Genomic DNA, 57,671 nt, shown 5'->3' on the forward strand with positions numbered 1-57,671 from the left:
GAATTCGGCCGCATCGCCGCCCAGGCCGCCAAGCAGGTGATCGTGCAGCGCGTACGCGAAGCCGAGCGCATGCAGGTGGTCGATGCTTTCCGCGAACGCGTGGGCGAGCTGGTCACCGGCATCGTCAAGCGCGTCGAGCGCGGCAACGTCTATCTGGACCTGGGCAGCAATGCCGAGGCCTTCATCCCGCGCGACCGTACCATTCCGCGCGAGTCGGCCCGTGTCGGCGACCGCGTGCGCGGTTACCTCTACGAAGTACGTTCGGAAGCCCGCGGCCCGCAGCTGTTCGTGTCGCGCGCCGCACCGGAATTCATGATCGAGCTGTTCAAGCTCGAAGTGCCTGAAGTGGGCCAGGGCCTGGTCGAGATCAAGGGCTGCGCCCGCGATCCGGGCGACCGCGCCAAGATCGCCGTGGTCGCGCACGATACCCGCACCGATCCCATCGGGGCCTGCATCGGCATGCGCGGTTCGCGCGTGCAGGCCGTGTCCAACGAGCTCAATGGCGAGCGCGTGGACATCATCCTGTGGCATGAAAATCAGGCCCAGTACGTCATCAATGCGATGGCGCCGGCCGAAGTGCAGTCCATTATCATGGACGAAGAGAAGCACTCGATGGACATCGCCGTGGCCGAGGACAAGCTGTCCCAGGCGATCGGTCGCGGTGGCCAGAACGTGCGCCTCGCCAGCAAGCTCACCGGCTGGCAGCTCAACGTGATGACGCAGGACCAGGTCGCCGCCAAGAGCGAGGCCGAGCAGGAATCCGCACGCCAGCTGTTCATGGAAAAGCTGGAAGTGGACCAGGAGATCGCCAACATCCTCGTGCAGGAAGGCTTCTCCAGCGTCGAAGAAATCGCCTACGTGCCGAGCGCCGAGCTGCTGGCCGTGGAAGGTTTCGACGAAGACATTGTTGAAGAGCTCCGCGCCCGCGCCCGCGACGCGCTGCTCACCGAAGCACTGGCGGTGGAAGAGGGCATCGACGAGCATCAGCCGTCTGATGAACTCCTGCACCTGCCGGGCATGGACGAAGCCACCGCGTTTGCGCTGGCTTCGCGTGAAGTGGTCTCGGTGGACGATCTGGCCGACCTCGCGGTTGATGACCTGATCGATATCGATGGCATGGACGAGGAACGCGCTGCGGCGCTGATCATGGCAGCACGTGCGCCGATGATCGCTCGTCTGGAGAAAGGTGGCTAACCGCGGGCGGTAGCGCTCTGGAAGAGCGCACCGAGGAGGGCTGAGATGCCTCCACCAGGGATGGGTTGGCTGTGCAGGCGAAGCCGCACGGACGTTAAGCGCGGGAACGGCGGAGAAAGAACACGATGTCGGACGTAACGATCAAACAACTTGCCAAGGTACTTGGCATGCCGGTGGACAGGCTGCTTGGGCAGCTGGGCGAAGCTGGCATGAAATTCTCCGATCCGGAGCAGATCATCAGCAGCACCGAAAAGGTGAAGCTGTTGGGCTTCCTGCGCCGTACCCATGGCAAAACCGAGATCAGTCCCGCGGAAGCGGACGACAGCTCGCCCCGCCAGATCACCCTCAAGCGTCGCAAGGTCAGCGAGCTCAAAGTCGCCACGCCGGGCGGCCGCGGTGCTGCTGCCAGCGCCAAGACGGTGAACGTCGAAGTGCGCGCCAAGCGCACCTACGTCAAGCGCAGCGTCATCGCCGAAGAAGCGGGCAATGACGTCGAGCGCGAAGACGCCGTGCGCAAGCTGCAGGAATCTCAGACGCAGCGCGACCACGAAGAAACCGAGCGCCTGGATGCGGATCGCCGCCGCCAGGAAGAAGCCCAGCAGCGCGCCGAAGAAGCTCAGCGCCAGCGCGAGGCCGAAGAAGAACAGCGTCGCCAGCAAGCCGAGGCTGAGGCCGCTGCGCACGCCAGGGAACAGCTGGAGCGCCAGGTGGCAGCCGATGCCGTCTCGGCACCCGCACGCGGCGAGTCCGCGCCTGTGGCGGCCGAGCCGGTCAGCGCCGACGTTGCCGAAAAGCAGGCCCCGGTCGAGCAGGCGGTGCAGCGCATCGATCACAGCTCGCTCGGCATGATTGTGCCGACCATCCACGAGCCGCGTCGTCGCGAGAAGAAAGTCGTCGTGGTGGTGCCGCCTCCGGCCGCCCCGGCTCCCGCCGCCGCCCCGGCGGCAGCGCCCGCCGCAGCGGCAGCGCGCACGCCAGGTGCAGCTCGCACCCCAGGCAGCGCCCCGGGTGCTGCAGGCGCCCCAGGTGCCGCGGCAGCGCCGGCTGGCAGCGGCAACAAGACCCGTTATGCCCGCGAGCGCGAGGAAGGCCCTGGTGGCAAGCGCTTTGCGGCAGGCGAGATGCACCTGAGCGACGCCGACCGTGCGCGCCGCTCCAGCAACAACAAGCGTGGCGGCAAGTCCGGCCGTGGCCCGAGCCGCGATACCTCGCGGTATAGCAGCCCGTCCTCCAGCGGCCCGCATGGCTTTACCCGTCCGACCGCCGCCGTCGTGCGCGAGGTCGTGATCGGCGACCACAACGTGGTGGCCGATCTGGCCAACAAGATGGCGGTCAAGGGTTCGGAAGTGGTCAAGGCCCTCTTCAAGATGGGCGTGATGGCCACCATCAACCAGACCATCGACCATGACACCGCGGTGCTGGTGGTCGAAGAGCTGGGCCACACCCCGGTGGCGGCAAGCGAGAACAACGCCGAAGCCGCGCTGGCTGCGCACACGCAGAACGCCGAGCTCGAGGGCGAGAAGAAGCCGCGTCCGCCGGTGGTCACCATCATGGGCCACGTCGACCACGGCAAGACCTCGCTGCTCGATTACATCCGCCGCACCAAGGTGGCCTCGGGCGAAGCCGGTGGCATCACCCAGCACATCGGCGCGTACCACGTGGAAACGCCCAAGGGCGTGATCACCTTCCTCGACACCCCGGGTCATGCGGCGTTTACGTCGATGCGCGCCCGCGGCGCCCAGTCCACCGATATCGTGGTGCTGGTCGTGGCTGCCGACGACGGCGTCATGCCGCAGACGGCCGAAGCCGTGCAGCATGCACGCGCCGCCAAGGTGCCGCTGATCGTGGCGCTCAACAAGATGGACAAGTCCGACGCCAATCCGGACCACGTCAAGCAGGGCCTCGGCAATCTGGAAGTGATTCCGGAAGAGTGGGGTGGCGACACGCCGTTCGTGGCCGTCTCGGCCAAGACCGGCATGGGCATCGACGACCTGCTCGACGCCATTTCGGTGCAGGCCGAAGTGATGGAGCTGACCGCCGTGGAAGATGGCCCCGCCTCCGGCGTGGTGATCGAATCCAGCCTGGACCGCGGTCGCGGCCCGGTGGCGACGGTGCTGGTGCAGCAGGGCACGCTCAAGCGCGGCGACTTCGTCGTCTGCGGTATCGAGTACGGCCGCATGCGTGCGCTGATCGACGAAGCTGGCAAGACCGTGCAGGAAGCCGGTCCGTCGATTCCGGTGCAGGTGCTGGGTCTGTCCGGCGTACCGGAAGCCGGTGACGACTTCGTGGTGGTGGCCGACGAACGCCTCGCCCGTGAAGTGGCCGCCGAGCGTCAGCTCAAGCGTCGCGAAACGCGCATGGTCAGCAAGGCCAACCGCCTTGAGGACATCATGGCCCAGATGGCCCAGGGTGCCGAGCAGCAGACGCTCAACATCCTGGTCAAGGCCGACGTGCAGGGTTCGGTGCAGGCGCTGCGCGAATCGCTCAGCCAGATCGGCAACGAGAACGTGAAGGTCAACGTGATCGCCGCTGGCGTCGGTGGCATCACCGAGTCCGACGCCACGCTCGCCGCCGCCTCCAAGGCGCTGGTGATCGGCTTCAACGTGCGTGCCGATGCGTCGGCCCGCAAGGTGATCGATACGTCGGGCCTCGATGTCCGCTACTTCTCGATCATCTATGACGTGATCGACCAGGTGAAGCAGGCCGCTTCGGGTCTGCTGGGCAAGGAAATTCGCGAAGAGATCATCGGCATCGCGCAGGTGCGTGACGTGTTCCGCAGCTCCAAGTTCGGCGCAGTGGCCGGTTGCATGGTCATCGAAGGCACGGTCAAGCGCAGCAAGCCGATCCGCGTGTTGCGCGACAACACCGTGGTCTTCCAGGGCGAACTGGAATCGCTGCGTCGCTTCAAGGACCTGGTCGACGAAGTGCGCAACGGCATGGAATGCGGTATCGCCGTGAAGCAGTACAACGACGTCAAGGTCGGCGACCAGATCGAATGCTTCGAGCGTATCGAGGTTGCCCGCACGCTGTAACAGTGGACGGCCCGCAGGTCGGGCCGACACTTGCAGTGGTGGTTTCCAGGCGGGCGGTGTGGATGACCACATCGCTCGCTTCGTTTTTCAGGACCCGCCATGCCGAGCGGGCCTTACATTGATGAGTGCAGCCATGGATGGCCGCTTTTTGATCCTCGCGTTCAAGGATGAACGCAAAAACCTAGGAGTGCGTCATGCCTTCACGCGATTTCAAGCGTACCGACCGCGTCGGCGCCGAGCTGCGCCGCGAGCTGGGCCTGCTGGTCCATGCCGCCGTGCGCGATCACGGCCTGCCGCTGATGAGCGTGTCGGACGTGGAAGTCACCCGCGATCTGGATTGGGCCACGGTGTGGATCACGGCCTTGCAGCCGGAGCGTTCCCTTGAAGCCATGAAGGCTCTGAAGGAGCTGGCGGTGGAATTCCGCCGCGAGCTGTCCCGCACGATGCGCCTGCGTCGCGTGCCGGAATTGCGCTTCAAGTACGACGACTCGGTGGACAAGGGCGAGCGCATCGAGAGCCTGCTGCGTCAGGAAGCTGCACGCATGCCGGCTGCGGATGAGGAAGGCGAGGGCGAAGGCGAAAGTGAAAAGGGCTGAGCGTCGGTTTCGAATCTAGCCTCGACATTCGTCTCCCCCTCACCGTCATTCCGGCTTTCGCCGGAATGACGGTGAGGGTGTAGGCAGCTCAATGCAGATTTTGAACAAGCTCCATGAGTAAAACTCCCATGAAGCGCAAGATTCGTTTTCGCGACCTGCACGGCATCGTGCTGTTGGACAAGCCACTGGAGCTGAGCTCCAACGCGGCCCTGCAGGTGGTTCGCAAAGGCATTTTCCGGGCAGAGAAGGGCGGCCACACCGGCGCGCTCGATCCGCTGGCCACCGGCCTGCTGCCGCTGTGCTTCGGCGAGGCGACCAAGCTGGCCGGCATGCTGCTGGGCTCGCGCAAGGCCTATCTGGCGCAGTGCCGCCTGGGCGCCACCACTTCCACCGCGGATCTTGAAGGCGAGATCGTGCTGGAGCGGCCCGTGCCCGCGCTCACCGACGCCGCCATCGAGGCCTCGCTGGCCAAGCTGCGCGGGCGCATCACCCAGGTGCCGCCCATTTATTCCGCCATCAAGCTCGATGGCGAACCGCTGTATGTGAAGGCGCGGCGCGGCGAAGCCGTGGATGTGCCTTCGCGCGAGGTAGAGGTCTACCGGCTTGACGTGGTGTCGCGCACGGATGACAGCCTCACGCTGTACGTGGAATGTGGTTCGGGCACCTATGTGCGCAGTCTCGCCGTCGATCTGGGCGAGGATCTGGGCTGCGGCGCCCATCTGACGGCGCTGCGCCGGCTATGGGTCGAGCCGTTCCGGGAGCCGGCCATGGTGACGGTGGACCAGCTGCAGGCGGCGCTGGAGCAGGGCGACGATGCGCTGCTGCCGCTCTTGCTCCCGGTCTCCGCCGCCCTGGCCGATCTGCCCGCCATGCACCTGGACGCCGAGCGCAGCCTGGCTGTCTCACAGGGCCAGCAGATTCCGGTGGATCCGGACCTGACCGGCCGGCATGCCGTATTCGCCGACGACGGTCGCCTGCTCGCCCTGAGCGAGGCGGTGGGCGGAAAACTGTGCATTGTGCGGGGTTTTAACCTGCCCCCAGATGGCAAACATAAGCACTGACTATGACGGTCTTGTTGTCATAGGGCTCCGGTCGCTACAATACGGAGCTTGTTCCAGACTTTTCATTCATCTAGGCGAAGCTTGCGCAACGTCACCCATGTGATGTTGCGCAAGCTTCGCACCGCTTTTTTAGGAAGAGATACCAATGTCCCTTACCGCTGAACAGACCGGCAAAATCATCGCTGACTTCGGCCGCGTGCCGAACGATACGGGTTCGCCGGAAGTGCAGGTCGCCCTGCTGTCGGCCCGCATCGACCACCTCACCGGCCACTTCAAAGAGCACAAGCAGGATCACCATTCCCGCCGTGGCCTGCTGAAGCTGGTCAACCAGCGCAAGCGTCTGCTTGCCTACCTGAAGGATCGTGACCTGGCTCGTTACCAGGGCCTCATCGAGCGCCTCGGCCTCCGCCGGTAATTTTTGCGTTCCTCCGTGAACGCAAAGATCAAAGCGGCCATCCGTGGCCGCATTCTTCAAATTTGGAAAACCAATGGCGAAAGTAACCAAGTCATTCCAGTTCGGTAATCACGAAGTCACACTGGAGACGGGCGAAATCGCCCGCCAGGCTTCGGGTGCCGTCATGGTCAGCATGGGCGGCACGGTTGTGCTGGTCACCGTGGTGGCCAATGCCAAGGCGAAGGAAGGGCAGGATTTCTTCCCGCTCACCGTCGACTACGTCGAGAAGTTCTACTCCGCGGGCCGTATCCCGGGTGGCTTCTTCAAGCGCGAAGGCCGCCCGACCGAGAAGGAGACGCTGACCTCGCGTCTGATCGATCGTCCGGTGCGCCCGCTGTTCCCGGAAGAGTTCAAGAACGAAGTGCAGGTCATCGCACAGGTCGTCTCGCTGAACCCGGAAGTCGACGGCGACATCCCGGCCATGCTGGGCGCCTCCGCTGCGCTTAGCCTCGCCGGCATCCCGTTCAAGGGCCCGATCGGCGCTGCCCGCGTCGGTTACGCCAACGGCAAGTACCTGCTCAACCCGACCGCCACCGAGCTGAAGACCTCCGAGCTTGACCTGGTCGTCGCCGGCACGTCCAACGCCGTGCTGATGGTGGAATCGGAAGCCAAGCTGCTGTCCGAGGAAGTGATGCTCGGCGCCGTGGTGTTCGGTCACCAGCAGCTGCAGGTGGCCGTCCGCGCCATCGCCGAGCTGGCCACCGAGGCCGCCCGTCCGTCCATGTCCTGGTCCGCCCCGGCCCGCAACGAGTCGCTGATCGCCGCCCTCACCGGCGCCGTCGGCAACCAGCTGGAAACTGCTTTCCAGGTGCGCGACAAGCTGCAGCGCCGTGACGCCATCGCCGCCATCAAGAGCGACGTGCTCGCCTCGCTGGCCGCCGATGTCGAAGCCAAGGGCTGGGACAAGGCGGAGCTCTCGAAGGAGTTCGCCGAGCTCGAATACCGCACGATGCGCGACGGCGTCCTCAAGACGAAGATCCGCATCGACGGCCGCAACCTGGACGATGTCCGCCCGATCACCATCCGTGTCGGCGTGCTGCCGCGCACCCATGGTTCGGCGCTGTTCACCCGTGGCGAAACCCAGGCGCTGGTCGTGACCACGCTGGGCACCACCCGCGATGCGCAGATCATCGATGCGCCGGAAGGCGAGTCCAAGGATCCGTTCCTGTTCCATTACAACTTCCCGCCGTTCTCGGTCGGTGAAGCCGGTCGCTTCGGCGCGCCGAAGCGTCGCGAAATCGGCCATGGCCGTCTCGCCAAGCGCGGCGTGCAGGCCGTCAAGCCGAGCATCGAAGAGTTCCCGTACGTGGTGCGCGTGGTTTCGGAAATCACCGAATCTAACGGTTCCTCGTCGATGGCTTCGGTGTGCGGTTCGTCGCTGGCCATGATGGACGCGGGCGTTCCGCTGAAGTCGCCGGTCGCCGGTATCGCCATGGGTCTGGTCAAGGAAGGCAGCGACTTCGTCGTGCTGTCGGACATCCTGGGTGACGAAGATCACCTCGGCGACATGGACTTCAAGGTGGCCGGTAGCGCCGATGGCATCTCCGCGCTGCAGATGGACATCAAGATCGACGGCATCACCGAAGAGATCATGAAGGTGGCGCTGGAACAGGCCAAGCGTGGTCGTCTGCACATCCTCGGCGAAATGGCCAAGGTGATCAGCACCGCCCGCACCGAGATGAGCGAGTTCGCCCCGCGCCTGCTCACCATCAAGATCCATCCGGACAAGATCCGCGAAGTGATCGGCAAGGGTGGCGCGACCATCCGTTCGATCACCGAAGAGACCGGCACCACCATCGACATCAGCGATGACGGCACCGTGATCATCGCCTCGGTCAACCGCGAAGCAGCCAACGCCGCCAAGGCGCGCATCGAGCAGATCGTCTCCGACGTCGAGCCGGGCCGCATCTACGAAGGCAAGGTTGCCAAGCTGATGGACTTCGGCGCATTCGTGACCATCATGCCGGGCAAGGATGGCCTGGTGCACGTCTCGCAGATCTCCAGCGAGCGCGTGGAAAAGGTCTCCGACAAGCTGAAGGAAGGCGATATCGTCAAGGTCAAGGTGCTCGAAGTGGACAAGCAGGGCCGTATCCGCCTGTCCATGAAGGCCGTGACCGAGGACGAAGGCACCAACGCCTAAGTCGTCGATCCAAGGTACCTACAGAAGCCCGGCGAAAGCCGGGCTTTTGCTTTTGGGGGTTTGCATGACTGCCCGCTGATGGTGCGCTGCGATGCATTCGACTTTGGGCCCGAACTAATGCGCTTTTTGCGTCCGTCGCAACATGCTTTTGCTACGATGGCTTGAGCATGAAGAGGACGTGGGCATGGCCGACCCGGCGAATGACTTTCTGAAGGACTACCAGGCGATGGCGCAGCAATCCTGGGAAGCCTGGACACGCTACCTGCAGCAGCCAACGGCTTCGGCGCCCTTCGGTGCAGGAGCCTCGCCGTTCGGATCGATGGGCGCCGGCGATGACTTGATGGCGCGCAGCATGGCCGCGCTCAAGGGCTATGGCGACTGGTTGCAGGGCGCTGCGAGCAGCGGCCTCGGGCAGGGTCCGGCCGACTGGCAGCAGTCCTTGCAGCAGCTCTTTTCGTCGCTGGGCGGCCAGCCGTTTGCGCATGCCTTTGCCAGCATTGACAGCGAGGCCGCCAAGAGCTTTGCCCAGATGTGGCAAGGCTGGATGCAATCCAATCCGCCGAGCTTTGGCGGCATGAAGTTCGACGTCGAGCATATGGCTGCCTTTGGCTATACGCGTGAACGCCAGCGCATGCAGCAGGCGCTGGCGACGGCCATGCAGGATTACGCCGAATGGGCCGGCAAGTACCAGGCCCTGATCCAGCGCGCCAATACGGAAGGTTTTGAACGCCTGCAGTCCAAGCTGGCCGGGCTGGCCGAGTCGCCCAAGCAGATCGAATCGCTCAAGGCGCTCTACGATCTGTGGGTGGACGCAGCCGAAGAGGCCTATGCGCAGATCGCGCTGTCGGAAGAATTCCGCCATGCCTATGGCGAGATGGTCAATGCACAGGGCCGCGTGCGCCAGTTGCAGCAACAACAGCTCGATGCCTTGTGCCGCGAGATGGGTATGCCGACGCGCAGCGAAGTCACCGCACTTGGCAAGCGCCTGCATGAGCTGCGTCGCGAACTGCGTGAAGGCCGTTCACCGCAGCGCGAGGACGAATTGACGTCGTTGCGCGCCGAAGTGGCTGCGCTCAAGCGCCAGCTGGCGACCAAGCAAGAGACCGTCAAGCCGGTCGAGAAAAAGGCGCCGTCGCGCGCCACCAAGCGAGCCTCGGAAAGCATCGACGTCAGCGGCTCGAAGAAATCATCTGCCGTGGCCGCCCGCAAGACCGTTGCGCGCGGCGTCAAGCGCACGCGCAAGTAAGGATTATTTATGCAACCACCGCTACGCCTGGACCCGGCCGCGCTGATGGGCGAAATCACCGCTTTCCAGCGCAAACTGGCTGCGGGTATGGAGCATCTCAAACGGCAGCTTGAGCCCGACTACGCCAACACGCCGCGCGAGCTGGTGTACCGCGAGGACAAACTCTCGGTGTGGCGCATGAAGGGGCAGGGCAAGCCGACGGCGAAGACGCCGACGCTGATCGTCTACGCCCTGGTCAACACCGTCTGGATGACCGACCTGCAGGACGATCGCTCCATGGTGCGCAACCTGCTTGAGCAGGGCGAAGATATTTACCTGCTCGACTGGGGCTATCCCGACGCCGCCGACCGCTGGCTTGGGCTCGACGACTACATCAACGGTTATCTCGACCGTTGCGTGGATGCCGTGAGCAAGCAGGCGGGCGTGGACGCGATCAATCTGCTCGGCATCTGCCAGGGCGGCACGTTCTCGCTGTGCTATGCCGCGACGCACGGTGAGAAGGTCAAGAACCTGATCACCATGGTGACGCCGGTCGATTTCCAGACGCCGGACAATATGCTGTCGAGCTGGTCGCAGCAGATGGACGTCGATCTGTTTGTCGACACCATGGGCAATATTCCCGCCGAGCTGCTCAACTGGGTCTATCTCACGCTCAAGCCTGTACGCTTGAATCAGCAGAAATACGTGGGTCTGGTCGACATCCTCGACAACCCGAAAGAGCTGCAGAACTTCCTGCGCATGGAACGCTGGATCTTCGATTCGCCGGACCAGGCGGGCGAGGCGTTCCGCGAATTCATCAAGGAGTTCTACCAGCAGAACAAGCTGATCAAGGGCGACCTCATCATCGGCGGCAAGCCGGTGGATCTGGGCATGATCACCCAGCCGGTGCTGAATATCTTCGCCGAGCAGGATCATCTCGTGCCGCCGGATGCGTCGCGTGCGCTGCAGCGGCATGTGGGCAGCACCGACTACACGCAGATCGCCTTCAAGGGCGGCCATATCGGCATCTATGTGTCGGGACGCGCGCAGCGCGAAGTGCCGCCGGCTATCCATCAGTGGCTCAGTACGAGAAACTGAGCTTCATCCACCGCAACCACAGGGCACAGTCATGGAAAAGCGCCTGCATCGATCACTGACGGACCGCAAGATCGCCGGCGTCTGCGGCGGGATCGCCGAGTACCTCGGCTGGGATCCGACCTTGGTGCGCGTGCTGTGGATCGTCCTCACCTTCCTGGGTGGCTCGGGCATCGTGGCTTATCTGATTCTCTGGCTCGTCATGCCCGACGGCCCCTGAGCTCGCGGCTGGCGCGTTGCGCGCCGCCGACATTCGTTTTCATCGCTGGGTTTTGTGTTTTATGGATTACGACCGTTACGACCGCATCCGTGCCGTACAGTGGCAGGGTGATCATCTCCGTTTGCTCGACCAGCGCCTGCTGCCGCAGGAAGAACGCTGGATCGACTGCGCCAACGCCGCCGATGTGACCCAGGCCATCAAGGACCTGGCGGTGCGCGGTGCGCCGGCCATCGGCATCGCGGCGGCGTGGGGCGTAGTGCTGGCGGCCAAGCAGGGACAAGCGCTGGAACCGGCGCTGGCCATGTTGCGCGCCGCTCGTCCGACTGCAGTCAATTTGATGTGGGCGCTGGATCGGATGAAGTCGCGTATCGCCGCGGGCTCCGATGCAGCCGCACTCGAGCGCGAAGCGCAGGCCATCCAGGACGAGGACCTCGCGGCCAATCGCCATATGGGCGAACTGGGCGCGGCCTTGATCGCGCCGCATTCGGGCGTGCTCACGCACTGCAATACCGGCTCGCTGGCGACGTCCGGTTTCGGCACGGCGCTGGGCGTCATCCGTGCGGGCGTCGCCGGCGGTCGCATCGAGCAGGTGTTTGCGGGCGAGACGCGACCGTGGCAGCAAGGTGCGCGCCTGACCATGTGGGAGCTGGTGCGCGATGGCATTCCCGCCAAATTGATTGCTGACTCCGCTGCTTCACATTTGATGCGCTCGGGTGCCGTGCAATGGGTGATCGTGGGCGCCGATCGCATCGCCGCCAATGGCGACACAGCCAACAAGATCGGCACCTACCAACTCGCCATCGCCGCTCGCCATCACGGCGTGAAGTTCATGGTGGTGGCGCCGTCGTCAACCGTCGACATGGCGACCGCCTCCGGTGAAGACATCGAGATCGAGCTGCGCGATTCGGCCGAGCTGCTGGCGGTGGCTGGCCGCCGCACCGTGGTGGAAGGCGCGGATGCGTGGAACCCGGTGTTCGACGTGACGCCGGCCGACCTCATCGATGCCATCGTCACCGAACGCGGCGTGATCGAGCGTCCGACCACGATCGCCATGCAGGCGCTGTTTGGTCGATGAAGCTTTCCCGGCAATTCTTCCTTTTCACGATCGGAGGCGTCATCGGCTTTATCGTTGACGCCGGCCTCGCCCAGGCCCTGGTGAGCTGGAATGGCTGGAACCCGTACTACGCGCGCGTGGTTTCCATTCCCTTGGCGGCCACGGCAACCTGGTTGTGGAATCGCCGGCAGACTTTCAAGAACAACGAAAGCGGGCGCGGCCTGTTCTCCGAATGGCTGCACTGGATGGCGCTGATGGGCGTGGGCGCACTGGTCAATTACGGCACGTACGCCGCGCTTTTGATGGGCTTTCCGATGCTGCATCGCTGGCCTGCCATCGCCACGGCAGGCGGTTCCTTCGTCGCTGCCGTGTTCAATTTTTCGACAGCGCGCCTGATGCTTTTCAAGGGCGCCAAAACGTCCGCGTAAGCCATTGATCCATATAGTGAAAATACTGTGAATCCCACGTCAAACGTGGTACACTTCACAGGTTATCTCAAGGTAGCCCGCGCCTAGTTCCTGGGGGAGCGCGCCGGAGCCCTCTACTTCATCATGGAAGCCGATTGATGGCAGAACTCGCCAAAGAAGTCATTCGCGTCAATATCGAAGACGAGATGCGTCAGAGCTACCTCGATTACGCCATGAGCGTGATCGTGGGACGCGCCCTTCCCGATGTCCGCGATGGTCTGAAGCCGGTCCATCGCCGCGTTCTGTTCGCCATGAACGAACTGGGCAATGCATGGAACAAGCCCTATAAGAAATCGGCCCGCGTGGTCGGTGACGTGATCGGTAAATACCATCCGCATGGCGATTCGTCGGTGTACGACGCGATCGTGCGCATGGCGCAGCCGTTCTCGCTGCGCTACATGCTGGTCGACGGCCAGGGTAACTTCGGTTCGGTCGACGGCGACAACGCCGCAGCGATGCGATACACCGAGGTGCGCATGTCGCGCCTCACGCAGGAGCTGCTCGCCGACATCGACAAGGACACCGTCGACTTCGGCCCGAACTACGACGAAAGCGAACACGAACCGCTGGTGTTGCCCACCCGCGTGCCGAACCTGCTGATCAACGGTTCGGCCGGTATCGCCGTGGGCATGGCCACCAACGTGCCGCCGCACAACCTCACCGAGGTGGTGTCGGCCACCATCGCCCTGATCGACGAGCCCACGCTGTCGATCGACGATTTGATGCATTACATCCCCGGTCCGGATTTCCCGACCGCCGGCATCATCAACGGCTCGTCGGGCATCGTCGAGGCGTATCGCACCGGTCGCGGCCGCATCCTGGTGCGCGCGCGCGCCGAGATCGAGACCGAGTCGAACGGCCGCGAAACGATCATCATCCACGAGCTGCCGTATCAGGTGAACAAGGCTCGCCTGATCGAAAAGATCGCCGAGCTGGTCAAGGAAAAGAAGCTCGAAGGCATCAGCGAACTGCGCGATGAGTCCGACAAGGACGGCATGCGCGTGGTCATCGAGATCCGTCGCGATTCGATGGGCGACGTGGTTCTCAACAACCTGTTCCAGCAGACGCAGCTGCAGGTCACGTTCGGCATCAACATGGTCGCGCTTCTGGACGGCCAACCGCGTCTGTTGAACCTCAAGGACATCCTCGAGGCCTTCATCCGCCACCGCCGTGAAGTGGTGACACGCCGTACCATCTTCGATCTGCGCAAGGCTCGCGCCCGCGCGCACATCCTCGAAGGCTTGACGGTTGCGCTGGCCAACATCGACGAGATGATCGAGTTGATCCGCACGTCGGCGTCGCCGGCCGAAGCGCGCGAGCGCATGCTGGCGCGCAAGTGGCAGCCGGGCATGGTCGCCACCTTGCTGGAAGCCGCAGGTGCGGAAGCCTCGCGTCCGGAAGACATGGATCCGCGCGAAGGCCTCAAGGCCGAGGGTTATCAGCTGTCCGAAGTGCAGGCGCAGGAAATCCTCGCCATGCGCCTGCATCGCCTCACCGGCCTGGAGCAGGAGAAGCTGTCCGACGAGTACCGCCAGGTGCTGGAGACCATTCGTGGTCTGATCGAAATCCTGGAAGACCCGGCGCGCCTGCTCACGGTGATCCGCGACGAGCTCGAAGCCGTGAAGGAAGAATTCGGCGACAAGCGTCGCACCGAAATCCAGCATTCGCAGGAAGACCTCAACGTCCTCGACCTGATCGCGCCGGAAGACGTGGTGGTCACGCTGTCGCACACCGGTTACGTGAAGCGCCAGCCGGCCAGCACGTATCGTGCGCAGCGCCGTGGCGGCAAGGGTCGTTCGGCCTCCGCGTTGAAGGACGAGGATTTCGTCGAGCAGCTGTGGGTGGTCAACACCCATGACACGCTGCTCACCTTCACCAGCACCGGTCGCGTGTACTGGCTCAATGTGTACCAGATGCCGGAATCCGGCCCGAACGCTCGCGGCAAGCCGATGGTGAACTTGCTGCCGCTGGGTCCGGGCGAGAAGGTGCAGGCGGTGCTGCCGGTGCGCGAATACACCGAAGACCAGTTCGTGTTCTTCGCCACCAAGCAAGGCACGGTGAAGAAGACGCCGCTGACCGAGTTCGCGTTCCAGCTGCAGAAGGGCAAGATCGCCATCAACCTCGATGAGGGCGATGCGCTGGTCAACGTCGCGCTGACCGGCGGCAACAGCGATGTGCTGCTGTTTGCGTCCAACGGCAAGACGGTGCGCTTCGATGAATCCGAAGTCCGCTCGATGGGCCGCACGGCCACCGGCGTGCGCGGCATCAAGCTTGGCGAAGGCGCCGAAGTGGTTTCGCTGATCGTGGCGGCCGAGGGCGACATCCTCACCGCCACCCAGCGTGGCTACGGCAAGCGCACCACGCTTGACGAGTTCCCGAAGAAGGGCCGCGGCACGCAGGGCGTCATCGGCATCCAGTGCTCCGAGCGCAACGGCAACCTGGTCGCTGCCATCCAGGCCAGCGAAGCGCACGAGCTGATGCTGATCTCCGACCAGGGCACGCTGGTGCGTACCCGCGTGGCGGAAGTCTCGCAGCTGGGCCGCAATACCCAGGGCGTCACGTTGATCCGCCTGCCGGCCGACGAGAAGCTGGTGAGCGTGGTGCGCCTCGACGCGGAAGTGGAAAACGGCGAAGTCGAGGGCGAAGAAGGCCCGATCGATGCCGCTCCGGAAGCACCTGCCGACGGCGAGTGATCGTTACTCGTTCGGTGAAAGAAACCCGGCTACGGCCGGGTTTTTTTTGGGCGATTGCGTAGCCTCTGCCTTTTGTCAGATCGGCTCGCCAAGGGCGCACGGTTTATGATCGACAAGTTGCAGCGATCGTCGTCATCAAGCCGGTCGGCTCAACGAATGCAGGCGACGATATCGACCCGGAGGCGCGTGGCATGGCACGTGGGGCTTACGGAGAGCGGCTGGGCCGCAGTTTCAATCTCGATGCGCCGCCGACGCTCGGCAGCCAAACCGACACTGGCCAATTGATGGTTACCGAGCTTTACTGCGAGGCGCCGGATTTCGGCTTTACCACGCCGATTGCGCCGGAAAGCGCCTACCTGCTCGGCTTGCAGCTACGCGGCATCGCCCACCATGAATTGTGGGTCGATGGGCGATCCGTTCCGGTCAAGCCGATCGCGCCGGGCACCACGCATTTGTACGATCTGGAATGCAATCCGGTTTGTTACACCGATCAGCCATTTCACGATCTTTTTTTCTATCTGCCGCGCGAGACGCTGGCCGAACTTGGTGACGATATCGGTATGTCGCCGGTGCGCGACCTGAGCTGGATGCGAGGAGACTTCGTCGATGACCCGGTCATTCGGCACATTGGCTACGCGCTTTTGCCCGCCCTGCATGCGCAGCAGCACACCAACCAGACATTCGTGGACCACATGCTGCTGGCGCTACGCAGCCATCTCACGGTGACCTACGGTGGGACGCCGACGACGCGCGTGACCTCGCCATGCGGAGGTCTGGCGCCGTGGCAAGAGCGTCGAGTCAAAGAATTGTTGCGCATGAAACTCGCCGAAGGCATGCCATTGATCGAGCTGGCGCGCGAATGTGGATTGTCGCCCAGCGCGTTCGTACGCGGATTCAAGCGCAGCACGGGGATGTCGCCGCATCAGTGGCTGTTGATGCGCCGGGTCGATCGTGCCATGGAGCTGATGCACGATCACAGCCGCACATTGGCCGACATCGCCTTGTCGTGCGGATTTGCCGACCAAAGTCATTTCACGCGGATATTCACCGCCAAAGTAGGCGTGAGGCCCGGCGTCTATCGGAGCAGCCTGCCCAGGGCTTGAGCGGTTCGTAGATACCGATGTGCGCGACGCCCCGTTTGGACAATCGGCGCTTGCAACCTTCAAGACCCACGTCGGCGATGCCGCGATCATCGGTGCTCCTCACCTGTGGAGTGGAGCGCCATGTCACGCCGTCCGTTGCGTCGCTTTCACACAAGCTTGTCGCTGGCCCTGTGGGCCGCCTTCGCCCTGGTTGCACCAGCCATGGCGCAGGACACGACCCCTATCAGCGGCCCCGCCCGCGAGACGCCGCTGAGCATGGTCAATGCATTGCATACGGCGTTCGGGGATCACCACGCGCGTGCGGTGCACACCAAGGGCGTGATGCTGGAAGGAACGTTTACGCCCGCTCCCGAAGCGCGGACTGTTACAAAAGAGCCCATCTTCACGGGTGGGACCTTGCCGGTCGTCGCGAGATTCTCGCTCTTTGCCGGCGTTCCTGACCTTCCCGACAATGCCGATGGTGCGTCTCCCGCTGGCTTCGCCGCCAAGATCAAGGCGCCCGATGGCGACGATTTCGACATCGAGTGCAATCAGCACAACGGTTTCATCGTCGCGACGTTCGACGAGTTTGCCATTTTCTTGCGCGCGCTCGGCGCGAGCGGACCCGGTGTGCCGCATCCCACGCCGGTGGAGAAGTACGTCGGCGCGCACCCCGGTGTGAAGGCCTTCCTGCAGAGCCGCACCTATCCCATTTCGTACGCTCAGGCGACGTATTTCGGCGTCAATTCGCTCAAGTTCACCAACGCGCAGGGGAAGGCGAGCTATGTGCGTTTTCGGGTTGTGCCGCGTGCAGGCGAGCATTACCTCACGCCAGAAGAACGCAAGGCGCAAAGCGCGAGCTACCTGCAGGACGACATCGTGCAGCGTGTCGGCAAAGAGCCCATCGTGTTCGACTGGTTCGTGCAGATTGCCGACAAGGGTGACCGCATCGAAGACCCATCGATCGCGTGGCCCGATAGTCGCAAGCTGGTCAAGCTGGGGACGTTTACGCTCACCAAGTTGCCCGCCGATCCCGAGGCCGCGCAGAAGGCGCTGCTATTCCTTCCGGGCCAACCGCATCCTGGCGTGGAAGCCGCCGATCCCATGCTGATCATGCGCAATACGGCGTATCCCATTTCTTTCGGCCAACGACAGTAGGATGGATGATGTCGTCTGATGCGGATTTTTCCTTGGGTTCTGACTAAGGACATCGCCATGCGCGCAACGATTACCACTGTGATGACCGAGCACGTGGATTTGCTTTCGAGCAAGGATTTCGCGGAGACCGTTAAGGATCTTACGGCCGAGCTTGGTCATGCCGGCACGGAGAAGTTGATGGATAGACTTTCTTCCAGCGGAAGCTGGGACGAGTACGTCGAGGAATGCTCGGAATTGGCGGGCCGCAGCAAGCTTATCGAGGTGGGTTATCTCAATTGGGGCAAGGTGCTTTCGCTGTCCGGCACGCCCATGAAGGCCGGCTGCTTCATCGTCGGCAATCCGATGACGGCGCAGAAGCTGCTCGCCGCAGGAGGAGCGAAGGTCGGCCTGTACCTGCCGACGAAGCTGCTGGTCTTCGAGGACGTGGACGGCGCCGTCCACGTCTCTTATGACAAATTCCTGCCCGTAATGGCCGCTTACGGTCTTCCGGTGTTGGACAAGGTGGCCGCTGCGATCGACGCCGTGCTGGAAAAGCTCGCGTTGGCAGCGGTCAACTAGTGGATTGCCACGACGAAAGTCGTTAGCCCGGCGTCACTTCGACCGCATCCACGCGCGTGCCGTAGAACGCCACGTAGTCTTTGATCGGTGTCACCGAGTCATACGGATGTTCATACGTCCAAACCGCGTTCGTGCCGCGGTCGCCCGCGGAGGGAATGCTGTAGTAGGAAGCGTCGCCCTTGTATGGACAATAGGTCTGGTGTTCCGTGCGTTTCAGCAGGGACATGTCCACATCCTCGCGCGGGATGTAGTGCACCACGGGATAGTTCGCCTCCTGCAGGCTCAGCGAACGTCGGGTGTCGGCCACGACACGATCCGCCACACGCACGACGACGTGGTCTTTGCTCGGCGTCACCTCGATCGGATGATCGGGTCCGGGAATGCGCTGAACTCGGCTGGACATGGCGTGGCTCCGCTTTCATGGGAAGGAGACGTGCCACCTTACTCGCCGTCGCGACAAGAAAGGGTGCAGCGGATGTTGCGGCCTGCTTACCAGCCGAACGTGGAATACGCCGTACCCTGCAAGCCAAGTTGCAGTCCCTGCCGGGTATAGGCAATGAGCTCGTCGGGCAGCGCGTGCAGCGGGAACCAGTCCAGGCCGCCGTGTTTGTCGGGCTCGCCCAGGGCTGGCTCGCCTTGCCATTGCGTGGCGAGAAAGAATGCGCCCAGCCATTCGCCGCCATGATCGCCTGCTCGGGCGTGCAGCAAGTGGATCAGGCGCATGTCGTGCGGGTGCGCCTCGATGCCGGTTTCCTCGCGAAGTTCGCGCGCCGCCGACTGCTCCAGCGATTCGCCGCCGTCGTGGCCGCCAGCGGGAAGGCTCCAATGGCCGTCCTGCCAGCCGGTGTTCGCTCGCCGCAGCAGCAGAATCTGCTCGCTGCGACGGACCACCACGAATACGCTGGCGTTCAACGCATAGCGTTGTCGAGCCAGCATCGAATTCATCAGGCGAGCGCTTCGAGCATGGACTCCGCGGTGGACACGCGGAATTCGCCGGGTGCTTCCACCTGCAGCTGCTTCACCACGCCGTTCTCGGCGTACAGCGCGAAACGTCGCGCGCGCAGGCCCATGCCGTAACCGCTGCCATCGAGTTCGAGCCCGAGCGCCTTGGTAAACGCACCGTTGCCGTCGGCGAGCATCCACATGCCTGCCGGCACGTGCTGCGAGGCGGCCCAGGCTTGCATCACATAGGCATCGTTGACGGCCAGGCACATCACTTCCACGCCGCGCTGCTGGAACTCGGCGAATTGCTTTACGTAGCCGGGCAGGTGCTTGTTGGAGCACGTCGGGGTGAAAGCCCCCGGTACGGCAAACAGCACGACCTTCCGGTCCGCGAACAGGGTGCCTGTCTGGGCGGGTTCAATGCCATCGTGGACGACGCGGATCTCGACGTCGGGCAGGGTGTCGCCGACCTGGATGCTCATGGCAGAGTGCCTGTGATGATGGGGAAGGAGGCGATGCTAGCGCCACGGGGCCGGCTTGTCGCCTTGAATCACGCCGTTTTCGCACCCATGTGGTCGACCATAGCGACGCAGGCGAGGCCTCGCCATGCGTGACCCATGCGAGCCGGGCGAAGGGTGCCGGCCGATGGGTGCAGATCGAATGTTCCGCCCCTGGGTCTGGGCGGCTGAATTGCCGGGGAGTGGCAGTGGAATTCAAAGATTATTACGACATCTTGGGCGTGAAGCCGGAGGCGAGCGAGGCAGAGATCAAGACTGCCTATCGCAAGCTGGCCAGGAAGTTTCACCCCGACAAGAACAAAGACGCGGGAGCGGAAGAGAAATTCAAGGCGATCAACGAAGCCAACGAAGTGCTGCGCGACGCCGAAAAACGTCGTGCCTACGATGAGCTGCGCGCCGGCGGCTACCGCGGTGGCGAACAGTTCCGGCCGCCGCCGGGCTGGGGTCAGAACCACGGCTTTGATTTCGGCGGCGATGGCGGCGGCGATTTCAGCGACTTTTTCGAAAGCCTGTTTGGCGGACGCGGCGGAGCCGGCCCCGGTCCGCGCGGCGCGCCACGCGCACGCCGTGGCGGCGATGTGCATGCGCATGTGCAGATCGACCTGCAGACGGCGTTTGATGGCGGTCGCACACGCCTGTCGCTGCAGGACGGCAGCGGCGGCGAACGCGTGCTGGAAGTGAAGATTCCAGCGGGCATCCAGCCGGGCCAGGTGATACGTCTGGCGGGGCAGGGGCACAGCGGTTCGGGCGGCGCATCCAATGGCGATCTGTTGCTGGAGGTGGGCATACGCGACGATGGCCGCTTCCGTCTGGACGGCCGAAACGTGCTGCACGTGCTGCCGATTGCGCCCTGGGAAGCTGCGTTGGGCGCCACGGTGCCGGTGCCGACGCTGGCCGGTGCAGTGGATCTGCGCATTCCGGCAGGCTCGCAGTCGGGTCGCAAATTGCGCCTGAAAGGCCGTGGTCTGCCGGGTGCGCATCCCGGCGATCAGCTGGTGGAGCTGTCGATACGCGCGCCGCTGGCCGACACCGATGCGCAGAAGAAGGCGTACGAAGCCTTGCGCGAGGAGTTTGGCGATTACGATCCGCGGCATTGAGGCCTGGCGATCCAACGAAAAACGGCGCCCGAGGGCGCCGTTTTTCTTAGAGCGTGTTCAAAATCTCGTCCCGGTATTCGTTCTTCTTGACCGTCATTCCGGCGCAGGCCGGAGGCGCTTTTCAACAGCCGAAGGCTGGTCATCCACTGGCCTCGGTATCCGGCTTTCGCGAAGGGCTTAAGGCATGTTGGTGATTGCGACAACCCAACCTATTCGCTACTGGATTCCGGCCTGCGCCGGAATGACGGTGAGGGGATGGTAGGTTTAGGCGAGACTTTGGACTGGCGCTTATAAATCTGATTGCAGCGCTTACGCCGGCAGCAGTTCCTTGAGCGTGCTCACCAGCTCTTCCTCGCGGATCGGCTTGGTCACATAGGCCTTCGCGCCCTGGCGCAGACCCCACACTTTGTCCGTTTCCTGGTCCTTGGTGGTCACCAGCACGACGGGGATGTGCTGGGTGTCCGGATCTTTGCTGATGGTGCGCGTGGCCTGGAAACCGTTGAGGTTGGGCATCACCACGTCCATCAGGATCAGGTCGGGGCGCTCACGGCGGGCGGCTTCCACACCAGCGGCGCCGTCCTCGGCAGTCAGCGCTTCATGCCCGAGCTTTTCGACGATGCGCTTGATGCCCAACAGCTGCGACGGCGAATCGTCGACGATCAGGATGCGTGCCATAAGGTGGAATTCCCCTTGTTGTTTCGTTGGATTCTATGACGCGGAAGCAGAGCTTCCAAGCTGAGCGTAAGCTCAGCTTGCGCTACCCACGCGTACTACGGTACGCCCAAATGAGTCGCCCGCAAGCATGCGGGGGAATGCATCGGGCAACTGCTCCAAAGTGACTTCGCGCGTGGCGATGCGCTCAAGATGTTGCGGTTTCCAGTCGCTGGACAGCCGTTCCCATACGCGGTCGCGCAGGTCGCGCGCCGTCCCGGCCGAGGCAATGCCCAGCAGGCTGGCGCCGCGGATGATGAAGGGCATCACCGTGCTTTCGAAGCCGATGCCGCCGGCATTGCCGCAAATGGCGACGTTGCCGTAGGGCGCGATCAGCGGCAGCAAACCGGCCAGCATGGCGCCGCCGACGTTGTCGAGCGCGCCGCCGAAGCGCGCCGAATCCATCGGCTTGCCGCTGAAAACGAGCTGGTGGCGATCGATGCACTCGGCCGCGCCGAGGTCGCGCAGGAAGTCGAAATGGGAAGCTTTGCCGCTGATCGCATGCACGGCGTAGCCGGCACGCGTGAAGATATCGATGGCCAGCATGCCCACGCCGCCGCTGGCGCCGGTGACGGCGAGCGGGCCGAGCGCAGGCGTCTGGCGGTTGTCTTCCATGCGCAGCAGGGCGAGCGCGGCGGTAAAGCCGGCCGTACCGATGATCATGCTGTCGCGCAGGCTCAATCCCTTGGGCAGATGGATGGTCCACGCCGAGGGCAGGCGGATGTATTCGCCGTAACCGCCATCGCGCGTTTCGGACAGGCCGCTGCCGGTGCACAGCACGGCGTCGCCTTCCTTGAAGGCCGGATCGGTCGAGGCGACCACCGTGCCCGACACGTCGATGCCGCCGTTGAGCGGGTACTGACGGAGGATTTTGCCCTTGCCGGTGCCGGCCAGCGCATCCTTGAAGTTGATCGACGAGTAGGCGACCTGCACCAGCACTTCGCCGGTGCTCAGCGCATCGGCGGCGAGGGTCTCGATACCGCCGCGATAGCCGGCGTCGTCGTTATGGATACGGAAGGCGCGAAAGGCGCTGGGTGTACTCATGGCCAATCCTTAAAAGGCGTCGTGCCGGGGTCAGGCTTTGACGCTGCTGCGGTCGATCCATTTGGGCGTGTGGACGCCCTGGTAGCTGTCCAGCCAGTCGAACAGCTGGGGCATGTCCTGACCGAACCATACACTTTCGCGCTGCTCGGGGCGCACGAATCGTTCGGCCACCATGTGGTCCATCATGGCGCGCAGATGTGTGTAGTAGCCGCGTACGTCGTAGAAGGCGCACGGATAGCGATGCAGGCCCAGCTGCGCCCAGGTCAGCATTTCGAACATCTCGTCCATGGTGCCGTAGCCGCCGGGCAGGGCGACGAAGGCATCGGACAGCTCGAACATGCGCGTCTTGCGCTGATGCATGGTGTCCACCACCACCAGCTCGCTGAGGCCGCCGTGCGCCACTTCCAGGTCGACCAGCTGGCGTGGAATCACGCCTATCACCTTGCCGCCGGCGGCCAGCACCGCGTCGGCCACGGTGCCCATCAGGCCGACCTTGCCGCCGCCATAGACCAGCGCGATGCCGCGGCGGGCCATTTCGGTACCGAAGGCACGGGCCTGTTCGACGTATTCAGGATGATTGCCGCTGCTGGAGCCGCAGTAGACGCAAAGGGCGGTGGGTTGGGGCATGGGGATCAAGATGCGTGGGGATAAAATCGTGCGTCATTCCGGCGAAAGCCGGAATCCAGCGACTTCAAGCGATGAAGCGAAAGGCACTGGATTCCGGCTTTCGCCGGAATGACGCCATGGTTGTAGCGCATTCGAATGCGAAAAAACAAAACGGCCCGCTCATGTTGCCACGAGCGGGCCGCGGATTCCGTGTCGCCGGCCGTGAAGGCGCGGCGCGGTGTCCTTAATTGCCCTTGTGGATGGCGCGCTTGTCGACCGACAGAGCGGCCTCGTGCACGGCTTCGGACAGCGTCGGATGCGCGTGGACGATGCGGGCCAGGTCTTCGGAGGAGCCCTTGAACTCCATCGCGACCACGCACTCGGCGATAAGCTCGGACACGCCCGGGCCGACCATGTGCACGCCCAGGATGCGGTCGGTTTCCGCGTGGGCGAGCATCTTCACCTGGCCGATGGCCTCGTTCATGGCCACGGCGCGGCCGATGGCGGCGAACGGGAAGGTGCCCACCTTGTACGGGATGCCTTCGTCCTTGAGCTGCTTCTCGGTCTTGCCGGCCCAGGCGATTTCCGGCTCGGTGTAGATCACCCACGGCACGGTGTCGAGGTTGATGTGGCCTGCCTTGCCGGCAATCCACTCGGCCACGGCCACGCCTTCCTCGGAACCCTTGTGCGCCAGCATCGGGCCGCGCACGGCGTCGCCGATGGCCCACACGCCGTTCACGCCGGTGTGGTTGTGCTCGTCGACCACGATGCGGCCGCGCTCGTCCAGCTTCACGCCGGTGTCGGCGGCCAGCAGGCCGTCGGTGTAGGCGCGGCGGCCCACGGCCACCAGCAGCTTGTCGACGGTGAGCTCGTGCGCGCCGTCCTTGTCTTCATAGGTCAGGGCGACTTCGTTGCCCTTGATCTGCGCCTTGGTGAGCTTGGCGCCGAGCTTGATGTTCAGGCCCAGCTTGCCGAATTCCTTGAAGGCGATCTTGGCAATGTCGGCGTCGGCGACGCTGAGGAAGTCCGGCAGCGCTTCGAGCACGGTCACGTCCGAACCCAGGCGCTTCCATACGCTGCCCAGCTCCAGGCCGATCACGCCGGCGCCGATCACGCCCAGGCGCTTGGGCACTTCGGTGAAATCCAGCGCGCCGGCGTTGTCGACGATGAACTTGTTGTCGAACTTGGCGAACGGCAGCTCGATCGGCACCGAGCCGGAAGCGAGGATCACGTTGGTGGCGCTGATGGTCTGCTTGGAACCGTCGTTGCCGGTGATCTCGACGTCATTGCCCTTGAGCAGCTTGCCGGTACCGAAGAACGGCGTGACCTTGTTGGCCTTGAACAGCTGGCCGATGCCGCCGGTGAACTGCTTGACGATCTTGTCCTTGCGGCCGATGAAGGTGCCCAGGTCGACCTTGGCGCCTTCCACCGTGATGCCATGCACCGGCAGGTTGTGCGCGATGTTGTAGTACTGCTTGGACGAATCGAGCAGGGCCTTGGACGGGATGCAGCCCACGTTGAGGCAGGTGCCGCCGAGGGCCTGCTTGCCATCCTTGCCCACAAAGGCGTCGATGCACGCAGTCTTCAGGCCCAGCTGCGCGGCGCGGATCGCGGCCACATAGCCGGCCGGGCCGGCGCCGATGACGATGACGTCGAATTTTTCGCTCATGATGTTTCCTGGCTGTATGACGGGCCGGGGAGCTCGTCACGTATGAAGCGGGAGATGTGTGCGGCGAGCGTGGATTCAATGCCACCGCTCGCCGCCAGAGCTTCGTTACCCGGTTGCACGGATCGCCGAGACGACCCGTGCGCGCGATCAGATACCGAGCAACATGCGCTGCGGATTCTCAAGCTGGTTCTTGATATCGACCAGGAACAGCACCGCGTCCTTGCCATCGATGATGCGATGATCGTAGGACAGCGCCAGGTACATCATCGGGGCGGCGATCACCTGGCCGTTCTCGACGATGGCGCGCTCCTTGATGGCGTGCATGCCCAGGATGGCGCTCTGCGGCGGGTTCACGATCGGGGTCGACAGCAGCGAACCGAAGGTGCCGCCGTTGGTGATGGTGAAGGTGCCGCCCTGCAGGTCGTCCAGGCCCAGCTTGCCGTCACGCGCCTTCTTGGCGTAATCGACGATGCCGCGCTCGACGTCGGCGAAGTTCATGTCCTGCACGTCGCGCAGCACCGGCGTCACCAGGCCCTTGTCGGTGGACACGGCGATGGAGATGTCCTGGTAGCCGTGATAGACGATGTCGTTGCCGTCGACCGAGGCGTTGACCAGCGGGTGACGCTTCAGCGCTTCGGCGGCAGCCTTGACGAAGAAGCTCATGAAGCCGAGCTTGACGCCGTTGGCCTTCTCGAACGACTCGCCCAGCGCCTTGCGCATCTTCACCACCTCGGCCAGGTTCACTTCGTTGAACGAGGTGAGCATGGCGATGGAGTTCTTCGACTGCATCAGGCGCTCGGCGATGCGGGCGCGCATGCGGGTCATCGGCACGCGCTCTTCCGGACGCGAGCCGGGGGTCGGCTTGGCAGCCGGAGCAGCAGCGGCCGGAGCGGCGCCACCCTTGCCGACGTTGAGCAGGTCTTCCTTGGTCACGCGACCGTCGCGGCCGGTGCCGGCCACCTTCGATGCATCGATGTTCTGCTCGGTGGCCACGCGCAGGCCGGCCGGGGAGAGGTCGGCATTGCCCTTGGCAGCGGCAGCCGGAGCGGCCGGTGCGGCAGCCGGCGCGGGAGCCGCAGCGGCCGGAGCCGGTGCAGCAGCGGCAGCGCCTTCCTCGATCACCGCGATCACCTGCTGGCTGTTCACCGTGTCGCCGGACTGGAACTTGATTTCCTTGAGCACGCCGTCGACCGGCGAGGGCACTTCAAGCACCACCTTGTCGGTTTCGAGGTCGACCAGGTTTTCGTCGCGCTTCACCGCTTCGCCGGCCTTCTTGTGCCAGGTAGCGATGGTGGCGTCGGAGACAGACTCGGGCAGGACGGGAACTTTGACTTCGATGGACATGTGGATTCCTTGAGTGAATGCGTTCATCCCTGAACGCTAAGGTCAAAAAGCGGCTTTCCATAGCCGCACTTCTCAATTTGGTGCGCTCATCCCTGAACGCTAAAAAGTGGAAAAGCGGCCATCCATGGCCGCACTTTTCAGGATTTTATTCTGCGGAATGGTCGGTGCCGACCGGCGTAACCAAGGCTTGCTCAACCAGCGCGGCCTGCTCGACAACGTGCGTGTTGAGATGGCCGGCAGCCGGCGCCGGCGAGCGCGCGCGACCCGCATACGAGAGGCTTTGCTTGCTGTTGACGCAGGCCTGCAGGTGATGGCGGATCTGGAACCAGGCGCCCTGGTTCATCGGCTCTTCCTGGCACCACACCACTTCCTTGGCGGCGGAGTACTTCTCGAGCTCGGCGGTGACCTGCGGACGCGGGAACGGATAGAGCTGTTCCACGCGCACGATGGCCACGTCGGTCTGGCCACGCTTTTCGGCGTCTTCCAGCAGGTCGTAGTACACCTTGCCCGAGCACAGCACCACGCGCTTGACCTTCTTGGCGGCCAGCTCGCGATGCTCCGGGATCACCAGCTGGAAGCTGCCGTTGGCCAGCTCGTCCAGCGAGGACACGGCCAGCTTGTGGCGCAGCAGCGACTTGGGCGTCATCACGATCAGCGGCTTGCGCGTCGGGCGCACCATCTGGCGGCGGATCATGTGGAATGCCTGGGCCGGCGTGGTAGGCACGCAGACCTGCATATTGTCCAGCGCGCACAGCTGCAGGAAGCGCTCCAGGCGGGCGGAGGAGTGCTCCGGGCCCTGGCCTTCGTAGCCGTGCGGCAGGAACAGCGACAGACCGCACAGGCGATTCCACTTCGATTCGCCCGAGCTGATGAACTGGTCGATCACGACCTGCGCACCGTTGGCGAAGTCGCCGAACTGGCCTTCCCAGATGTGCATGGTGTACGGGTCGGCGGTGGCGCTGCCGTACTCGAATGCCATCACCGCTTCTTCGCTCAGCAGCGAGTCGATGATCTCGACGTCGGCGCCGCTGCGCACGTCGGCCAGCGGCATATAGGTGTAGCCGGTCTGCTGGTCATGCAGCACGGCATGACGATGGAAGAAGGTGCCACGGCCGACGTCCTGGCCCACGATGCGCAGGTTGTAGTTTTCGTCGATGAGCGAGGCGTAGGCGAGGTTCTCGGCAAAGCCCCAGTCGCCCGGCTGTTCGCCGGCGGCCATCTTGGCGCGGTCTTCGTAGATCTTGGCCACGCGCGACTGCAGGGTCAGATCCTTGGGCATCTTGAGGATCTGGTTGGCCAGTTCCACCAGGCGCTGCTTGGGGTAACCCGTCGGAGTCTCGGTGGACAGCTTGCCGCCGATGAACTTGTCCCAGTCGACTTCGATGTCCTTGACCAGCGAGCTGGTCAGCTCGGTCATCGGCTCGCCGGCCTCGAGGCGGGCGCGGTAGTCCTCGAACATCTTCTGGCCGTCGCCTTCGGCGATCACGCCTTGCTTGACCAGCTCCTGCGCGTACAGGTCGCGTGTGGTCGGGCGCTTGCGGATGATCTGGTACATCACCGGCTGGGTGGCTGCCGGCTCGTCGGCCTCGTTATGGCCGTGGCGGCGGTAGCACACCAGGTCGAGCACGGCGTCCTTGCGGAACTGCTTGCGGAAGTCATACGCCAGACGCGTGGCCTGGATCACCGCTTCCGGGTCGTCGCCGTTCACGTGGAACACCGGCGCGTTGACCATCTTGGCCAGGTCGGTGCAGTACAGCGTGGAGCGGGCGTCCTGCGGATTGGAGGTGGTGAAGCCCACCTGGTTGTTGATCACGATGTGCAGGCTGCCGCCGATCTTGAAGCCGCGGGCCTGGGACATGTTGAACAGTTCCATGTTCACGCCCTGGCCGGCCAGCGCGGCGTCGCCGTGCACCAGCACGGCCATCGACTGCTTGCGCTCGGTGTCGCGGCGACGGACCTGGCGCGCATGCACCGAGCCGGCCACCACCGGATTGACGATCTCCAGGTGCGACGGGTTGAACGCCAGCGCCACGTGGGTGCCGCCGTTCGGCGTCTTGACGTCGGCGGAGAAGCCCATGTGGTACTTCACGTCGCCCGAGTGCGCCGGATCATCCGGATGGTCGAACTTGCCTTCGAACTCGTTGAACAGCGTGCGCGGCGGCTTGCCGAGGATGTTCACCAGCATGTTGAGGCGGCCGCGATGGGCCATGCCGATCACGACTTCCTTGATGCCGTTGTCGCCGGCGGCGCGGACGATGTCGTCCACCATCGGGATGAAGCTGTCGCCGCCTTCCAGCGAGAAACGCTTCTGGCCGACGTACTTGGTGTGCAGGTAGCGCTCGAGGCCTTCGGCGGCGGTCAGCTCGGCGAGCACGCGCTTCTTGCCTGCGGCGTCGAGGCCGGCCGTGCCGTTGGCCTGCTCCAGGCGGGTGTAGATCCAGTTGCGCTGCTCATGGTTGCTGATGTGCATGAACTCGACGCCGAGGGTGTTGGTGTACACCTTCTTCAGTCGGGCAATCAGCTCGCGCAACTTCATGCGCTGGCCACCGCCGGCAAAGTTGCCGCAGTCGAACTCGGTGTCCAGGTCGGCATCGGACAGACCGTGGAACGAGGGTTCCAGATCCGGCGCCGGCAGCTTCTCGGCCAGGCCGAGCGGGTCGAGGTTCGAAGCCAGGTGGCCACGCGAACGGTAGGCGGTGAGGATGCGCAGGACGCCGGCCTGCTTGCGGGCGTGGGCGTCGTCGACCGGAGCGCCGGCGACGGCAACCCCGTTACGGCGCTGCTTTTGTGCGGCCTCTATACGCGCAATGGCCGCAGAGTGGGGAACGTCCCCTGACTCGCGGCCTTTGAAAGTCTCGAAGTATTTGCTCCAGGTAGCTTCGACCGACGAAGGGTCTGCCAACCACGATTCATAGAGCTGTTCAACGTAATCGGCGTTACCGCCGGCGAGTTGGGAGGATTCGAAAAACTCGCGGATCAGATTAGTGCTCACGTCACCACCGGTGAGGAAGGGAAGCAGCAGCCGTTCCGACCGGGGTTGGCCGGATGGCTGGGAAAAATCCCGTTAATTATAGCCTTGGGGTGCTGCGACGCGGCAACCCAGGTTGCACCCTTAAGTGGGGTCGATGATCGATATTTCGAGTTATCGGGTACCGACGATCGTCGTAGAGCGCGGATTTGCATCGTTGAATGCGCGTTTGGCGTCGATGTCACCGCCTGGCGCGACGGGAGGCTACCGTTCAGTTACAGATCGAGCGGCAGCCAGGCGCTGGCGCGCGCGGAGCGCTCCCACACCTCGTTGAAGTGTTGCAGCAGCGGCGCTTGCGCGGCGCGATCGGCGAGCGCAGCGCGGCCGTCGGCGCGGCGGGCATCGGGCAGGAACAGATAGCCGCCCTGATCCGTGAGCAGGTAGGACGAGGCATAGGCCAGGTCCACTTCTTCAAGTGGCGTGCGCACCAAGACGATGCTGGACAGGCGCTGGGCCAGGGCCACCAGCCGATGGTTGTCGCGCAGAGCATCCTCGGGCGCATGAAGGATCAGGCGGATTTCGGCGCCGCGGCCGGAGGTGGCGAGGCGCCGAAGCTCGGCCAGCTCGGCGGCGCCGCCGTAGACATCGTCGGTCAGGGCGGGCTGGTAGATGGCGATCCGTCGACGGGCCGCGGTCAACAGGCGAAGGCGGGCATCGGCCAGTTCGCTGCGATCGCGCACGGGCAGGGGCGGCGTGGCCGGCCCAACGCCCGCGTTCGGTGCCTCGTCGTGGACGTCCCGTTCGCTCATCGGCGGCGCGGCTTGCGGGCGACCAGGTGGCCGTCGTTGACCAGGGTGAGCAGCAAGGCGAGCTCGGCGTCCGGCACCTTGGCGCCCGGGGTGAGTTCGCGTTCGGCACACAGGCGCTCGGCGACATCCACCGACGTCGGGTAGGGATGTCCGTTCACGAATAGGGTGGCGCCTCGCTTGGCGCGCGCCCAGGCCATGCGCGCCCATGGGTGGCGCAGCAGGGCAGCGCCCGCATCGAGTTGTTTGCGCAGGGCGGCTTCGGTCAATTCCTTTTCCGGCGGCACCGGCTGCTGGGCACTGCGGTAGCGGGTGATGAAGCGGCCGAACCAGTCGGTGAGCGTGGCGTCGTCCAGCGCCGCGGCGAACGGCAGGGCCTGCTTGAGGCGTCCCAGCGCCGCGCGGTCGATTTCGCCGACGGCCTTGGCCGGGGTCAGGTCGGGATCGGTGTAGCGCAGCTCATCCGGCAGGCGTTCGGCCAGGTAGTCGGCGAGGTCGCCGGTCAGCTCGGCCTGCGACGGCGCACGCATGCCGACCGAGATGGTCAGGCACGGTCCCCCGAACGCGATGCCGTCGTGCGGCACGCCCGGCGGCAGATACAGCATGTCGCCCGGTTCGAGCAGCCACTCGTGGTCAGGTTCGAAGACCTGGAGCTGCTTGAGCTCCACGTCCGGGCGGAAATCCTTGGGAGCCTCGGGGTTGGTATCGACCGCCCAATGGCGCTGGCCCAGGCCCTGCAGCAGGAACACGTCGTACTGGTCCACGTGGGGACCGACGCCGCCGCCGGGCTCGGCGTAGGAAATCATGATGTCGTCCAGGCGCCAGCTTGGCAGGAAGTTGAAGTCTTCCAGCAGGGCGGCCACGTCGGCATCCCACTTGTCCACGTCCTGCACCAGCAGGGTCCAGTTCTTGTCCGGCGTGCTGGCGAAGTCCTTTTCGGTCAGGGGACCGTTCTTGACCTTCCAGCGGTCGCGGCCTTCGTCATGGATGATCAGGCGTGACAGCGCCGTCTCTTCCATCGCCAGGCCGGCAAGGTCGTTCGGCTCGATCGGCGAGACGAAATCAGGGAAGGCCTGGCGGATCAGCAGCGGGCGCTTCTGCCAGTAATCGCGCAGGAAATGGGCGGGACTCATGCCCAGCGGCTGCTTGGCGCTGCCACGGACTTCGATGGGGAGGGCGGGGGACTTGGTCATCTGCCCATTCTAAGCGAAGGCGATGACGGTCCCGTTGATCGTCGTCTGGGGGAAGGCCACCAAGGGAGGGCGGGGGCGCCCCTGGCCGTGGGAAATGAGCCCACGGACATATGGTTATGCCAACACGTCCTTTCACATGACAAGAGGTGATGACTACTTTGAGTGTCCAGGTGTCTGGACGTCCAAAGGTGGGCAGTGAACGCGGTCGTCGCAACGCAAACCGGGCTGGGCTCCATCGAGGGGGACAAGTTGTCCGCGCTGGAGCGATTGGCTGAAGGACTGGGCCCGGCCGAGCTCTACTGGGTCGCCGCATGGAGCGCCGCTCGCGCCGACCAGCTGCAGCGAGGCATCGTGCCCTTGCAGGCGGCCAAAGCCGCTGGCGAGCGATTGACCATTCTGTATGGCAGCCAGACCGGGCAGGCCAAGCGCATCGCCACGCAACTCAGTGCCCGTGTGGAAGCTGCCGGACTGGCGGTCCGCCTGGTGCGGGCCGATGGTTACGCCCAGCGCGATCTGGCCAAGGAAACGCATCTGGTCGTGGTGATCAGCACCCAGGGCGATGCCGAGCCACCGGACGATGCGCGCGGTCTGGTCGAATTCATCCTCGGCAAACGTGCACCCAAGTTGCCCGGCCTGCGTTACGCGGTATTGGGGCTGGGCGATTCGAGCTATCCGCAATTCTGCGCGATCGGTCAGCAGCTCGATCAGCGCTTTGCCGAACTTGGCGCGTCGCGCCTGGCGCCCTTGGGCGAAGCGGATGTGGACGTCGACGCGGTGGCGACACCATGGACGGAGCGCGCGCTCGAACAGGCCAGGCAGGCCCTGGGCGCAACGCAACCGGCGGCGCGGGTGACGGCGCTGCAACCGGTGCCCTCGCGCGCCAGTCATCATCGGGACCGGCCCTTTGCCGCGCCGGTGCTCGACAACCAATCGATCGTGGCGCGCGAAGCGGGTCGGGACGTGCGTCATTTGGAGTTGTCGCTGGACGGATCCGGCCTGCGTTACGAGCCCGGCGATGCCGTTGGCGTGTGGCCGCAGAACCCGCCCGCGCTGGTCGATCAATGGCTGAACCTGCTCAGGCTCGACGGCGAGCGCGCGGTGTTCCACGACGGCAGGGAGCTGCCATTGCGTCACTGGCTGACCCACGAGCGCGAACTCACGCGCTTGAGTCGTCCAGTGATCGCAGCCGTGGCCGACGTGAGCGGCGATCAGGAACTCGCCGGCCTGCTGCGGCCGGATCAATCGCCACGCCTGGCTGCGCTGCTGGCGGACGAACAACCCATCGACCTGTGGCGTCGCCATCCCACGGGATGGTCGGCGGATGACTTGGTAGCCGCACTGCGCCCGCAGACGCCGCGCTTGTATTCGATTGCATCCAGTCAGAAAGCAGTGGGCGACGAAGTGCATCTGACCGTGGCTGTGATTGACTACGAAGCGCACGGCGAACGACGTTGGGGCGCGGCGTCTTCCTTCCTTGCCGCCGCGACGGACGAGCGACGCGTACCGATCTTCATCGAAGAAAACGAGCGCTTCCGTCTGCCCAAGGACGATAGCCGCGACGTGATCATGATCGGGCCGGGCACGGGCGTGGCGCCGTTTCGCGCCTTCGTGCAGGAGCGCCGCGAAACGGCGGCGCGCGGACGTCACTGGCTGTTCTTCGGCAACCGCCACTTCACCAGCGAATTCCTCTATCAGACCGAGTGGCAGGCGGCCTTGCGCGACGGCTCGCTGGATCGGCTCGACCTGGCTTTCTCGCGCGACGGCGATGCCAAGGTCTATGTGCAGCAGCGCATTCGTGAGCAGGGCCGCGATCTCTATGCGTGGCTGCAGGAAGGCGCCCACGTCTACGTCTGCGGCGATGCGAATCATATGGCCAAGGACGTGCATGCCGCCTTGATCGACGTGGCCGTCACCCACGGTGGCCAATCGCACGAACAGGCGAAGGAATGGCTGTCCGGTCTCCTCCAGCAGGGGCGCTACGCCCGCGACGTGTACTGATATGACGACACCGCTCTCCGATTTCGAACGCATCAAGGCTGCCAGCCGCCAACTGCGCGGCAGCATCGTCGAAGGCCTGCGCGATCCGGTGACCAACGCGATCAGCGACGACGACAACAAGCTGCTGAAGTTCCATGGCAGCTATCAGCAGGATGATCGAGACCTGCGCGAGGAACGTCGCAAGCAGAAGCTCGAGCCGGCGTTCTCCTTCATGCTGCGCGCACGCCTGCCGTCCGGCGTGGTGACGCCCACGCAATGGCTGGTGTTTGATCGCCTCGCGCGCGACTACGCCAATGGCACGTTGCGCATCACCACGCGCCAGACGTTTCAATGGCACGGCATCATCAAGCACAAACTCAAGCCCACCATTGCCGCCATCCATGACGCCCTGGCGACCACGATTGCCGCGTGCGGCGACGTGGTGCGCAATGTGGTGAGCACAGCCAATCCGGTGGAATCCAGTGCGCACGCGCTTGCCTACGAGTGGGCGACGCGGCTCTCGGAAGAACTGTCACCGCGCACTCGCGCCTATCACGAGATCTGGCTTGACGGCGAACCACTGGTCGACGAGCCGGAGAACGAAGAGCCGCTCTACGGCCGCACCTATCTGCCGCGCAAGTTCAAGATCGGCCTGGCCATCCCGCCGCTCAACGACGTCGATGTCTTCGCGCAGGATCTGGGTCTGATCGCGATCATCGAGCATGGCGAGTTGAAGGGCTTCAATGTCGCCATCGGCGGCGGCATGGGCGCAACCCATGGCGATCCAAGCACGTATCCGAGGTTGGGAAGCATCATCGGCTTCGTGCCGCCGGAACGTCTGCTCGCCGTGTCCGAGGCCATCGTGACGGTGCAGCGCGACTGGGGCAATCGCAGCGAGCGCAAGCATGCACGCTTGAAATACACGCTCGATCATCGCGGCGTGGATGTTTTCAAAGCGGAACTCGAACGCCGCCTGGGCTTTGCGCTGGAAGACGAACGAGACTATCGCTTCGACCACAACGGCGATCGCTACGGCTGGATCGAAGGCGACGATGGGCGCTGGCATCTGACCCTGCAGATCGAATCAGGTCGACTCGCCGATGTGGGCGAGCGCCGCTGGCTCACCGGATTGCGGGAGCTGGCGCAGGTCCACGAAGGCGACTTCCGACTTACCTGCAACCAGAATGTGATCGTCGCCAACGTGGTCGCGGATCAGCGCGCACGCATCGACGCCATCGTGGCGGCGCATGGGCTCGATGGTTATCGCACCGACAGCGGCATCCGCCGCCACGCCGTGGCCTGCGTGGCGCTGCCCACCTGCGGCCTGGCGATGGCGGAGAGCGAACGTTACCTGCCCGATATCCTGCCCAGGCTGGAAGCGCTGCTGGACTCCTTTGGCCTGCGCGACGCACCCATCCTGTTGCGTCTGTCGGGTTGCCCCAACGGCTGCTCCCGCCCGTACCTGGGCGAGATCGCCCTGGTCGGGCGGGGACCGGGTCGCTACGACTTGCGACTGGGTGCGGACTTCCGCGGCCAGCGCCTCAACCAGGTTTACCGGGAGAACGTCGACGAGCCAGCGATCCTCGACGCCTTGTCGCCACTGTTTGCGGATTACGCGGCAGCACGCCGGGTCGACGAAGGCTTTGGTGATTTCCTGCTGCGCGTCGGCGCGGTCGATGCCTCCACGCGGCGGATCCCGCTCGAGGTGGTGGCATGAAGCAGGCGCTGCTGGAGGACGCTCAGCACGATGCCCGGGCCCTGGATGCATTGAATGCATGGCTGGGCGGTCTGCAGGCGGAGCAACGCGTGATCTGGGCGCTGGCCCATGCACCGGGCACGCATGTGCTGTCCTCGAGTTTCGGCGCACAGGCGGCAGTCTCGCTGCATCTGTTGACGCGGCAGAGGCACGATCTTCCCATCGTGCTGATCGACACCGGCTATCTGTTTCCCGAGACGTATCGCTTTATCGATGAGCTGCGCGAGCGACTCGGCCTGAACGTCAAGGTGTATAGCGCCGCGGAAAGTCCTGCATGGTTTGAAGCCCGAGAAGGGCGGTTATGGGAGCAGGGTGTGGCAGGCATCGACCGTTACAACCAGCTGCGCAAAGTGGGTCCGATGCAGCATGCCCTGAACGAGCTCGATACCGGTTCGTGGTTTGCGGGATTGCGCCGCAGCCAGGCGCGCACGCGCGCCGCCATTCCCTATGCCGAGCGCCGCGACAACCGCTGGAAATTTCATCCCATCGCCGACTGGACCGACCGCGACGTGGGCCTGTATTTGCGCAAGCACGGCCTGCCGTACCACCCGCTATGGGAACAGGGTTACATCTCCATTGGCGATGTGCACACCACGCATCGCTGGCAACCCGGTTCCGAGCTGGATGCCACCCGTTTCTTTGGCCTGAAGCGCGAATGCGGGCTTCACGGCCTGGCCTGACCGAACACCACAAGAACCGCCCCGGCGCACGCCGCCGGTTTCCGCCCCGATAGAGAAAACGACACCATGAGCCAGAGTGCCCTTGCGCAGTCCGAAGCTGCGCTGCTCGACGATGCCTTCGTTTCGCTGATCGCGCCTCACGGCGGTGTGCTGAAGGAGTTGTATCTGCCGGCGGAGGAGGCCGCCGTGCTCAAGCAGCGCAGCGCGGGCCTGCCGGCGATCGATCTCAATACGCGCCAGTTGTGCGATTTGGAGCTGCTGCTCAACGGTGCGTTCTCGCCGCTCGAAGGGTTTCTCATCCAACGCGACTACGATCGAGTGGTCGCCGAATACCGACTGGCCGACGGCACGCTGTGGCCCATACCCGTCACGCTGGATGTGAGCGAGGCATTCGCCGAACGGCTGACCGTGGGCAGCGAAGTGGCCTTGCGCGACGTGGAGGGCGTGCCCATCGCGGTGCTTGAGGTGGAAGATATCTATCGGCCGGACCGCGAGCACGAAGCGCAACAAGTGTTCGGCACGCTCGATCGCGCACATCCTGGCGTGGCCGAACTGTTGGATCGCTATCGCCCGGTGAACCTGGGTGGACGCGTGCGCGGCATCCAGTCACCGTCGCACTACGACTTCGCCACGCTGCGCGATACACCCCGTAGCCTGCGTGCATGGTTCACTTCGCAGGGATGGGATCGCATCGTGGCGTTCCAGACGCGCAACCCCATGCACCGGGCGCATCGCGAACTGACCCTGCGCGCCGCCCAGCAAGTGGGTGCGAAACTCCTGCTGCAGCCATCGGTGGGGCGCACCAGGCCCGGCGATGTCGACCACTACACGCGCGTGCGCTGCTACCAGGCGTTGCTGCCGCAGTACCCGGCCAACAGCGCGCGCCTTTCGCTGCTGCCGCTGGCGATGCGCATGGGTGGCCCGCGCGAGGCGCTGTGGCACGCGATCATTCGCAAGAACTATGGGGCGAGCCACTTCATCGTGGGGCGCGATCACGCCGGTCCCGGCAACGACGCCACCGGCAAGCCGTTCTACGGTCCGTTTGACGCACAGCATCTGCTGGAGCGACATCAGGACGAACTTGGCATTCGCATCGTGCCGTTCCCTGCGATGGTGTATGTGGCCAATCGCGACACCTATCTGCCGTCCAACGAAGTGCAGCCCGGCGATGAAGTGCGCGACATCTCGGGCACGCAGCTGCGTCGCCACCTGCAGGAAGGTAGCGATATTCCCGCATGGTTTTCCTTTCCCGACGTGGTGAGGATCCTGCGCGAGCGCCATCCCGTGCAGGCGTCGCGTGGCTTTGCCTTGTTCTTCACCGGGCTATCCGGTGCCGGGAAGTCGACCATTGCGCAGGCGGTCGTCGCGCAGTTGCTGGAGCGCACGGCCCGCGCCGTCACCGTGCTGGATGGTGACGAAGTACGCAAGCACCTCTCCCGCGGCCTTGGTTTCTCAAGGGAGGACCGCAATGCCAACGTGACGCGCATCGGTTATGTGGCCAGCGAAATCGTGCGCCATGGCGGCGTGGCGGTTTGCGCCCCGATTGCGCCTTATGCCGACGCGCGCGCCGAAGCACGGTCCTTGGTGGAGGCGCACGGCGATTTCATCGAGATCCACGTGGCGACGTCGCTGGATGTTTGCGAAGCGCGCGACCGCAAGGGTTTGTATGCACAGGCGCGTGCAGGGGCGATCACGCATTTCACGGGGATCAGTGATCCCTATGAGGAGCCGGTGCAGCCGGAGTTGCGGGTTGATGGGAGCGCAGCGGAGCCACTGGTGTTGGCGAGGCATATTGTGGCGCTGCTGGAGCAGCGTGGTTTGTTGCGAGGGTAGACGTGGCGCCGCCTCTTGCTCGTCTGTGGGAGCGCACCCTGTGCGCGACAGCCGCGCTGGGGTGTATCGCTCCGTAGGTTTGTCGCGCACAGGGTGCGCTCCCACAAATAGCCATCCGGCGGCCCTGACTTCGCAATCCACGGAGGCACAAATCCCTCTGTAGGAGCGCACCTTGTGCGCGACCGCCACACTTGGGTATATCGCTCCGTAGGCTTGTCGCGCACTCGGTGCGCTCCTACAAACATCATTCAGCCCCGCAGCGCATCCACGACCAACAAAATCCACCTATCACTGCGCCTCGACCAGCGCCTCAACCACCTTCTGCGGAAGCTTCCGCTCCCGCCAATGCGGCACCCCCGCCCAATGCGACGTCCCCGTCCCACCCGAAGCAAGCGCACGACTCACCGCACGCCGCTCCAGATGCGGCGCAAACACGCTGATGAAATCGAGCGTGTATTCGCGCAGCACGCTTTCACGGCGCAGGACGATCCACGTGGTGCAGGCGGCGAACAGCTTGTCCGCGCTCAGTTCGCTCAGGTCAGTGTCGTGCTCCGGCTGATAGGCCATTTCGGCCAACACGCCGATGCCCAATCCCTCGCGCACATAGGTCTTGATCAGGTCGGCATCGCTGGCGGTCATGACGATCTGCGGATCGAGTCCGGCGCTTTGGAAGGCCCGGGTCAACGAGGATTCCGGCTTCAATGAAGAGTCGTAACTGATCAGCGGATGGGCCGCGAGTTGCTCCAGCGTGGGCGGCTGCTTCTGCCGTGCGAGCGGATGGCTGTTCGGTACCACAATGCTGCGGTTCCAGCGGTAGGCGGGCAGGGCGATGCCATTGGGTGGCGGGGCGCCGGCGGCCGTGCTGACGATGGCGAGGTCGACCTGGCCGACCTCAAGCAAGGAGATAACGTCCGAATCGTTCACCGGCTGCAAATGCACACTCACCTGCGGATAGCTGCGACTAAGCACCGCCACCGCCGAAGGCAGCGCGAAGCGGGCCTGTGTGTGCGTGGTGGCGATGCGCAGCGTGCCGCGCGATTCGTTGCGCAGGTTGGCCGCGATGGAACGGATATTGGCAGCTTCCGCCAGGATGGTGCGGGCGCGTTCCAGCACGTGCGTGCCGGCATGCGTGATGGCGTGCAGGCTGCGGCCCTTGCGGTGAAAGAGTTGAAATCCGAGCTCGTCTTCGAGTTGGCGCAGCAGCTTGCTCAGGCCGGGCTGGGTAGCGTGCACCCGCTCGGCCGCGAGGGTGATGTTCAGGCCGGCATCAGCGATGGCGACGAGATAGCGTAGTTGGGTCAGCGTCATGGTTGGTGTTCCACAGGCAATCGAGAGAGTGGGGACTCGTTATCGCGCTGCGGATACATCGCGCGTGCTCGTCCGCCGATGCGCTGCGCTGGCAGGCGGTCGGGGCGTTTTCCAGCCAAAGGCGATGATGGTCCATGATTACCGTAACGGGGTGGTCACAATTAGACGTCTATACAGCGGTTGCTGCGTTGCGTCAATACTTCGTCGTGCCGGTAGATTGGGTCGCCTTATAACGGGCCGTCATGTCTGCCGCCGTAGAAATCATTTGTACGGCCATCCGCGCGTGCCTAGCTTGGGTGCTCCAGCCATGCATCTCATGGAGCCTGAGGTTCGATGAAGCTTTACCCATTGTTCGCCGATCTGTCCGGTCGCCAGGTACTGGTAGTGGGTGGTGGCGTGGTGGGTGAGCGCAAGGTGGCCGCTTTGCTCGAGGCCGGCGCGCAGGTGACCGTGGGGGCGCCCGACCTCACGCCTGCGCTGCACGGTTTGGCGAACGATGGCCGGGTGCGATGGGTGCGCGGCCCCTTCGAGGATGGCTGGCTCGATCAGGCATGGCTGGTGATTGCCGCCACGTCGGATGCCGAACTCCATCGGCATATCGCTGCCTTGGCCGAATCCCGACGTATTTTCGTCAACGTCGTCGACGACGCGCAGCAATCGAGCTTCCACGTGCCGGCGGTGATCGACCGTGCACCGGTCACGATCGCGATTTCAAGCGGCGGCCACGCACCAATGCTTGCGCGGTTGCTGCGCGAACGCCTCGAAGTATTGATCGACCCTGTGATCGGTTCCGTTGCCACACTGTTGGCGCAGATGCGTCAACGCATCCGTACACGACTGCCTGACATCGCGTTGCGGCGACGGTTCTACGAGCGCCTTTTGAATGGACCCGTGCAAAGCCTGCTTCGCCGTGGGCAATGGGCGTTGGCAGAGGCATCGACCGAGCGATTGCTGGATGCGACCGAAACCAAGCCGGCCGGTTCGGTCGTGCTGCTAGGCGCCGGCCCCGGCGATCCCGGCCTGCTCACGCTGCGCGGACTGCGTGCCTTGAACGAAGCGGACGTGATCCTGCATGACCGACTGGTCAGCGTGGAGGTGCTTGGCCTGGCCCGCCGCGACGCTCAACGGATCGAAGTGGCCAAGCAGGCGGGCAACCATCACACCACGCAGGAACAGATCCACGCCCTGATGCTGGAGCACGCTGCGGCAGGCCGGCGCGTCGTGCGCCTGAAGGGTGGCGATCCATTCGTATTTGGCCGCGGTGGCGAGGAACTTCAATTCCTGCGCAGCCACGGCATTCCCTATGAGGTGGTGCCGGGCATCACGGCGGCCTTGGCGTGCGCCGCGTATGCCGGCGTGCCACTGACGCATCGCGATCATGCGCAGTCCGTGCGGCTGGTGACGGCGCACTGCCAGCAGTCCATCGATACGCTCGATTGGCCGGCGCTGGCGAAGGAGCGCCAGACGCTCGCGGTCTACATGGGTACCGGCGAGCTGGGCCTGATTGCGCAGCAGCTGATCGCGCATGGCCGCGCCGCGAGCACGCCGTTCGCCCTGGTGGAAAACGGCACGCGGGCGGAACAACGGGTGATCGTCGGCACGCTGGCGAGCCTGGTTGAGCAGGCTGAGCGACACGGCGTACGGTCCCCCGCGCTGCTGATCATCGGCGAGGTGGCCAGCCTCGCCACGTCGCTGTCGTGGTTCGGCAGCCAGCCATTGGGCGGCCCCGCGCAAACGCTGCCGCTCCCCTCGACGCCGGTCGCGGCTTGACACAACTTTTGCTTTCACGGGCGCACCATCGCGCCTCATGCCACCTTTATCCATGCCGCGTCCCGGAGTCACTTCATGATTTACGACAGCATCCTCGACACCATTGGCAACACGCCGATCGTGCGCATTCATCGTCTGGCGCCCAAGCACGTGACGCTGTACGCCAAGGTGGAGGCATTCAATCCGGCCGGTTCGGTCAAGGATCGTCTTGCTTACGCCATCATCATCGACGCCGAGCAGCGCGGTGTGCTCAAGCCCGGCCAGACCGTGGTGGAGGCCACGTCAGGTAATACCGGCGTGGCGCTGGCGGCCGTTTGCGCCGCTCGCGGCTATCCTTTCGTGGCAGTGATGTCCGATTCCTTTTCGGTCGAGCGGCGCAAGCTGATGCGCGCCTATGGCGCCAAACTGCTGCTGACGCCCGCGGCGGAACGCGGCAGCGGCATGGTGCGCAAGGCGAAGGAGCTGGCCGATAAGCACGGCTGGTTCCTGGCCAGCCAGTTCGACAATCCGGCCAATCCCGCCTATCACCGCAACACCACGGCCCCGGAAATCCTGCGGGATTTCGCCGGCAAGCGGCTGGATTATTTCGTCACTGGTTGGGGTACCGGCGGCACGCTTACCGGCGTGGGCGAAGTGCTGAAGGTGGCGCGTCCGGAAGTGAAGATCATCGCCAGCGAGCCGGTCGGCGCGGCGCTGCTTTCGGGCAAGGAATGGCAGCCGCACAAGATCCAGGGCTGGACACCGGATTTCGTGCCTGCCGTGCTCAATCGCGCTGTCGCCGATCAAATCCTTCCCGTCGACGACGTGTTGGCACGCGATACCGCGCGTGATCTGGCGCAGAAGGAAGGCATCTTCGTCGGCATCTCCGCTGGCGCCACGGTGGCTGCGGCATTGCAGGTGGCGAAAGATGCGCCGGAGGGGACGGTGTTGTTGGCGATGTTGCCCGATACCGGCGAGCGCTATTTGTCGACCTTCCTGTTCGAGGGTGTCAATGAGGGGTCGGACGAGGTGGAGTGAATAGGCGTTCGTCTGCCCGCAGCCTTGGGCGTGGGCAGACATCTGTGGGAGCGCACCCTGTGCGCGACGAGCCGACGGAGCGATTCGCCCAAGCGTGGCTGTCGCGCACAGGGTGCACTCCCACAGGAGATAGCCGCTCACGGAGAGGGGGCGCGCCTCAGCGGGCAAAGGCAAGAGCTTCAGCGCATCGCCACCCTCCGCTGATGCATCTCCCACTCCTCAATCAACTTCCTCCCCACATTCGCCAACGCATCAATGGCCGGCAGCAATTCACGCCCCAGCGTGGTGAGCGAGTACTCGGCTGACGGCGGCGACGTAGCGAGTACGCGACGCGTCACCAGCCCTCGCGTTTCCAGCTCGCGCAAACGCGCACTCAACACACGTGCGGAAATTTTCGGCATGTCGTGGCGCAGCTCGCCAAAGCGACGTGGTTCGCCGCTGAGTTGCCAGATCACGTTTGGGGCCCAGGCGCCGCGCAGCAGACCCAGCACTTCGCTGAGCGGGCAGGTGGGTGCTGGGCAGACTTTGCTCTTGCGTAGCGGCAGACCCATGGGGTGCTCCTGGGGGACTTCGGTAACTCGGCGGTTACCGGATTTTAGAGGTTACCGGCGGTTAGGTGGTATCCAACAGTAACCATGATCGCTAGCATCGGTGGCTTTCGCGAACCCGGATCGCGTTGATCCCGTCCCCTAAGGAGAACCACCATGAAGCTCTACTACGCTGCTGGCGCCTGTTCGCTGTCGCCGCATATCGTTGCCCTGGAAGCGGGTATTCCGGTGGAACTGATCAAGGTCGACAACAAGGCCAAACGCACCGCGAGCGGCGAAGACTTCCTGCACATCAACCCCAAGGGCTATGTGCCGGCGCTGCAGTTGGAGAGCGGCGAATTGCTCACCGAGGGCACGGCCATCGTGCAGTACCTGGCCGACCTCAAGCCCGAGAGCGGCCTGGCACCCGCCAACGGCACCACGGCGCGTTATCGCCTGCAGGAAATGCTGGGCTACATCAACTCCGAGCTGCACAAGAGCTACTCGCCGCTGTTCAAGCCTGACACGCCGGACGCCGTGCGCGAGGAGCGCCAGGCCTACTTGCGCAAGCGCTATGCCTTCCTGGAACAACATCTGTCCAAGCACGACTGGCTGATCGGCGACCAGTTCACCGCCGCCGATGCCTATCTGTTCACCGTGACGAACTGGGCGCAGCACGTGAAGCTGGATCTGTCGGACTTCCCGGCGATCGTCGCCTTCCAGCAGCGCGTGGCGTCGCGCCCGAAGGTGCAGTCGGCGCTGCAGGCGGAAGGGCTGCTCAAGGCGGCCTAAAAACGAAGGGCCGCGCATGCGATGCGCGGCCCTCGTGGTGAAGCAGCAATGTTCAGCGATCAGATCTGCTTGGCCAGCGGCTCGGCCAGACCGATATAGCCGCCGGGCGTGAGGTCGAGCAGGCGCTGCTTCGCGTCGGCGGGCAGGTCCAGGCCGGTGATGAAGCTGCGCATGGAGTCCTTGGTGATGCCCTGGCCGCGCGTGAGTGCCTTGAGCTGTTCGTACGGCTCGGGCAGGCCGTAACGGCGCATCACCGTCTGCACGGCTTCGGCCAGCACTTCCCAGCTGGCGTCGAGGTCGGCGCCGAGGCGGTCGGCGTTCACGGTGAGTTTGCCCAGACCCTTCTTGAGCGATTCCAGCGCGACCATGGTGTGGCCGAACGCGGTGCCGAGCGCACGCAACACAGTGGAATCGGTAAGGTCGCGCTGCCAGCGGCTGATCGGCAGCTTCTCGGCGAAATGGCCAAGCAGGGCGTTGGCGAGGCCGAAGTTGCCTTCGGCGTTTTCGAAGTCGATCGGGTTGACCTTGTGCGGCATGGTCGAGGAACCCACTTCGCCGGCCTTCAAGGCCTGCTTGAAGTAGCCCAGCGAGATATAGCCCCAGATGTCGCGCGCCAGATCGATCAGGATGATATTGGCGCGACGCACGACGTCGCAGTACTCGGCCACGCCGTCATGCGGTTCGATCTGCGTGGTGTAGGCGTTGTAATCGAGGCCAAGGCTTTCCACGAAGCGCTGCGAAAAACCGCGCCAGTCCAGCTCCGGATAGGTGATGGCGTGCGCGTTGTAGTTGCCCACGGCGCCGTTGATCTTGCCCGGCACGTCCACCGCGGCCAGCTGCTTGCGCTGGCGTTCCAGGCGGGCGACCACATTGGCCAGCTCCTTGCCCAGCGTGCTGGGCGACGCCGTCTGGCCGTGCGTGCGCGATAGCATCGGCAGGCCTGCATTGGCGTGGGCCAGGTCGCGCAGCTGGGCGATGATGCCGTCCAGCGCGGGCAGCAGCACCTGGTCGCGCGCATCGCGCAGCATCAGGGCGTAGGACAGGTTGTTGATGTCTTCGCTGGTGCAGGCGAAATGGACGAATTCCTTGGCTTGCGCCAGCGACGCGTCGTTGCCGATGCGTTCCTTGATGAAGTACTCCACCGCTTTCACGTCGTGGTTGGTGGTGGCTTCGATGGTCTTGATGCGCGCGCCGTCCTCCACGCTGAAGTCGCCCGAGATGCCCTTGAGCTTGGCCACCTGGTCGGCGGTAAACGCGGGCAGCTCGACGATGCCCGGGTCCGCGGCCAGCGCCAGCAGCCATTCGATTTCAACGTGCACCCGACGGTGCATGAGTCCGAACTCGCTAAAGATCGGCCGCAGGGTTTCGACCTTGCTGGCGTAACGGCCGTCCAGGGGGGACAGGGCGGTCAGGGCATGGGAGGACATCGGGGGTGTTCCGGAGGCGGGAAAGGGGGGATTTTACAACAGGTTGAGCCGAGGCCTCGGCCGCCGCAGCGACCCTTGTAGGAGCGCACCTTGTGCGCGACCCCAGCGCGTCGGCACTTTGTGGGAGCGCACCCTGTGCGCGACAGACCTACGGAGCGGTACACCCCAGCGTGCCTGTCGCGCACAGGGTGCGCTCCCACAGACAAGCTGGGACGCTATCCCCCTTGGCGGCGCCCTAACACGCCCCGACCTATATTCCCGAAATCCCACCGAGGAATCGCAAGGACATGACCCAGTTCCGCATCGAACACGACAGCATGGGCGAGTTGAAGGTGCCGGCCAAGGCGCTTTATGGCGCCCAGACGCAGCGCGCCGTCGACAACTTTCCCATTTCCGGCATGCATTTGCCGCGCTCTTTCATCCGCGCGCTGGGCCTGATCAAGGCCGCGGCTGCCGATGCCAATTTCCTGCTGGGTTACCTGAAGAAAAACCAGGCCCATGCCATTCGCAAATCGGCGCTCGCCGTGGCCCAGGGCGAGTACGACGATCAGTTTCCGATCGACGTGTTCCAAACGGGCTCTGGCACCAGCACCAACATGAATGCGAACGAGGTGATTGCCCATCTGGCCAACAAGGCGGGCGGCAAGATTCACCCCAATGACCACGTCAATTACGGGCAAAGCTCCAACGACGTCATTCCCACCGCGATTCATGTCAGCGCCACGCTCACCACCAGCGAACAGCTGCTGCCGGCGCTCAAGCACCTCAAGCGCACCATCGATCGCCGTGCGCGCGAGTTGCGCAACGTGCCCAAGACCGGCCGTACGCACCTGATGGATGCGATGCCGGTGACGTTTGGCCAGGAGCTGTCCGGCTGGGCCGCACAGATCGGCAGCGCTATCGAGCGCATCGAAGACAGCCTCAAACGCATGCGCCGCCTGCCGCTTGGCGGGACGGCCGTGGGTACCGGCATCAATGCCGATCCGAAGTTCGGCGCCGCCGTGGCGCGCGAATTGAAGAAGCTCAGCGGCGTGCGTTTCGATGCGGCGGAAAACTTTTTCGAAGGCATGGCCGCGCAGGACGCCGCGGTGGAATTGTCCGGCCAGCTGAAGGCGCTGGCCGTCGCGCTGATGAAGGTCGCGAACGACTTGCGCTGGATGAATTCCGGCCCGCTCGCCGGCCTGGGCGAGATCGAGTTGCCGGCGCTGCAGCCGGGTTCGTCGATCATGCCGGGCAAGGTGAATCCGGTGATTCCGGAGGCGACGGCGATGGTCGCCGCGCAAGTGATCGGCAACGATGCGGCGATCACCATCGCGGGTCAGTCGGGCAATTTCCAGCTCAACGTGATGCTGCCCTTGATCGCGCACAACCTGCTGCAGTCGATCGAGATTTTGTCCAACGTCAGCGTGCTGCTGGCGGACAAGGCGATTGCCGGTTTCAAGGTGAATACGGCGCGGGTGAAGGAAGCGCTGGACAAGAATCCCATCCTCGTCACCGCGCTCAATCCGGTGATCGGCTATGAGAAGGGCGCCGCGACGGCCAAGAAGGCCTATAAGGAGAAGCGCCCGATCATGGATGTGGCGCTGGAAACCACCGGGCTCTCAAAGGCCGAACTGCAGAAGCTGCTGGATCCGATGACGCTGACGCGTGGCGGTATTCACGGTGGTGGGGGCGGCGGCTGACAATGTGGGAGCGCACCCTGTGCGCGACGCTCGTGCGTTAAGCGACGCATCGCAAGTCGCGCACAGGGTGCGCTCCCACAAAGGCGGTCCCGTCAGTGCTTGGTATCCTTGCGGCACTTCTCGACGTTCTCGTTGCTCACCGCCGTGGCATAGGGCTTGAATGCGTCGAGTTGCGCTGCCAGCGCGTCCTGCGCGGATTTCATGTCTGCCACGTCCTCGCAGATCTTGGCGGCGGCCTGCTTGATGGTTGCAGCCGCTTCTTCGACTTTCTGCTTGGTTTGCTCGGCGGTGTCGGCGCCGGTCATCTTGCCGGCCACCGCACCCAGCTCCTTGGTGGCGGTGGCTACGCCCGCCTTGCCCGCCTCCATGGCGTGTTCGCGCATTTGTCGAGCTGCGCCGTTGTATCGCTGCAGCAGTGTGCGCTGTGCGTCGTTGATCGCCACATCGTGGCCATCGATGGCCAGCTGCCCGTTCTGATCGACCGTAGCGTCAGGGGCGCCGGACGCCTTGATGGTGACCTGTCCGTCATGGAGCGTGATGTGGCCGTTGATCACATCGGTATCGCCGCCAAAGATCTGGACATCGTTGCCCGAGCTGCAGGCGGACGTCAGCACGGCAAGGGCGAGCACGCAGGGCAGGTAACGGAACGACATGGCAACACTCCGTGGTGTGAGGGGTGAAGTCTGCCGCGGCTTGGGCGGCTTGAAAAGTTTGTCCCGCCTGCACCCCGCGTCCTTGCGGAAGATGCAGGCGGGACAAGACCGTCGATCAGCTGTCGTCGCGAACCCGGCGGAACCACACGGCGGCGGCGATCAGGGCCAGGCCGGCGATCACACCAATCCACAGGTCAGGCGAGGCGAGCAGGCCGTAGGTGTGCATCGGCGACAGTATCGCCAGCGGATCGTTGTCGTTCATGTCGCCCATGTTCAGCGCGCTGTGCCTGTCGAACACCAGGTTGGAACCCGGGAACACGCTCAACAGTGCGCGCTGTACGACGTTGGCCCAGAACCATGCGGAGGACAGGTTGAACATGCCCATGATGCCGAACCAGCTCACCAGCAGACCGAGTACCACCGGCACGGCCACCGCCCACAGGAAGGGCTTGCTGCGTGCGCCGGCCGAGCAGAGCATCAGCCAGCCAACGGCGGGCAGGGCCCAGAGTGCGTACAGCGGGACATTGCTCACCAGCGAAGCCACGGCGCGCAGCGGATGACTCAGTGCCAGCAGCTGCCACACGTTGATGCCATGGAAGGACAGCACGATGGAGAAGATGAACAGCTGCAGCAGGCCGCAGATGATGCTGACCACGACCGCGATGACCGGTGCCACGACGGCGGCACTCACGACCTTGGACAACACGGTGCTCGTGTTGGAAATCGGCAGCGACTTCCAGAACAGCACGCTGCGGTCGCGGCGGTCGTCATAGAGCGAGCCGAGGCAGTAGAACAGCACCACGATGCCCATCACGATGCCGATGAAGCCCATCGAGGAAATCATCGCCACGTCCGCGGCCGCACCGACTTGTTTCCAGTCGCCGGCATCGGCGTGCTGCATCATCATCTGGATGTCGTTGCCGCCGATGCGTACGCCATGGCGCGCGCTGAGCACTTCGGCGGTGATGATGGCCATCACGTTGAGCACCAGGAACACGCCGCCCGTGACGATCGGGGCCCACAGGAAGCCACCGCGGTGCTCCCAGAATTCTCGCTTCAGCAACCAGTAGAAGGTTTTCATGCGTAGGTTCCCTTCATGGTGGCAACAAACAGGTCGCTGACCGTCGGGCGACGGACTTCGCCCATGCTTTCCAGCGTGGCGCGGTCGGCGCCGTCGAACAGGAAGATGCTCTTGCCGAACACCTGTCGCTCATCGAGCGGCTTCATGCTGCGGGCGGTGGCGGCCTTGTCGGCACTCACCATCACTTCGGCGAATCGTTCGCCCACCGTGTCCATGTCGGTATCCAGCACGATCCTGCCGTCGCGGATGAACATCAGGTCGGTGAGGATGTTTTCGATCTCCTCGACCTGGTGCGTGGTGACGATGATCGTCTTGTTCTCGTCGAAATAATCTTCCAGCAGGCTCTGGTAGAACTGCTTGCGGTAGAGGATGTCCAGGCCGAGCGTAGGCTCGTCCAGCACCAGCAGGCGGGCGTCGATCGCCATCACCAGCGCCAGGTGCAGCTGCACGATCATGCCCTTGGACATCTGCTTCACGCGCTGCTTGGGAGTGAGCTTGGTGCGCGCCAGGAAGGCTTCGCACTTGGCCCGGTTGAAGCGCGGGTGCACGTTGGCCACGAAATCGATGGCCTCGCTTACCCTGATCCAGCGCGGCAGCACCGCCACGTCGGCGATGAAGCACACCTGTTCCATCAGCTGGTCGCGCTGCGTGCGTGGATCGAAGCCCAACACATTCAACTCGCCCTTGAAATCGGTGAGGCCGAGAATGGCCTTCAAAGCGGTGGTCTTGCCGGCCCCGTTGGGACCGATCAGGCCCACGATGCGGCCGGACTCGATGCGAAAGCTCACGTCGTTCAGCGCGTGCGCGTTCTTATAGGTCTTGTTCAGACCGGTGGCCGTGACAACCGCGTTCATGACAGGCTCCCTTCGCTGCCCGCGCCATTGGGGGCTTCGCGCAGCAGGGTCTTCAGGTCCAGCCCCAGGCGTTGCAGGCGGGCGAAGAGCGCGGGCCATTCCTCCCGCAGGAAGCGCTCTCGTTCGGACTTGAGTAGCGCTTCCCTGGCTCCATCGATGACGAACATGCCCAATCCCCTCCTTTTTTCCACCAGTTGATCGTCGACCAGTTCCTGATACGCCTTGGAGACGGTGAGCGGATTGATTTGGAAATCCGCAGCAACCTGGCGTACTGACGGCAGCGGGTCGCCCTCGTTCAAGGCGCCGTCCAGAATCATCGCCACAACGCGTTCGCGGAGCTGGCGGTAGATCGGGACGCTGTCGTTCCAGGTGATGGTCATACTGTTATTCCTTGCTGATACGGCCGAACTTCGTGCTACCGAAAGAATAGTAGGGCATGGCCAGCTGGCTCCCGAGCACCACGTTGGAGGTGGCTTCGGCGGACAGCAGCGGGGCAGTGCTCAGGGTGGCGACGTTGGCGTCGGCCAGCATGGCGGCGGCGCGCATGTCTTCAGCCGTGGGGCGGACCGTGACCGGAGCCAGGTCGATGACCTTGACGCCGTTGATCTCACTGACGGGGAGACTGTTGACGTTGGAGTTGATGGCGGCCAGGCCAACCGTAGTAAACAAGGCGGCGGCGGTCAGGGCTAGCAGGTTATTCGCTTTCATGGCGTTCTCCTTTAGTGCTCTCGTGGACCGGTGTTGTAGTGAACTATAACACCATATCCGGCGGCGTCAATAGCTGGGATAGAAATTCGCAACATGACTGATGGCCTATAAGGCTGAACGAGGTCCGGGGCAGGCCAAGGCCCGGAAGCTGACGCTTATGGTCTGCGCGGAGGCGGGTCGCCGGCAGGGCCAGGCATCAGCTATCGCAGGTGACAGCCATCACCTGCACGCACGCGCTGCGGGCAGCGTGGTTCAATGACGCTCGTTGTTTTGGGCACAAGGAACGCTGCATGGACGTCGGTCTGGCTGGGCAGGTCGTGGTGATCACGGGCGCGAGCAAGGGCATTGGCCTGGCGTGTGCGCAGGCTTTTGCACGCGAAGGCGCCAAGGTGGTCGGCATCTCGCGCAACCTCGCGCACCTGCATGCCGCGCAGCACGACCTTGAGCGCGAAGGGCTGCGCATGGACGTCGCCCCGGCTGACCTGCGCGAGATCGTCGCCGCGCAGATGGTGGCCGAATACATCGAAAACGAATTCGGGCCGATCGACGTGCTGGTGAATTGCGCCGGCGCCGCGCGCCGCACGCCCATCGCGGATCTGCATGCCGACGCGCTGCACGATGCGATGCAGGCGAAGTACTTCACTTATATGCACATGATCGATCCGGTGATCCGTCGCATGGCAGCACGCGGTCACGGCAGCATCGTCAATGTGGTGGGCCAGGGCGGCCGGCAGGTCAGCCCCGTGCATATCGGCGGCGGGGCGGCCAATGCAGCCTTGATGCTCGCCTCGGTGGGCTATGCCAGTGCCTATGCATCCAAAGGCGTGCGTGTGAACGTGATCAATCCTGGACCCACGCGCACCGGGCGCTTGCAGGAAGGCCTTGATGCCTTGGCGCGCGCCAGCCATCGCTCCATCGATGAAGTGCTGGCTGACCAGCTGGCGGAAATTCCCATGGGACGCATGGCCGAGCCGCGCGAGATCGCCAACGTCGCTGTGTTCCTTGCCTCGCCGCTGGCCAGCTATGTCACCGGTGCAGTGATTGCCATGGATGGCGGGAAGACCGGCGTCCCCTGAAGGTTGCCGTTTGGCGGTGGACGTAAAGACGTCCATATCGTTTTTGGTGTTTCATCTGGTGCATCGGCCGTGGACGTGATCGCCGCTACGGCCTTTCGGACGTATGGAACGAAGGCTGCCGCGCAGTAGCAGGCAATTCGCAGGTTTGTGCATGGCCGCACGCTTCGCCATCGCCAGGTTGTGCATCGCGTGACTATTCACGTTTCTTTTATGCAGGTTTCTTTAATCGTCTCTGCCGAGTGACGATGTGCTGCTGCGCCAGCGCGCGAAACCGGTCGAAGGGCCCGATTTCATGCGTTGCGCACATGCTCCACGGAATGCTGGCCAGCGAGCGGTCGAGGATGCCGCAAGCGCGGAGCAAGCCATCGTCGGCAGGGGCATGAGCGTGGAGACGCAGTAGGGGCAGCGCATTGGCATTGGCCAATCAGTTTCCGCGGATCGTGTGGGTTCGTTGGTAGAGGCAGCAGCGCGGGGGACGAGGTTTGCCTGACCAGCCAGCCCGTTTTCGACGTTCCGTCACTGACCCAGGGCGACATTCCATGCGGCACCTTCGTCACGTTTGTTGGGGTTTACTGCTGTTGGGTAGCTGGGTGGTGTTTAGCGCCGATGCGCAGCCCCTCCAGGACGCAGCGCGTGGCGTCGCCCAGCCGGCTCCCGCGACTTCGGCGCCAAGCAGCGATGCCTTGCCGCAAGCCGTGCCCGCCGGGGTGGCACGCGACCTCACGCTGAAGCAGATGGGCGTGTTCGGCCCGATCAAGCTGCGCGGCCAGGACCCCAATGGCACGTTGAATGTGGCCGTGCGCAACGATGAAGTGGTGACCGGCGCAAAGCTGCGGCTGGTCTATACCTATTCGCCGTCGCTGATCTATTCACTCTCGCACCTCAAGGTGTTCCTCAACGGCGAGGTGGTCGCCACGCTGCCTTTGGACAAGGAGGAGGCGGGGCAGACAGTGACCAAGGAGGTGGTGCTCGATCCTCGCCTGTTCACCGACTTCAACCGCATCGGCGTGCAGATGATTGCGCACTACACGCTCGATCATTGCGAAGACCCGTATCACACCTCGCTGTGGACCGACATCAGTCCCGATACCACGCTGACGCTCACCACCTCGGAAATCGGATTGCCCAACAGCCTCGCCCTGCTGCCAGCGCCGTTCTTTGATCGCCGCGACAACCGGCCGTTGGTGGTTCCGTTCCTGCTGCCCGCGCATGCCGATGCGCAGACGCTGCGCGCGGCTGGCGTGGTGTCGTCGTGGTTCGGCGCCCTGGCCGGCTGGCGCGGGGCACGATTCCCGGTGGTGCAGGCGCCGCCGACCGATGGGCATGTCATCGCCTTCGCCCTGCCCAACGCCATGCCTGAAGGCGTTAAGCTGGGCGAGATCAAGGGTCCTACCGTCGTCGTGATGGCCAATCCGGCCAGCCCGCCCCAATCGGGCCGCAAGCTGCTTGTGCTTGCTGGGCGCGACACCAAGGAGTTGCAGGAAGCGGCCAATGCGCTGGTGCTTGGTCAGGTGGGCATGTCCGGTGACCAGGCCATCGTGAAGTCGGTGGATCTGGGGCCAGGGCGTCGTCCATATGACGCACCGAACTGGGCGCCGGTGGATCGACCGGTGAGCTTCAAGGAACTGGTCACTGATCCGGCGCAGCTCGAAGCGGCCGGTTTCAATCCGCAGCCGATCCGCGTCGACATGCGGCTGCCACCCGATCTGTTTGCGTGGGCGCGCCACAGCGTGCCGTTGAACGTGCATTACCGCTACACGGCGCCATCCAACTACAACGACTCGGTGCTCAATATCGGGGTCAACGATCAGCTGCTGCGCTCGCTGCGACTGCGCCCGGCCGATCCTTCCGGCGTCGAGCGTCAATTCAACGTGCCTTTGCTGTCGAGCTCCGAAGCGCGTGGCGCGGAAGAGATTCGCGTGCCGGCGCTGCGCATCGGCAGCACCAACCAGTTCCAGTTCCAGTTCCACATGGATTCGCAGAAGAACGGGCTATGCGTTTCCGCGGCCACCGACAGCGCACGCGCGGCGGTGGATCCCGACTCGAATGTCGACTTCAGCCAGTTCGTGCACTACACGGCGATGCCGAACCTGGCGTTCTTCGCCACCAGCGGATTCCCGTTCACGCGCATGGCGGATATGTCCGATACCGCCGTGGTGATTCCCGATACGCCGGACGCGCACGAACAGGAAGCCCTGTTCACCATGCTCGGGCAGCTGGGACGCTGGAGCGGCCTGCCGGCTTTGCGTGTATCGGTGGTGCCTTCCAGCGCGGTGGATTCAGTGCGCGATCGCGACCTGCTGGTGATCGGCACCGGCACGGCCGGCGAGTTGATGGCGAAGTGGGGCAAGGGCTTGCCCATGCTGATCGAACGCAGCGAGAACGATTTGTCCGTGCGTGAACTCACCGATCGCCCCAAGGGCCAGGGTCCGGTAGCGCGTGCCGCGATGAGCGTGAATGGACCCACGGCTGCCTTCGTCGGTTTCCAGTCGCCGTACACCAAGGGCCGTAGCGTGGTGGCGCTCGCGGCCAATGCATCCGATCAGCTGGGTGATCTGCTCGACGTGCTCGGCGACGACACCAAGCTGGGTGAAGTGCGTGGCGACCTCACCGTGGTGCGGCAGAAAGTGGTGGTGGGGCTTACCGTGGGCGATGCCTATTACGTGGGACATCTGCCCTGGTACGCCTGGCTGTGGATCCACATTTCCAGGTATCCGGCCTTGATGGCGCTGGCCGGCATACTCGCGGGCCTGTTTGTGGCACTCACGGTGTTCTGGGCGCTGGGCCGGCTCGCCGCACATCGACTTGAGCGGTGATCCATGCGCCGCGCATCGATTCTGCTGCTACGCGCGCTGCTGGTAGTTGCCGTGATGTTCGCCACCGGCCATGCGCGGGCTGCGTCCTGCGCATGGCCGGACTGGGAGCATTTCAAGCAGGGCACGCTCAGTGCCGACGGCCGTGTGATCGATGCGAGCACACCCGAGCAGGTCACCGTGTCCGAAGGGCAGGCGTATGCGCTGTTCTTCGCGCTGGTGGCGAACGATCGAACCACGTTTGATCGTGTACTCAACTGGACGCAGAACAACCTCGCGCAAGGCGATCTGACCAAGCATCTGCCGGCCTGGCAGTGGGGACGCCATGCATCGAAGGACGCCGCCCAAAGCTGGGGCGTGCTCGACGGCAATGCAGCCTCCGATGCGGATATCTGGATTGCCTATACGTTGCTCGAGGCGGGGCGTTTGTGGCGAGAGCGCAGCTATACCGCGTTAGGCACGGTGCTCGCTCAGGCCATCGTGGCGAAGGAAACGGCGGTGTTGCCCGGGCTAGGCCGCACCGTGTTGCCGGGTCCCGTGGGCTTTCATCCGCAGGACGATGTGTGGCGACTCAATCCCAGTTATGTCCCGCTGCAGGTGATGCGTCACCTGATGAGCGCGTTGCCGCAGCAAACGGAATGGAAGGCCATCCTCGACAGCTCGACCAGGCTGGTCACCGGCACGGCGCCGCATGGGTTCTCTCCCGACTGGGTGATGTACAAGCGCGACCAAGGCTTTATCGCGGATCGGGCCAGCAAGGCCGAGAGCGCATATAACGCGATTCGAGTGTATCTGTGGGCAGGCCTGCTGGCGCCGGATGCGCCGGAGCGTGCCGCGGCGCTCGCCACGTTCCGTCCGCTGGCCGACTTTGTGGCCGCGAACGGCTTTGCGCCTGAGCGCGTGGACACGCAAACCGGAGCTGCGGCGAGCAACGAAGGTAATGCCGGTTTCTCCGCTGCAGTTGCGCCTTATCTGGCGGCACTCGGGCGCAACGAGCTGGCGCAAGCGCAAGTGCGACGCACGCGCACACTCGCCGCGCAATCGCCACTGGGCTACTACAGCCAGGTGCTGACCTTGTTCGGCCTTGGCTATCTCGATGGCCTGTACCGCTTCGATGCGAACGGCGCGGTTGTTCCTGCCTGGACTACGACGTGTCCCGCGGCGCGCTGAACCATCTGTTCGCACCCGCCATCATGCTGCTGATCGTCGGCGGTGCGATGCCGTCGCTGGCGTTGGCGCAGGCCACGGCCAATGCGCCCAGCCCTGCGATGAAACAGCTGCTCGATTCGGCTCGTGTATGGCAGGCCAAGAACCGACCGGACATGGCGCGCGGCATCGTAGAAAAAGCTCTGCTGATCGATCCCACGCAACCCGACGCGCTGGCCCTGATGGGGCAGATCGAGCTCAGCTCGAATCGTCCCGCCGAAGCAGCCAAGCGTCTGCAGCAACTGCAGGCGCTTTATCCCAAGCATCCGGCCACGCTTGAACTGGCGGATGCCTATCGCCTCGCCACCACCGACAAGACCTCGCTGGCCAAGGCGCGCCTGGCGATGCGCGCCGGTCAGTCGCAAGAGGCGTGGCAGCAGATGCAGGCGCTGTTTCCGCGCGGTGCGCCCAGCGGGTCCTTGGCCGGCGACTACTATCGCGCGATGTCGGCGGCGGGCCAGCGCGACAAGGCCTTGAACGAATTGCGCGAACGTATGCGGCAGGATCCCGACGATCTGGGTCTGGCCCTGACGCTGGCGGACATGCTGACCGATCGGGCGTCGACACGATTGGAAGGCCTGGACATCATCTACCGCGTTTACCAGCGGCAGGACGCCAACCGTCCGCAAGCCATGGAACTGTGGCGGCGCGCACTCAACAGCGCCGGCAGTGATGATCCCGCGTACTACGTGTGGTATCAGCGCTATCTCAAGGAAGTGCCCAACGACGACAGTGCCAAGGCAGCGCTCGCGGCGCTGGCCAAGAAGGGCGGCGCCAACTACGTACCGCCGCCGAAGGGCGCAGCGCCTGCGGCTGAGACATCGACGACTTCCTCTTCACCGGCACGTTCAGCGACCTCGCGCCAAGGCGAGGCGCTCGGCGAGCAAGGCCTGGCGAAGATGCGCGAAGGCAAGCACGACGAAGCGCGTGCCTTGTTCGCCCGTGCGCTCCAGCTCGATCCGGACAACGCCGGCAAATGGCGCAGCCTGATGGCCACGGCGACTTTTTGGGGAACCCTGTCCAAGGCACGTGCGGCTAACGACCAGGGGCATCCGGAGCAGGGCGAAACGCTCGCCCGCGAGGCTTTGCGTCAGCAGCCCAATCAGAATGATGCGAACAAAGTGCTCGCCACCTCGCTGATCGCGCAACAGCAATGGACGCAAGCCGAGGCGGTGCTTCGCCCGATGGTGGAGGCGAAGCAGCCGGATGTCGATGCGCTGGAGTTGCTGGCCAAGGTGCTCATCGCCACGCATCGCACCGAGGAACTGTCGCCGCTCATCGCCCGGGTGCAGCAACGCTACAACGGTTCCAGCGACGCCATGATCGCGTTACGCGCGCAATTGCTTTCCATCGAAGCGGACCAGTTGATTGCCGACGGCAAAAGCGGTGCGGCGGTATTGAAGCTGGAGGACGCCGTGCGCCTCACGCCCAAGGACGCTTGGCTGCGCTACACGCTGGCCCGCCAGTATCGCGACCTGGATCTGCCCGCATTGGGCCGCGCGGTGATGGAAGACGGCCTGCGCGCCGCGGCGACCCCCGACATGCGCTATGCGAGCGCCCTCTATCTCAATTCGCTGGACGACATCGACACCGCCAGCAGTGTGCTTGCACCGATACCTGCGGGCCAGCGTTCCGATGGCATGCGCGAACTCGCCGCCAGCCTCAAGGCGCAACGCGACCTGCGCGAGGTGCATCAGCTTCAGGCCAAGGGTCGCCAACAGGAAGCGCGTGCGCTGCTCGACCGGATCGCGCTGGATGTGCGCGACGACCCGCAGATGCTCGCCAGCGTCGGGCGCGAATGGATCAGCCTGGGAGAGCCCGACAAAGGCTTGAAACTCGTAAGTGATTGGCTGGACGCGCATCCGGAAGATCCCGCCATCGGCGTGCGCCTGCGCTACGGCGAGCTGCTCGGTTCAGCCAATCGCGACGACGCGTGGCGTGCGTGGATTGCCGATGCGCGATCACGCCCCGGCGTCACCGCCGAACAGCAGGCGCAGTTCGACGATCAACTGCTGCGCTTGTCGATGCGCAAGGCAGGGCGGCAGATCGACGCCGGCGATCTCGCGGGAGCGGACCGTACACTGGACGAGGTACCCGGACACAGCAAGCTGGAAAAGCGCTGGCTGCTCGCCCAGGCCGATCTCCGCGAGGCCCATCGCGATTATCGCGGTGCAGAGGTCTACGCCCGCAAGGTGCTGGAAAATCATCCAGGCGATGCCGACGCGCGACTCACCATCGCGCGCATGGAAGAGCGCATGGGTCACCGCAAGACCGCGCTGGCCATGGTCGACGACGTGCTGGCCGATACCGCGCCGGACGATGTCGACACGCGGCTGGCTATCGCGCGTCGTTATACCGCCCTGGGCCGCAATGAGCAGGCGCGAGCCGTGGTCGATCCGTTGCGGCAGCCGTATGCCGATCGCTCCGATGTCACCGTGCAGTCGGCTCGCATCGCACAGTCGCAAGGCCACTATGACGACGCGGCCCAGCTCTACCACACGGCATTGACGCAAGAACAGGCGGAGGGCGAGACGCCTAGTCCCGATGATGGACTCACCTCGGCGCAGCGTGCCTTGCAGGGTCTGGACGATCGCCGGCAAGGGCAGATCGCCACCGGCGTGATCCAATCCAACGAGTCGGGCAGCAGCGGCATGTCGCGGCTGGATGCCACGGAGATTCCGGTCTATCTGCGAATTCCGGATGGCTACGCCGGTCACTATTTTTTCCACGCCGACACGGTGCTGCTCAATGCCGGCACCTTGCCCGCGGATCGGTTTGATCCGGCCTTCGAGTTCGGCAAGATCGCCGCGCTCGGCAATGCCGGGCTGCATCCGATCGATCAGACCGACAAGGGCGTCGCGCTGGCGGCCGGCTACGATTTCAATGGCGCAAGCAACAGCTGGCGCGCCGACATCGGCAGCACGCCGATCGGCTTCACCGTCAACAGCATCCTTGGCGGATTTCTCTATCGCCACGATTTCTACGACTCATCAGTGACGCTCGACGTATCGCGCCGGCCGGTTACCAGCAGCCTGGTGTCGTACTCGGGAGCACGCGATCCCGTCACCGGCGAAGCCTGGGGGGGCGTGGTGCGCAGCGGTTTCACCCTCCGCGGCGCGCAGGATTGGGGCCGAACCACGCTGTTTGCATCCGTCGGGTTTGGCGTGCTCACCGGCGAGAACACCGAGACCAACCATGAGTTCAAGGTGCGCACCGGCATCGACGTGCCGGTCTACGTGGGCGTCGATCAGCAGTTTTCCAGCGGCCTGGTGGTCAACTACTGGCACTACGCGAACAACCAGCATTTCTACACTTTCGGCAACGGCGGCTATTACAGCCCAGGTCGCTATTTCTCCGCATCCATTCCCTTGGATTGGACCGGTCGTTACCAGCGCTGGTCATGGGAGTTGGAGGCCTCGGTCGGAAACTCCTCCACCAACGAGGAAGAGGCGCCGTACTTCCCCACGCGGCCGGATCTTCAGCGCCAGGCGGTGGCGCGCATGGCTGCTGCGGATCTGGGCTCGCCGTACTTCGGCACCGGTTCGGGCGGCGGCTTCAGCTATACGGTGGCAGCGGCGCTGGAA

General features: G+C 64.3%; 47 protein-coding genes (2 of these 47 running past the window's edge). 28 read left to right on the forward strand and 19 right to left on the reverse strand.

All coding sequences use genetic code 11. From position 1 onward, the window contains the following. The 15 genes from nusA to AC1DMY_RS07745 form a co-directional block, all read left to right on the forward strand. Positions 1-1,194: the 3' portion of a transcription termination factor NusA gene (gene nusA / locus AC1DMY_RS07675; RefSeq protein ID WP_477164379.1), read on the forward strand. Its footprint begins 312 nt before the window's first position; the window shows 1,194 of its 1,506 coding nt (coding positions 313-1,506); the start codon falls outside the window, past its left edge; the stop codon is at positions 1,192-1,194. A gap of 125 nt (positions 1,195-1,319) precedes the next feature. Beyond that, complete coding sequence (gene infB, locus AC1DMY_RS07680) at positions 1,320-4,226, forward strand: translation initiation factor IF-2 (RefSeq protein ID WP_477164380.1); 2,907 nt, start codon at positions 1,320-1,322, stop codon at positions 4,224-4,226. A 194-nt stretch (positions 4,227-4,420) separates the two neighbouring features. Next, entirely contained in the window at positions 4,421-4,822 is a 402-nt protein-coding gene (rbfA, locus tag AC1DMY_RS07685) for a 30S ribosome-binding factor RbfA (protein WP_477164381.1), read from the forward strand. A gap of 113 nt (positions 4,823-4,935) precedes the next feature. Beyond that, positions 4,936-5,883 (forward strand): tRNA pseudouridine(55) synthase TruB, encoded by a 948-nt coding sequence (gene truB / locus AC1DMY_RS07690; protein ID WP_477164382.1) that lies wholly within the window; start codon positions 4,936-4,938, stop codon positions 5,881-5,883. A 145-nt stretch (positions 5,884-6,028) separates the two neighbouring features. Then, positions 6,029-6,298, forward strand: coding sequence for a 30S ribosomal protein S15 (gene rpsO, locus AC1DMY_RS07695; protein WP_102304155.1), 270 nt, complete (start codon positions 6,029-6,031; stop codon positions 6,296-6,298). Positions 6,299-6,371: 73 nt separating this feature from the next. Beyond that, a complete protein-coding gene (gene pnp, locus AC1DMY_RS07700; RefSeq protein ID WP_477164383.1) occupies positions 6,372-8,477 on the forward strand; it encodes a polyribonucleotide nucleotidyltransferase in 2,106 nt (701 codons plus the stop codon). A gap of 184 nt (positions 8,478-8,661) precedes the next feature. Next, a complete protein-coding gene (locus tag AC1DMY_RS07705) occupies positions 8,662-9,723 on the forward strand; it encodes a poly(R)-hydroxyalkanoic acid synthase subunit PhaE (RefSeq protein ID WP_477164384.1) in 1,062 nt (353 codons plus the stop codon). A 9-nt stretch (positions 9,724-9,732) separates the two neighbouring features. Next, positions 9,733-10,800, forward strand: a complete 1,068-nt coding sequence (phaC, locus tag AC1DMY_RS07710; RefSeq protein WP_477164385.1) for a class III poly(R)-hydroxyalkanoic acid synthase subunit PhaC — start codon at positions 9,733-9,735, stop codon at positions 10,798-10,800. A gap of 31 nt (positions 10,801-10,831) precedes the next feature. Next, a complete protein-coding gene (locus AC1DMY_RS07715) occupies positions 10,832-11,017 on the forward strand; it encodes a PspC domain-containing protein (RefSeq protein WP_121880953.1) in 186 nt (61 codons plus the stop codon). 61 nt (positions 11,018-11,078) lie between these two features. Continuing rightward, the gene (mtnA, locus tag AC1DMY_RS07720) at positions 11,079-12,092 is read left to right on the forward strand and encodes an S-methyl-5-thioribose-1-phosphate isomerase (protein WP_477164386.1); all 1,014 of its coding nucleotides are present in this window, start codon (positions 11,079-11,081) and stop codon (positions 12,090-12,092) included. Further along, positions 12,089-12,499 (forward strand): GtrA family protein, encoded by a 411-nt coding sequence (locus tag AC1DMY_RS07725; protein ID WP_477164387.1) that lies wholly within the window; start codon positions 12,089-12,091, stop codon positions 12,497-12,499. Before mtnA ends, AC1DMY_RS07725 begins: the two co-directional genes overlap by 4 nt. 137 nt (positions 12,500-12,636) lie before the next feature. Beyond that, on the forward strand, positions 12,637-15,231 hold the full coding sequence (gene gyrA / locus AC1DMY_RS07730; protein ID WP_477164388.1) for a DNA gyrase subunit A: 2,595 nt from the start codon (positions 12,637-12,639) through the stop codon (positions 15,229-15,231). A 191-nt stretch (positions 15,232-15,422) separates the two neighbouring features. Beyond that, a complete protein-coding gene (locus tag AC1DMY_RS07735) occupies positions 15,423-16,334 on the forward strand; it encodes a helix-turn-helix domain-containing protein (protein WP_477164389.1) in 912 nt (303 codons plus the stop codon). Between the two features lie 120 nt (positions 16,335-16,454). After that, the gene (locus AC1DMY_RS07740; protein ID WP_477164390.1) at positions 16,455-17,471 is read left to right on the forward strand and encodes a catalase family peroxidase; all 1,017 of its coding nucleotides are present in this window, start codon (positions 16,455-16,457) and stop codon (positions 17,469-17,471) included. Positions 17,472-17,528: 57 nt separating this feature from the next. Continuing rightward, on the forward strand, positions 17,529-18,029 hold the full coding sequence (locus AC1DMY_RS07745) for a DUF302 domain-containing protein (protein ID WP_477164391.1): 501 nt from the start codon (positions 17,529-17,531) through the stop codon (positions 18,027-18,029). 22 nt (positions 18,030-18,051) lie between these two features. Here AC1DMY_RS07745 and AC1DMY_RS07750 read toward each other — a convergent pair whose 3' ends face one another. From AC1DMY_RS07750 to AC1DMY_RS07760, 3 genes are all read right to left on the reverse strand, one after another. Continuing rightward, a complete protein-coding gene (locus tag AC1DMY_RS07750) occupies positions 18,052-18,432 on the reverse strand; it encodes a DUF427 domain-containing protein (RefSeq protein ID WP_477164392.1) in 381 nt (126 codons plus the stop codon). Positions 18,433-18,518: 86 nt separating this feature from the next. Further along, a complete protein-coding gene (locus tag AC1DMY_RS07755; RefSeq protein ID WP_477164393.1) occupies positions 18,519-18,965 on the reverse strand; it encodes an NUDIX hydrolase in 447 nt (148 codons plus the stop codon). A gap of 8 nt (positions 18,966-18,973) precedes the next feature. Beyond that, positions 18,974-19,453, reverse strand: coding sequence for a redoxin family protein (locus tag AC1DMY_RS07760; protein WP_477164394.1), 480 nt, complete (start codon positions 19,451-19,453; stop codon positions 18,974-18,976). A gap of 224 nt (positions 19,454-19,677) precedes the next feature. Here AC1DMY_RS07760 and AC1DMY_RS07765 point away from each other — a divergent pair, with 224 nt between their 5' ends. Then, on the forward strand, positions 19,678-20,586 hold the full coding sequence (locus tag AC1DMY_RS07765; RefSeq protein ID WP_477164395.1) for a DnaJ C-terminal domain-containing protein: 909 nt from the start codon (positions 19,678-19,680) through the stop codon (positions 20,584-20,586). A gap of 309 nt (positions 20,587-20,895) precedes the next feature. Here AC1DMY_RS07765 and pilH read toward each other — a convergent pair whose 3' ends face one another. From pilH to AC1DMY_RS07805, 8 genes are all read right to left on the reverse strand, one after another. Continuing rightward, the gene (gene pilH, locus AC1DMY_RS07770) at positions 20,896-21,261 is read right to left on the reverse strand and encodes a twitching motility response regulator PilH (RefSeq protein ID WP_121880941.1); all 366 of its coding nucleotides are present in this window, start codon (positions 21,259-21,261) and stop codon (positions 20,896-20,898) included. Positions 21,262-21,333: 72 nt separating this feature from the next. After that, positions 21,334-22,341, reverse strand: coding sequence for an oxidoreductase (locus AC1DMY_RS07775; RefSeq protein ID WP_477164396.1), 1,008 nt, complete (start codon positions 22,339-22,341; stop codon positions 21,334-21,336). A gap of 30 nt (positions 22,342-22,371) precedes the next feature. Then, complete coding sequence (locus tag AC1DMY_RS07780) at positions 22,372-22,968, reverse strand: LOG family protein (RefSeq protein WP_477164397.1); 597 nt, start codon at positions 22,966-22,968, stop codon at positions 22,372-22,374. Positions 22,969-23,191: 223 nt separating this feature from the next. Further along, positions 23,192-24,616 carry a dihydrolipoyl dehydrogenase gene (gene lpdA, locus AC1DMY_RS07785; protein WP_477164398.1) on the reverse strand — a complete coding sequence of 475 codons (1,425 nt, stop codon included), beginning with the start codon at positions 24,614-24,616 and terminating at the stop codon, positions 23,192-23,194. 147 nt (positions 24,617-24,763) lie between these two features. After that, the gene (gene odhB / locus AC1DMY_RS07790) at positions 24,764-25,960 is read right to left on the reverse strand and encodes a 2-oxoglutarate dehydrogenase complex dihydrolipoyllysine-residue succinyltransferase (RefSeq protein ID WP_477164399.1); all 1,197 of its coding nucleotides are present in this window, start codon (positions 25,958-25,960) and stop codon (positions 24,764-24,766) included. Positions 25,961-26,105: 145 nt separating this feature from the next. Further along, positions 26,106-28,952: a 2-oxoglutarate dehydrogenase E1 component gene (locus tag AC1DMY_RS07795; protein WP_477164400.1), complete on the reverse strand. Its 2,847-nt coding sequence runs from the start codon at positions 28,950-28,952 to the stop codon at positions 26,106-26,108. Positions 28,953-29,203: 251 nt separating this feature from the next. Next, a complete protein-coding gene (locus AC1DMY_RS07800) occupies positions 29,204-29,737 on the reverse strand; it encodes a DUF7931 domain-containing protein (protein ID WP_477164401.1) in 534 nt (177 codons plus the stop codon). Beyond that, complete coding sequence (locus AC1DMY_RS07805; RefSeq protein WP_477164402.1) at positions 29,734-30,927, reverse strand: JmjC domain-containing protein; 1,194 nt, start codon at positions 30,925-30,927, stop codon at positions 29,734-29,736. The genes AC1DMY_RS07800 and AC1DMY_RS07805 overlap by 4 nt, the downstream gene beginning before the upstream one ends. A 195-nt stretch (positions 30,928-31,122) precedes the next feature. On the opposite strand from AC1DMY_RS07805, the gene AC1DMY_RS07810 reads away from it, so the two are divergent. The 4 genes from AC1DMY_RS07810 (at position 31,123) to AC1DMY_RS07825 (ending at position 37,173) form a co-directional block, all read left to right on the forward strand. Next, a complete protein-coding gene (locus tag AC1DMY_RS07810; RefSeq protein WP_477164403.1) occupies positions 31,123-32,925 on the forward strand; it encodes an assimilatory sulfite reductase (NADPH) flavoprotein subunit in 1,803 nt (600 codons plus the stop codon). A gap of 1 nt (position 32,926) precedes the next feature. Further along, the gene (gene cysI / locus AC1DMY_RS07815) at positions 32,927-34,621 is read left to right on the forward strand and encodes an assimilatory sulfite reductase (NADPH) hemoprotein subunit (protein WP_477164404.1); all 1,695 of its coding nucleotides are present in this window, start codon (positions 32,927-32,929) and stop codon (positions 34,619-34,621) included. After that, positions 34,618-35,340, forward strand: a complete 723-nt coding sequence (locus tag AC1DMY_RS07820; RefSeq protein ID WP_477164405.1) for a phosphoadenylyl-sulfate reductase — start codon at positions 34,618-34,620, stop codon at positions 35,338-35,340. The genes cysI and AC1DMY_RS07820 overlap by 4 nt, the downstream gene beginning before the upstream one ends. A gap of 66 nt (positions 35,341-35,406) precedes the next feature. Further along, entirely contained in the window at positions 35,407-37,173 is a 1,767-nt protein-coding gene (locus AC1DMY_RS07825) for a bifunctional sulfate adenylyltransferase/adenylylsulfate kinase (RefSeq protein WP_477164406.1), read from the forward strand. A 288-nt stretch (positions 37,174-37,461) separates the two neighbouring features. Here AC1DMY_RS07825 and AC1DMY_RS07830 read toward each other — a convergent pair whose 3' ends face one another. Next, positions 37,462-38,481 (reverse strand): LysR substrate-binding domain-containing protein, encoded by a 1,020-nt coding sequence (locus AC1DMY_RS07830; RefSeq protein WP_477164407.1) that lies wholly within the window; start codon positions 38,479-38,481, stop codon positions 37,462-37,464. Between the two features lie 333 nt (positions 38,482-38,814). On the opposite strand from AC1DMY_RS07830, the gene cysG reads away from it, so the two are divergent. Beyond that, positions 38,815-40,251 carry a siroheme synthase CysG gene (gene cysG / locus AC1DMY_RS07835; protein ID WP_477164408.1) on the forward strand — a complete coding sequence of 479 codons (1,437 nt, stop codon included), beginning with the start codon at positions 38,815-38,817 and terminating at the stop codon, positions 40,249-40,251. A gap of 75 nt (positions 40,252-40,326) precedes the next feature. Continuing rightward, complete coding sequence (gene cysK / locus AC1DMY_RS07840; protein ID WP_477164409.1) at positions 40,327-41,268, forward strand: cysteine synthase A; 942 nt, start codon at positions 40,327-40,329, stop codon at positions 41,266-41,268. 179 nt (positions 41,269-41,447) lie between these two features. On the opposite strand, the gene AC1DMY_RS07845 is transcribed toward cysK, so the two are convergent. Next, the gene (locus AC1DMY_RS07845; RefSeq protein ID WP_477164410.1) at positions 41,448-41,819 is read right to left on the reverse strand and encodes a winged helix-turn-helix transcriptional regulator; all 372 of its coding nucleotides are present in this window, start codon (positions 41,817-41,819) and stop codon (positions 41,448-41,450) included. 153 nt (positions 41,820-41,972) lie between these two features. Between AC1DMY_RS07845 and gstA the strand changes: the two genes are divergently transcribed. Beyond that, positions 41,973-42,587 (forward strand): glutathione transferase GstA, encoded by a 615-nt coding sequence (gene gstA / locus AC1DMY_RS07850; RefSeq protein WP_477164411.1) that lies wholly within the window; start codon positions 41,973-41,975, stop codon positions 42,585-42,587. Between the two features lie 59 nt (positions 42,588-42,646). On the opposite strand, the gene purB is transcribed toward gstA, so the two are convergent. Next, the gene (gene purB, locus AC1DMY_RS07855; protein ID WP_477164412.1) at positions 42,647-44,014 is read right to left on the reverse strand and encodes an adenylosuccinate lyase; all 1,368 of its coding nucleotides are present in this window, start codon (positions 44,012-44,014) and stop codon (positions 42,647-42,649) included. A 287-nt stretch (positions 44,015-44,301) separates the two neighbouring features. On the opposite strand from purB, the gene AC1DMY_RS07860 reads away from it, so the two are divergent. Beyond that, positions 44,302-45,696 carry a class II fumarate hydratase gene (locus AC1DMY_RS07860; protein WP_477164413.1) on the forward strand — a complete coding sequence of 465 codons (1,395 nt, stop codon included), beginning with the start codon at positions 44,302-44,304 and terminating at the stop codon, positions 45,694-45,696. A 92-nt stretch (positions 45,697-45,788) separates the two neighbouring features. Here the strand turns inward: AC1DMY_RS07860 and AC1DMY_RS07865 are convergent, their stop codons facing one another. From AC1DMY_RS07865 to AC1DMY_RS07885, 5 genes are all read right to left on the reverse strand, one after another. Continuing rightward, positions 45,789-46,349: a DUF2884 family protein gene (locus AC1DMY_RS07865; protein ID WP_477164414.1), complete on the reverse strand. Its 561-nt coding sequence runs from the start codon at positions 46,347-46,349 to the stop codon at positions 45,789-45,791. A gap of 115 nt (positions 46,350-46,464) precedes the next feature. Further along, the gene (locus tag AC1DMY_RS07870) at positions 46,465-47,430 is read right to left on the reverse strand and encodes a hypothetical protein (protein ID WP_477164415.1); all 966 of its coding nucleotides are present in this window, start codon (positions 47,428-47,430) and stop codon (positions 46,465-46,467) included. Beyond that, a complete protein-coding gene (locus tag AC1DMY_RS07875; RefSeq protein WP_046970273.1) occupies positions 47,427-48,284 on the reverse strand; it encodes an ABC transporter ATP-binding protein in 858 nt (285 codons plus the stop codon). Before AC1DMY_RS07875 ends, AC1DMY_RS07870 begins: the two co-directional genes overlap by 4 nt. Further along, positions 48,281-48,664 (reverse strand): GntR family transcriptional regulator, encoded by a 384-nt coding sequence (locus AC1DMY_RS07880; RefSeq protein WP_477164416.1) that lies wholly within the window; start codon positions 48,662-48,664, stop codon positions 48,281-48,283. Before AC1DMY_RS07880 ends, AC1DMY_RS07875 begins: the two co-directional genes overlap by 4 nt. A 4-nt stretch (positions 48,665-48,668) precedes the next feature. Continuing rightward, positions 48,669-48,992 (reverse strand): hypothetical protein, encoded by a 324-nt coding sequence (locus AC1DMY_RS07885; protein WP_477164417.1) that lies wholly within the window; start codon positions 48,990-48,992, stop codon positions 48,669-48,671. A 290-nt stretch (positions 48,993-49,282) separates the two neighbouring features. On the opposite strand from AC1DMY_RS07885, the gene AC1DMY_RS07890 reads away from it, so the two are divergent. The 4 genes from AC1DMY_RS07890 to AC1DMY_RS07905 form a co-directional block, all read left to right on the forward strand. After that, positions 49,283-50,068 (forward strand): SDR family NAD(P)-dependent oxidoreductase, encoded by a 786-nt coding sequence (locus AC1DMY_RS07890; RefSeq protein ID WP_477164418.1) that lies wholly within the window; start codon positions 49,283-49,285, stop codon positions 50,066-50,068. Between the two features lie 539 nt (positions 50,069-50,607). Beyond that, positions 50,608-52,884, forward strand: coding sequence for a cellulose biosynthesis cyclic di-GMP-binding regulatory protein BcsB (gene bcsB, locus AC1DMY_RS07895; RefSeq protein ID WP_477164419.1), 2,277 nt, complete (start codon positions 50,608-50,610; stop codon positions 52,882-52,884). A gap of 3 nt (positions 52,885-52,887) precedes the next feature. Continuing rightward, positions 52,888-54,051: a cellulose synthase complex periplasmic endoglucanase BcsZ gene (bcsZ, locus tag AC1DMY_RS07900; RefSeq protein WP_477164420.1), complete on the forward strand. Its 1,164-nt coding sequence runs from the start codon at positions 52,888-52,890 to the stop codon at positions 54,049-54,051. Next, on the forward strand, positions 54,033-57,671 hold the 5' portion of the coding sequence (locus AC1DMY_RS07905) for a cellulose synthase subunit BcsC-related outer membrane protein (RefSeq protein WP_477164421.1). It continues 165 nt past the right edge of the window; 3,639 of the gene's 3,804 nt are visible here — the first part of the coding sequence; the start codon lies at positions 54,033-54,035; the stop codon falls past the right edge of the window. Before bcsZ ends, AC1DMY_RS07905 begins: the two co-directional genes overlap by 19 nt.

The organism is Dyella sp. 01L423, from assembly GCF_056399945.1.

Excerpts from the sequence above, each read along its gene's own strand:
- infB (WP_477164380.1), top strand. The coding sequence starts at position 1,320 with ATGTCGGACGTAACGATCAAACAACTTGCCAAGGTACTTGGCATGCCG.
- rbfA (WP_477164381.1), top strand. The coding sequence starts at position 4,421 with ATGCCTTCACGCGATTTCAAGCGTACCGACCGCGTCGGCGCCGAGCTG.
- truB (WP_477164382.1), top strand. The coding sequence starts at position 4,936 with ATGAGTAAAACTCCCATGAAGCGCAAGATTCGTTTTCGCGACCTGCAC.
- rpsO (WP_102304155.1), top strand. The coding sequence starts at position 6,029 with ATGTCCCTTACCGCTGAACAGACCGGCAAAATCATCGCTGACTTCGGC.
- pnp (WP_477164383.1), top strand. The coding sequence starts at position 6,372 with ATGGCGAAAGTAACCAAGTCATTCCAGTTCGGTAATCACGAAGTCACA.
- AC1DMY_RS07705 (WP_477164384.1), top strand. The coding sequence starts at position 8,662 with ATGGCCGACCCGGCGAATGACTTTCTGAAGGACTACCAGGCGATGGCG.
- phaC (WP_477164385.1), top strand. The coding sequence starts at position 9,733 with ATGCAACCACCGCTACGCCTGGACCCGGCCGCGCTGATGGGCGAAATC.
- AC1DMY_RS07715 (WP_121880953.1), top strand. The coding sequence starts at position 10,832 with ATGGAAAAGCGCCTGCATCGATCACTGACGGACCGCAAGATCGCCGGC.
- mtnA (WP_477164386.1), top strand. The coding sequence starts at position 11,079 with ATGGATTACGACCGTTACGACCGCATCCGTGCCGTACAGTGGCAGGGT.
- AC1DMY_RS07725 (WP_477164387.1), top strand. The coding sequence starts at position 12,089 with ATGAAGCTTTCCCGGCAATTCTTCCTTTTCACGATCGGAGGCGTCATC.
- gyrA (WP_477164388.1), top strand. The coding sequence starts at position 12,637 with ATGGCAGAACTCGCCAAAGAAGTCATTCGCGTCAATATCGAAGACGAG.
- AC1DMY_RS07735 (WP_477164389.1), top strand. The coding sequence starts at position 15,423 with ATGGCACGTGGGGCTTACGGAGAGCGGCTGGGCCGCAGTTTCAATCTC.
- AC1DMY_RS07740 (WP_477164390.1), top strand. The coding sequence starts at position 16,455 with ATGTCACGCCGTCCGTTGCGTCGCTTTCACACAAGCTTGTCGCTGGCC.
- AC1DMY_RS07745 (WP_477164391.1), top strand. The coding sequence starts at position 17,529 with ATGCGCGCAACGATTACCACTGTGATGACCGAGCACGTGGATTTGCTT.
- AC1DMY_RS07750 (WP_477164392.1), bottom strand. The coding sequence starts at position 18,432 with ATGTCCAGCCGAGTTCAGCGCATTCCCGGACCCGATCATCCGATCGAG.
- AC1DMY_RS07755 (WP_477164393.1), bottom strand. The coding sequence starts at position 18,965 with ATGCTGGCTCGACAACGCTATGCGTTGAACGCCAGCGTATTCGTGGTG.
- AC1DMY_RS07760 (WP_477164394.1), bottom strand. The coding sequence starts at position 19,453 with ATGAGCATCCAGGTCGGCGACACCCTGCCCGACGTCGAGATCCGCGTC.
- pilH (WP_121880941.1), bottom strand. The coding sequence starts at position 21,261 with ATGGCACGCATCCTGATCGTCGACGATTCGCCGTCGCAGCTGTTGGGC.
- AC1DMY_RS07775 (WP_477164396.1), bottom strand. The coding sequence starts at position 22,341 with ATGAGTACACCCAGCGCCTTTCGCGCCTTCCGTATCCATAACGACGAC.
- AC1DMY_RS07780 (WP_477164397.1), bottom strand. The coding sequence starts at position 22,968 with ATGCCCCAACCCACCGCCCTTTGCGTCTACTGCGGCTCCAGCAGCGGC.
- lpdA (WP_477164398.1), bottom strand. The coding sequence starts at position 24,616 with ATGAGCGAAAAATTCGACGTCATCGTCATCGGCGCCGGCCCGGCCGGC.
- odhB (WP_477164399.1), bottom strand. The coding sequence starts at position 25,960 with ATGTCCATCGAAGTCAAAGTTCCCGTCCTGCCCGAGTCTGTCTCCGAC.
- AC1DMY_RS07800 (WP_477164401.1), bottom strand. The coding sequence starts at position 29,737 with ATGAGCGAACGGGACGTCCACGACGAGGCACCGAACGCGGGCGTTGGG.
- AC1DMY_RS07805 (WP_477164402.1), bottom strand. The coding sequence starts at position 30,927 with ATGACCAAGTCCCCCGCCCTCCCCATCGAAGTCCGTGGCAGCGCCAAG.
- cysI (WP_477164404.1), top strand. The coding sequence starts at position 32,927 with ATGACGACACCGCTCTCCGATTTCGAACGCATCAAGGCTGCCAGCCGC.
- AC1DMY_RS07820 (WP_477164405.1), top strand. The coding sequence starts at position 34,618 with ATGAAGCAGGCGCTGCTGGAGGACGCTCAGCACGATGCCCGGGCCCTG.
- AC1DMY_RS07825 (WP_477164406.1), top strand. The coding sequence starts at position 35,407 with ATGAGCCAGAGTGCCCTTGCGCAGTCCGAAGCTGCGCTGCTCGACGAT.
- AC1DMY_RS07830 (WP_477164407.1), bottom strand. The coding sequence starts at position 38,481 with ATGACGCTGACCCAACTACGCTATCTCGTCGCCATCGCTGATGCCGGC.
- cysG (WP_477164408.1), top strand. The coding sequence starts at position 38,815 with ATGAAGCTTTACCCATTGTTCGCCGATCTGTCCGGTCGCCAGGTACTG.
- cysK (WP_477164409.1), top strand. The coding sequence starts at position 40,327 with ATGATTTACGACAGCATCCTCGACACCATTGGCAACACGCCGATCGTG.
- AC1DMY_RS07845 (WP_477164410.1), bottom strand. The coding sequence starts at position 41,819 with ATGGGTCTGCCGCTACGCAAGAGCAAAGTCTGCCCAGCACCCACCTGC.
- gstA (WP_477164411.1), top strand. The coding sequence starts at position 41,973 with ATGAAGCTCTACTACGCTGCTGGCGCCTGTTCGCTGTCGCCGCATATC.
- purB (WP_477164412.1), bottom strand. The coding sequence starts at position 44,014 with ATGTCCTCCCATGCCCTGACCGCCCTGTCCCCCCTGGACGGCCGTTAC.
- AC1DMY_RS07860 (WP_477164413.1), top strand. The coding sequence starts at position 44,302 with ATGACCCAGTTCCGCATCGAACACGACAGCATGGGCGAGTTGAAGGTG.
- AC1DMY_RS07865 (WP_477164414.1), bottom strand. The coding sequence starts at position 46,349 with ATGTCGTTCCGTTACCTGCCCTGCGTGCTCGCCCTTGCCGTGCTGACG.
- AC1DMY_RS07870 (WP_477164415.1), bottom strand. The coding sequence starts at position 47,430 with ATGAAAACCTTCTACTGGTTGCTGAAGCGAGAATTCTGGGAGCACCGC.
- AC1DMY_RS07875 (WP_046970273.1), bottom strand. The coding sequence starts at position 48,284 with ATGAACGCGGTTGTCACGGCCACCGGTCTGAACAAGACCTATAAGAAC.
- AC1DMY_RS07880 (WP_477164416.1), bottom strand. The coding sequence starts at position 48,664 with ATGACCATCACCTGGAACGACAGCGTCCCGATCTACCGCCAGCTCCGC.
- AC1DMY_RS07885 (WP_477164417.1), bottom strand. The coding sequence starts at position 48,992 with ATGAAAGCGAATAACCTGCTAGCCCTGACCGCCGCCGCCTTGTTTACT.
- AC1DMY_RS07890 (WP_477164418.1), top strand. The coding sequence starts at position 49,283 with ATGGACGTCGGTCTGGCTGGGCAGGTCGTGGTGATCACGGGCGCGAGC.
- bcsB (WP_477164419.1), top strand. The coding sequence starts at position 50,608 with ATGCGGCACCTTCGTCACGTTTGTTGGGGTTTACTGCTGTTGGGTAGC.
- bcsZ (WP_477164420.1), top strand. The coding sequence starts at position 52,888 with ATGCGCCGCGCATCGATTCTGCTGCTACGCGCGCTGCTGGTAGTTGCC.